This window comes from Posidoniimonas polymericola (assembly GCF_007859935.1).
GTDB lineage: Bacteria > Planctomycetota > Planctomycetia > Pirellulales > Lacipirellulaceae > Posidoniimonas > Posidoniimonas polymericola.
In genome coordinates, this window is record NZ_SJPO01000012.1 from 57,157 (window position 1) to 113,842 (window position 56,686).

At 67.4% G+C, this 56,686-nt stretch carries 47 protein-coding genes (2 of these 47 running past the window's edge); 20 read left to right on the plus strand and 27 right to left on the minus strand.

Annotated features, from left to right (window positions below; translation table 11 throughout):
* The 3 genes from Pla123a_RS20715 to Pla123a_RS20725 form a co-directional block, all read right to left on the minus strand.
* Positions 1-807, minus strand: partial view of a sigma-70 family RNA polymerase sigma factor gene (locus Pla123a_RS20715; RefSeq protein WP_146590556.1) — the 5' portion only. It extends 864 nt beyond the left edge of the window; the window shows 807 of its 1,671 coding nt (coding positions 1-807); the start codon lies at positions 805-807; the stop codon falls past the left edge of the window.
* 110 nt (positions 808-917) lie between these two features.
* Positions 918-3,011, minus strand: coding sequence for a DNA primase (dnaG, locus tag Pla123a_RS20720; RefSeq protein WP_146590558.1), 2,094 nt, complete (start codon positions 3,009-3,011; stop codon positions 918-920).
* A gap of 141 nt (positions 3,012-3,152) precedes the next feature.
* Positions 3,153-4,364 (minus strand): S1C family serine protease, encoded by a 1,212-nt coding sequence (locus Pla123a_RS20725; RefSeq protein WP_146590560.1) that lies wholly within the window; start codon positions 4,362-4,364, stop codon positions 3,153-3,155.
* Between the two features lie 283 nt (positions 4,365-4,647).
* Here Pla123a_RS20725 and Pla123a_RS20730 point away from each other — a divergent pair, with 283 nt between their 5' ends.
* The gene (locus Pla123a_RS20730; RefSeq protein WP_146590562.1) at positions 4,648-5,778 is read left to right on the plus strand and encodes an ATP dependent DNA ligase; all 1,131 of its coding nucleotides are present in this window, start codon (positions 4,648-4,650) and stop codon (positions 5,776-5,778) included.
* A 55-nt stretch (positions 5,779-5,833) separates the two neighbouring features.
* On the plus strand, positions 5,834-6,535 hold the full coding sequence (aat, locus tag Pla123a_RS20735) for a leucyl/phenylalanyl-tRNA--protein transferase (protein WP_146590564.1): 702 nt from the start codon (positions 5,834-5,836) through the stop codon (positions 6,533-6,535).
* Between the two features lie 178 nt (positions 6,536-6,713).
* Here the strand turns inward: aat and Pla123a_RS20740 are convergent, their stop codons facing one another.
* From Pla123a_RS20740 to Pla123a_RS20755, 4 genes are all read right to left on the minus strand, one after another.
* On the minus strand, positions 6,714-7,667 hold the full coding sequence (locus tag Pla123a_RS20740) for a CHAD domain-containing protein (protein WP_146590566.1): 954 nt from the start codon (positions 7,665-7,667) through the stop codon (positions 6,714-6,716).
* A 58-nt stretch (positions 7,668-7,725) separates the two neighbouring features.
* Positions 7,726-8,655, minus strand: coding sequence for a sugar phosphate isomerase/epimerase family protein (locus Pla123a_RS20745; RefSeq protein WP_146590568.1), 930 nt, complete (start codon positions 8,653-8,655; stop codon positions 7,726-7,728).
* A gap of 12 nt (positions 8,656-8,667) precedes the next feature.
* Positions 8,668-9,828, minus strand: coding sequence for a trans-sulfuration enzyme family protein (locus Pla123a_RS20750; protein WP_146590570.1), 1,161 nt, complete (start codon positions 9,826-9,828; stop codon positions 8,668-8,670).
* A 106-nt stretch (positions 9,829-9,934) separates the two neighbouring features.
* Positions 9,935-10,627, minus strand: coding sequence for a methyltransferase family protein (locus Pla123a_RS20755; protein WP_146590572.1), 693 nt, complete (start codon positions 10,625-10,627; stop codon positions 9,935-9,937).
* Between the two features lie 358 nt (positions 10,628-10,985).
* Here Pla123a_RS20755 and Pla123a_RS20760 point away from each other — a divergent pair, with 358 nt between their 5' ends.
* On the plus strand, positions 10,986-12,602 hold the full coding sequence (locus Pla123a_RS20760; protein ID WP_146590574.1) for a DUF1570 domain-containing protein: 1,617 nt from the start codon (positions 10,986-10,988) through the stop codon (positions 12,600-12,602).
* Positions 12,603-12,661: 59 nt separating this feature from the next.
* Here Pla123a_RS20760 and trpS read toward each other — a convergent pair whose 3' ends face one another.
* The 12 genes from trpS to Pla123a_RS20820 all read right to left on the minus strand — a co-directional run bounded on the left by trpS (position 12,662) and on the right by Pla123a_RS20820 (position 24,418).
* A complete protein-coding gene (trpS, locus tag Pla123a_RS20765; protein ID WP_146590576.1) occupies positions 12,662-13,633 on the minus strand; it encodes a tryptophan--tRNA ligase in 972 nt (323 codons plus the stop codon).
* A 380-nt stretch (positions 13,634-14,013) separates the two neighbouring features.
* Positions 14,014-14,955 carry a dihydroorotate dehydrogenase gene (locus Pla123a_RS20770; protein WP_146590578.1) on the minus strand — a complete coding sequence of 314 codons (942 nt, stop codon included), beginning with the start codon at positions 14,953-14,955 and terminating at the stop codon, positions 14,014-14,016.
* A gap of 137 nt (positions 14,956-15,092) precedes the next feature.
* Positions 15,093-15,311, minus strand: a complete 219-nt coding sequence (locus Pla123a_RS20775) for a hypothetical protein (protein ID WP_146590580.1) — start codon at positions 15,309-15,311, stop codon at positions 15,093-15,095.
* 385 nt (positions 15,312-15,696) lie between these two features.
* Positions 15,697-16,143 carry an HU family DNA-binding protein gene (locus Pla123a_RS25070; protein ID WP_231956577.1) on the minus strand — a complete coding sequence of 149 codons (447 nt, stop codon included), beginning with the start codon at positions 16,141-16,143 and terminating at the stop codon, positions 15,697-15,699.
* Between the two features lie 410 nt (positions 16,144-16,553).
* The gene (locus tag Pla123a_RS20785; protein ID WP_146590582.1) at positions 16,554-16,985 is read right to left on the minus strand and encodes a YkgJ family cysteine cluster protein; all 432 of its coding nucleotides are present in this window, start codon (positions 16,983-16,985) and stop codon (positions 16,554-16,556) included.
* A gap of 49 nt (positions 16,986-17,034) precedes the next feature.
* Positions 17,035-18,189, minus strand: coding sequence for an aminotransferase class V-fold PLP-dependent enzyme (locus Pla123a_RS20790; RefSeq protein WP_146590584.1), 1,155 nt, complete (start codon positions 18,187-18,189; stop codon positions 17,035-17,037).
* Between the two features lie 23 nt (positions 18,190-18,212).
* A complete protein-coding gene (gene moaA / locus Pla123a_RS20795; RefSeq protein WP_231956578.1) occupies positions 18,213-19,229 on the minus strand; it encodes a GTP 3',8-cyclase MoaA in 1,017 nt (338 codons plus the stop codon).
* On the minus strand, positions 19,226-19,660 hold the full coding sequence (locus Pla123a_RS20800) for a molybdenum cofactor biosynthesis protein MoaE (RefSeq protein WP_146590586.1): 435 nt from the start codon (positions 19,658-19,660) through the stop codon (positions 19,226-19,228). Before Pla123a_RS20800 ends, moaA begins: the two co-directional genes overlap by 4 nt.
* A gap of 11 nt (positions 19,661-19,671) precedes the next feature.
* Positions 19,672-19,917, minus strand: coding sequence for a MoaD/ThiS family protein (locus tag Pla123a_RS20805; RefSeq protein WP_146590587.1), 246 nt, complete (start codon positions 19,915-19,917; stop codon positions 19,672-19,674).
* Positions 19,914-22,841: an anaerobic glycerol-3-phosphate dehydrogenase subunit C gene (locus Pla123a_RS20810; RefSeq protein ID WP_146590589.1), complete on the minus strand. Its 2,928-nt coding sequence runs from the start codon at positions 22,839-22,841 to the stop codon at positions 19,914-19,916. The genes Pla123a_RS20805 and Pla123a_RS20810 overlap by 4 nt, the downstream gene beginning before the upstream one ends.
* 113 nt (positions 22,842-22,954) lie before the next feature.
* Positions 22,955-23,506 (minus strand): GTP cyclohydrolase I FolE, encoded by a 552-nt coding sequence (gene folE, locus Pla123a_RS20815; protein WP_197528171.1) that lies wholly within the window; start codon positions 23,504-23,506, stop codon positions 22,955-22,957.
* Between the two features lie 207 nt (positions 23,507-23,713).
* Positions 23,714-24,418, minus strand: a complete 705-nt coding sequence (locus tag Pla123a_RS20820; protein ID WP_146590591.1) for an LON peptidase substrate-binding domain-containing protein — start codon at positions 24,416-24,418, stop codon at positions 23,714-23,716.
* 190 nt (positions 24,419-24,608) lie between these two features.
* Between Pla123a_RS20820 and nth the strand changes: the two genes are divergently transcribed.
* The 4 genes from nth (at position 24,609) to Pla123a_RS20840 (ending at position 29,119) form a co-directional block, all read left to right on the plus strand.
* Complete coding sequence (nth, locus tag Pla123a_RS20825; protein WP_146590593.1) at positions 24,609-25,325, plus strand: endonuclease III; 717 nt, start codon at positions 24,609-24,611, stop codon at positions 25,323-25,325.
* Positions 25,326-25,383: 58 nt separating this feature from the next.
* Positions 25,384-25,941, plus strand: coding sequence for a dCTP deaminase (dcd, locus tag Pla123a_RS20830; protein ID WP_146590595.1), 558 nt, complete (start codon positions 25,384-25,386; stop codon positions 25,939-25,941).
* A gap of 159 nt (positions 25,942-26,100) precedes the next feature.
* Entirely contained in the window at positions 26,101-28,092 is a 1,992-nt protein-coding gene (gene nadE, locus Pla123a_RS20835) for an NAD(+) synthase (protein ID WP_146590597.1), read from the plus strand.
* A 214-nt stretch (positions 28,093-28,306) separates the two neighbouring features.
* The gene (locus tag Pla123a_RS20840; protein WP_146590599.1) at positions 28,307-29,119 is read left to right on the plus strand and encodes a hypothetical protein; all 813 of its coding nucleotides are present in this window, start codon (positions 28,307-28,309) and stop codon (positions 29,117-29,119) included.
* 71 nt (positions 29,120-29,190) lie between these two features.
* On the opposite strand, the gene rlmKL is transcribed toward Pla123a_RS20840, so the two are convergent.
* Positions 29,191-31,470: a bifunctional 23S rRNA (guanine(2069)-N(7))-methyltransferase RlmK/23S rRNA (guanine(2445)-N(2))-methyltransferase RlmL gene (rlmKL, locus tag Pla123a_RS20845; protein WP_146590601.1), complete on the minus strand. Its 2,280-nt coding sequence runs from the start codon at positions 31,468-31,470 to the stop codon at positions 29,191-29,193.
* Positions 31,471-31,647: 177 nt separating this feature from the next.
* Between rlmKL and Pla123a_RS20850 the strand changes: the two genes are divergently transcribed.
* Entirely contained in the window at positions 31,648-32,538 is an 891-nt protein-coding gene (locus Pla123a_RS20850) for a peptidylprolyl isomerase (protein ID WP_146590603.1), read from the plus strand.
* Positions 32,539-32,657: 119 nt separating this feature from the next.
* Here the strand turns inward: Pla123a_RS20850 and Pla123a_RS20855 are convergent, their stop codons facing one another.
* Both Pla123a_RS20855 and Pla123a_RS20860 read right to left on the minus strand, forming a co-directional pair.
* Positions 32,658-33,131 carry a TraR/DksA family transcriptional regulator gene (locus Pla123a_RS20855; protein WP_197528162.1) on the minus strand — a complete coding sequence of 158 codons (474 nt, stop codon included), beginning with the start codon at positions 33,129-33,131 and terminating at the stop codon, positions 32,658-32,660.
* 130 nt (positions 33,132-33,261) lie between these two features.
* Complete coding sequence (locus tag Pla123a_RS20860; protein ID WP_146590605.1) at positions 33,262-37,680, minus strand: beta strand repeat-containing protein; 4,419 nt, start codon at positions 37,678-37,680, stop codon at positions 33,262-33,264.
* 321 nt (positions 37,681-38,001) lie between these two features.
* Between Pla123a_RS20860 and Pla123a_RS20865 the strand changes: the two genes are divergently transcribed.
* The 4 genes from Pla123a_RS20865 to Pla123a_RS20875 all read left to right on the plus strand — a co-directional run bounded on the left by Pla123a_RS20865 (position 38,002) and on the right by Pla123a_RS20875 (position 40,814).
* On the plus strand, positions 38,002-38,328 hold the full coding sequence (locus tag Pla123a_RS20865) for a DUF2089 family protein (RefSeq protein WP_146590607.1): 327 nt from the start codon (positions 38,002-38,004) through the stop codon (positions 38,326-38,328).
* Positions 38,329-38,384: 56 nt separating this feature from the next.
* Complete coding sequence (locus Pla123a_RS20870; protein WP_146590609.1) at positions 38,385-39,596, plus strand: tetratricopeptide repeat protein; 1,212 nt, start codon at positions 38,385-38,387, stop codon at positions 39,594-39,596.
* A gap of 22 nt (positions 39,597-39,618) precedes the next feature.
* The gene (locus Pla123a_RS24805) at positions 39,619-39,792 is read left to right on the plus strand and encodes a hypothetical protein (RefSeq protein WP_197528163.1); all 174 of its coding nucleotides are present in this window, start codon (positions 39,619-39,621) and stop codon (positions 39,790-39,792) included.
* A gap of 86 nt (positions 39,793-39,878) precedes the next feature.
* Complete coding sequence (locus tag Pla123a_RS20875; protein WP_146590611.1) at positions 39,879-40,814, plus strand: flagellar basal body L-ring protein FlgH; 936 nt, start codon at positions 39,879-39,881, stop codon at positions 40,812-40,814.
* A gap of 3 nt (positions 40,815-40,817) precedes the next feature.
* On the opposite strand, the gene Pla123a_RS20880 is transcribed toward Pla123a_RS20875, so the two are convergent.
* Together Pla123a_RS20880 and Pla123a_RS20885 are read right to left on the minus strand one after the other, a co-directional pair.
* Positions 40,818-41,672, minus strand: coding sequence for a formyltetrahydrofolate deformylase (locus Pla123a_RS20880; RefSeq protein ID WP_146590612.1), 855 nt, complete (start codon positions 41,670-41,672; stop codon positions 40,818-40,820).
* Positions 41,673-41,747: 75 nt separating this feature from the next.
* Positions 41,748-42,659: an HDOD domain-containing protein gene (locus Pla123a_RS20885; protein ID WP_146590614.1), complete on the minus strand. Its 912-nt coding sequence runs from the start codon at positions 42,657-42,659 to the stop codon at positions 41,748-41,750.
* 272 nt (positions 42,660-42,931) lie between these two features.
* Here Pla123a_RS20885 and Pla123a_RS20890 point away from each other — a divergent pair, with 272 nt between their 5' ends.
* Positions 42,932-44,461 carry an AAA family ATPase gene (locus tag Pla123a_RS20890; protein WP_146590616.1) on the plus strand — a complete coding sequence of 510 codons (1,530 nt, stop codon included), beginning with the start codon at positions 42,932-42,934 and terminating at the stop codon, positions 44,459-44,461.
* A gap of 70 nt (positions 44,462-44,531) precedes the next feature.
* Here the strand turns inward: Pla123a_RS20890 and Pla123a_RS20895 are convergent, their stop codons facing one another.
* The gene (locus Pla123a_RS20895; RefSeq protein ID WP_231956579.1) at positions 44,532-45,767 is read right to left on the minus strand and encodes a CinA family nicotinamide mononucleotide deamidase-related protein; all 1,236 of its coding nucleotides are present in this window, start codon (positions 45,765-45,767) and stop codon (positions 44,532-44,534) included.
* 167 nt (positions 45,768-45,934) lie between these two features.
* Here Pla123a_RS20895 and Pla123a_RS20900 point away from each other — a divergent pair, with 167 nt between their 5' ends.
* Positions 45,935-46,996, plus strand: a complete 1,062-nt coding sequence (locus tag Pla123a_RS20900; protein WP_146590618.1) for a hypothetical protein — start codon at positions 45,935-45,937, stop codon at positions 46,994-46,996.
* Positions 46,997-47,128: 132 nt separating this feature from the next.
* Here the strand turns inward: Pla123a_RS20900 and Pla123a_RS20905 are convergent, their stop codons facing one another.
* Together Pla123a_RS20905 and Pla123a_RS20910 are read right to left on the minus strand one after the other, a co-directional pair.
* Positions 47,129-50,356, minus strand: coding sequence for a secretin N-terminal domain-containing protein (locus Pla123a_RS20905; protein WP_146590620.1), 3,228 nt, complete (start codon positions 50,354-50,356; stop codon positions 47,129-47,131).
* Positions 50,357-50,530: 174 nt separating this feature from the next.
* Positions 50,531-51,145, minus strand: coding sequence for a glycine zipper domain-containing protein (locus Pla123a_RS20910; RefSeq protein WP_197528164.1), 615 nt, complete (start codon positions 51,143-51,145; stop codon positions 50,531-50,533).
* Positions 51,146-51,451: 306 nt separating this feature from the next.
* On the opposite strand from Pla123a_RS20910, the gene Pla123a_RS20915 reads away from it, so the two are divergent.
* The 6 genes from Pla123a_RS20915 to Pla123a_RS20940 all read left to right on the plus strand — a co-directional run.
* Positions 51,452-52,603, plus strand: coding sequence for an aminotransferase class I/II-fold pyridoxal phosphate-dependent enzyme (locus Pla123a_RS20915; protein WP_146590624.1), 1,152 nt, complete (start codon positions 51,452-51,454; stop codon positions 52,601-52,603).
* The gene (locus Pla123a_RS20920) at positions 52,600-53,199 is read left to right on the plus strand and encodes an alpha/beta fold hydrolase (RefSeq protein ID WP_146590626.1); all 600 of its coding nucleotides are present in this window, start codon (positions 52,600-52,602) and stop codon (positions 53,197-53,199) included. Before Pla123a_RS20915 ends, Pla123a_RS20920 begins: the two co-directional genes overlap by 4 nt.
* On the plus strand, positions 53,196-53,909 hold the full coding sequence (locus tag Pla123a_RS20925; RefSeq protein WP_146590628.1) for a methyltransferase domain-containing protein: 714 nt from the start codon (positions 53,196-53,198) through the stop codon (positions 53,907-53,909). Before Pla123a_RS20920 ends, Pla123a_RS20925 begins: the two co-directional genes overlap by 4 nt.
* A gap of 653 nt (positions 53,910-54,562) precedes the next feature.
* On the plus strand, positions 54,563-55,828 hold the full coding sequence (locus tag Pla123a_RS20930) for a trans-sulfuration enzyme family protein (RefSeq protein ID WP_146590630.1): 1,266 nt from the start codon (positions 54,563-54,565) through the stop codon (positions 55,826-55,828).
* Between the two features lie 147 nt (positions 55,829-55,975).
* Positions 55,976-56,359: a holo-ACP synthase gene (acpS, locus tag Pla123a_RS20935; protein ID WP_146590632.1), complete on the plus strand. Its 384-nt coding sequence runs from the start codon at positions 55,976-55,978 to the stop codon at positions 56,357-56,359.
* Positions 56,360-56,447: 88 nt separating this feature from the next.
* A protein-coding gene (locus Pla123a_RS20940; protein WP_146590634.1) for a hypothetical protein crosses the window boundary here: on the plus strand, positions 56,448-56,686 show its beginning. It continues 799 nt past the right edge of the window; 239 of the gene's 1,038 nt are visible here — the first part of the coding sequence; the start codon lies at positions 56,448-56,450; the stop codon falls past the right edge of the window.

Consider the following 56,686-nt stretch of genomic DNA (forward strand, 5'->3'; position numbering starts at 1 on the left):
GCGGACGCTGGCGATCTTGTCGGCGGGGGCGCCGGTCGCCTTGAGCTCGCGGAGCTCGGCGGTGACGGCGTCCATCCGCTTGGCGTACTCTTCGAGCTCGGCGATCAGCGGCGTGACCCGGCGGCTGCGGAGGCTCAGCTCCTCAACCAGGATCAGCATCTTCTCTCGGCGCCGCAGGTAGCGGGTGCGGGCGTCGGCCTTCACCTCGGCGCTCTGACGGTGGTCGACCATCGCCGCGAAGTCACGCCGCTGCGCGTCCATCAGCGTGCGGAGGGTCGCCAGGTTCTGCGGCATGCGGGCCGAGATCTGATCCTTGGTCAGACGCTCGGTGAGCGACACCTTGATCGTGCGGTCGAACGGCAGCTCGCCGGAGTGGACCTTCTCGAGCGTCTTGACGGTGGCCTCGAGGGCGTAGAACGAGCGGAGCAGGTTGCGGCGGAACCGCTTGCGGGTCAGCTCGATCTTCTTCGCCAGGCCGATCTCCTCGTCACGCGACAGCAGCGGGATCTCCGCCATCTGGGACAGGTACATGCGGATCGGGTCGCTGTTGCCGCTAGGGAGCATGTCCTGCAGCAGGTGCGAGCGGTCGCCGCGGTCGTTCGAGGGGCGTTCCTCCGCCAGCTCGGCGGGGCGGCACTCGTCGTAGAGCTCGACCCCGAGTCCGTCGAGGGCGTTGAGCAGGGCTTCGATCTTCTCCACGCCCTCGGTCTCGTCGGGCAGGTAGGGGAAGACCTGTTGGTAGGAGAGCTGGCCGGTGCTCTTGGCCAGGTCGATCAGTTCGCGCAGCGTGGTATCGGCTTGGGTCATATCGCTTCGACTCCTCTCGCACATCCTGTGCGTCTAAGTGAGGTGACGTTTCACGCGGTGGTCGCGCGCCGCTCGGGTCACGGCGCGCCCGCGTGATCCGGCCAGACCCCCTACCCTTCCGTGGGCAAGGACCCCGTCTGCCGGTTCTTTTCGCTCTTGAGGTTCTCGAAGAACCTAATCAACTCCTCGTCCTTCTGGTTTTCGCTAAGGCTTGACTCGAGCTGAGCGGCTTTGTGTTTTGCGCGTTGCAGCGCGTCTTGTTTCTGCTGCTCTCTGTCAATTGCATCGGATAGCCGCCGGAGCTTGTCGCCGGCGCTCTTGGCCTGGGCGTCGTCGTCGATGGCGACTAGGGCGCTCTTGAGCCGCTCGTTGGGCAGGGCGTCGAGCACCCAGTGGAGGCTGACCTGGCCCTCGACCTCCAACGCGTCGCGGCACGCCAGGAACAACGCCTGGCCGGTCGACGACTCGATCGAGTCGAGCGGGATCGACTCCGAGATGCGGCGGGCGCAGTCGTTGTCGAGCAGCATCAGCTCCAGCAGCTCGCGGTCGTTGGCGGTAAGCTTGGCCGGCAGGTTCGAGGTCGGCTCGACGGCGTCCGCGGAGCCTCGCTCCACGCTGTCGAACGACGCGGCGTCGAGGTCGGGCTCGCCGAGGGCGTCGCCGGGGAAGTGCTCCTCGGCGTTCTCGTAGGCCGAGTCCATCAACGCGGCGTTTGGGTCGGAGTCCGCGGCGGGGCGGGCCGGCTTCGGGGCGGCCGCCCGCGAAGCGTTGGGCCGCGGCTTGGACGGTTGCGGATTCGTTGGTTGGGGCGCCTGGCGGACCAACGGCTTGCTCGCCCGCTCCTGACGCAGCGCGACCAGCCGGGCCTGCAGGTGCTCCTGCGGCAGGCGGAGCCGACCCGACAGGGCGCTCAGCAGCGACTGCTCGCGGAGCATCGCGGCGGTGTTCGCCATGCCGGTCGGAACCTTGGCCAGCGTGGCCAGGACATCCTCGGCGGCGCGCGTCGCGGCGTGCGTGTTGTGGAGAGTAACCAATCCGTTGGTCGCTGTATTGAGTTTGTGTTGCAGGGCGTCCGGGGCGTTGGCGAGCAACTTCCGGAAGGCCTCGACGCCGCACCCATCCTTGGGTCCTTCCTTAGGCGTAGCAATAAAATCACATGGATCGAGGTTTTCAGGCAAGGTCAGAATCCGCAGATCGACCTGATTTGTCACAAAGAGTTCGAGCACCTCGCTAGCACGCCGCTGCCCGGCGGCGTCGCCGTCGAGCACCAGCGCGACGCTATCAGTGAACCGCTGGATGAGCTTGAGGTGGGTCTCGCCGAGGGCCGTGCCGCAGCACGCCACGACGTTCGTCAGGCCGTTTTGGTGGGCCATCACGACGTCCGTGTAGCCCTCCATCACCGTCAGGAAGCCCTCCTTCTGCACGGCGTCCCGGGCGATGTGCAGGGCGTACAGCTGGTTGCTCTTGGAGTAGAGCGGGGTCTCGGGTGAGTTGACGTACTTGCCGCCGGCGTTCTCTGCTAGCTGCGGCAGGATCCGCCCGCCGAAGGCGATCGGCCGCGACTGCAGGTCGTGGATCGGGAACATCACGCGGCCGCGGAAGAAGTCGTAAGCGCCGCTCTTGTTCTCGCGCTCGCGGACCAGGCCGACCCGCGCCAGCACCGCCTGCGAGAAGCCGTGGGCGGTGGCCTTGTTCTTCAGCCAGTCCCAGCTGTCGGGGGCGAAGCCGATGCGGTGCCGTTCGATGCTGTCGGCGTCGATGCCGCGGCCGGCCAGGTAGTCGCGGGCCGGCGCCGCCTCGGGGCTCTCGACCAGGCAGCGGTAGAACATCTGCTCGGCGTACGCCATCGCGGCGAACAGGGTCTTCTTGTCGCCCGGTCCGCCCGGCTGGGCCGCCTTGCCGCGGGCCGGGGCCAGGCTGACGCCGACGCGGTCGGCCAGCAGCTCGAGCGCCTCGCGGAAGCCAATGCCGTCCCGCTTCATGACGAAGCTGAAGACGTCGCCGCCGATATCGCAGACCCAGCACCGCCAGCTCTGCCGCTCCTGGTTGATGGTCAGGCTCGGCTTGGTGTCGTCGTGCCAGGGGCAGCGGCAAACGTAGTTGCGACCCTGCCGGCGGAGCTCGTACGACTCGCCCACCACGTCGACAATGTCGACCTGCTGGCGGACTACCTCCTTGGCGTCGAGTGGGCTGGCGTTGCTCATCCGTGAACGAGAGTCTCGGGCCCGGCGTGGTGCGTCGGTGCGTGGGCCGGTTAATGGGGCCGGTTAGTGGCGCGACCGATTCGAAGAACTCGGCCCGTCCGGACGGATCGGGCGCGGCCGCCGCGTCAGTGTAACGCCGCGTCAGTCGAGCTTGGTAGGCGCCTCGTCGGCGTACGGCTTCAAGCCGACCTCGACGTCCATGCTCTTCTCGACGACCTGGCCCTGCTCGACCCGCTTGACCAGCACCGTGGCGGTCGAGCCGATCTGGGTATTGGCGATCGTGCGGCTGAGCATCGTGGGGTTGGTCGCCTCGTGGTTGTTCCAGCGGAGGATAACGTCGAACCGCTGGATGCCGGCCAGGCCGGCCGGGCCGTCGGCCACAACGTCGGCGATCAGCACGCCCTGGCCCTGCTCGAGCTCGAGCTTGCGGCGGACGCGTTCGGGCACGGCGCTCGGCTGCACGCCGAGGTAGCCGCGTTCGATATAGCCCTTGTCGCGGAGCTGCTCGTACTTCTCCCGCGCGATTGCCGACGGGATGGCGAAGCTCACGCCCTGGTAGGTCTCGCCGAGGATCGCCGTGTTGATCCCCACGACGCGGCCCTCGAGGTCGACCAGCGGCCCGCCGCTGTTGCCCGGGTTCACGGCGACGTCCGTCTGCAGGTACTCCTGGTAGACGCTGGCCGTACGGATGCCGTTCTGGCTGCTGCGGTGCTTCGCGCTGACGATGCCGAAGGTGATGCTGCGGCTGAGGCCGAACGGGCTGCCCATCGCCCAGACCATGTCGCCGAGCTCCATGAGGTCGCTGTCGCCCCAGCTGGCGGCAATCAGGTTCTCGGCGTTGACCTTAAGCACGGCGAGGTCGGTCGCGCGGTCGTAGCCGATCACCGCGGCGTCGAGGTCGCGGCCGTCGTCAAGCTGCACCCGCAGCCCCTTGGCGTCCTCGACGACGTGGAAGTTGGTCAGGATGAATCCTGCCTCGTCCATGATCACGCCCGAGCCCTGGCCGTCGGTGCCGCGGAAGTGGGGCCGGTAGATATTGACCACCGACGGGCCGACCTTCTTGGCGACCATCCGCGAGGCGAGGGCAAAGTCCTGCAGCCGGGGGCGGAGGTCGCCGAGGATCTCGCCCGCGGCGTCGTGCTCGGCCTTGAGGGTGTTGTAGCGGGCCGTGTACCAGAACTGCCCCGCCAGGTACGGCCCGGCCGCCACGGCGCACAGCACCGCGAACACGAGCGTCAGCCGCCAGATGCGGTTGGCGAAGGCGTACGGGTCGGGGTCGCGCAGCTGCAGGTTCGGCTTGTCGAACATCTGCCGCTCCGACTCGGCGAGCGGCTCATCGATGGCGGAGGGCAACGCTACCTCCTCAGATGGCGGGTGAGACATCGGCGTCGAAGTTCTTGTTCGTTCGTCTGCGGCGAATACGCCATCCGGAAAAGCGAGCGATTTTCATTATAGCGGACGCGGGCCGCGTGGTCAGCAAATCGACGCAGCAGAAAAAACCCTGCCCGTACAGCCGCTCCAATCCGCGCCACCCTCTCCACATTTCGCAGATCCCCGCTGCGCCCGCACAAATGGAAGCTAGGGTTGTGGAGGTTCCACGCCCCCCGATCGTTCTGCGACCAAGGACTACACGACCATGTCGGACACGCTCGACAGTTTGCCCGGATTCGACGGGGGCGACACCCAATTTGCGGAGGAGCCCACCGGCCCTGTCTGCGAAAAGTGCGAATGCGCCCTGCCGGATGGCAAGCTCTCGGCCTGCCCGTCTTGCGGCTGGTACGCGTCGCTCGGGATCCACGTCGACATCGCCCCCGAATGGGAGCAGGCGTGCTCCGGGCAGCCAACCAGCGGCCCGAGCAAGAGCCACGCGGAGGTCTGGGCGACCCTGGTCCCCAAGTGGGGCTGGCTCCTGATCGGCACGACGCTAGCCGTCGCGGCACTTAGCCTCGGCGTGCGGCTCTACACGGTCGAGGACCCGGCGCTCCGCACCGTGTGGGCGGTCTGCCAGCTGCTGATCGGCGCCAGCCTGTTCGCCGCGTGCCACCTGCTGGCGTTCTTCATGGCCGCCTCGTCCGACACCGACATGGGCGTCATGGACCTGGTAGTGAGCCCGCTAAAGGGCTGGATGAAGACCTTCGTCAAGCTCCCCGAGCGGTTCTGGGTTGTTAATTCGGCCAACATCACACTCAGCGCGACGCTGTTTGCGATGCTGATCATCGGCGGAATCCCCTACGACGCGGTCTGGAACTGGGGCTTCAAGGCCCCGGCCAAGAAAAACCTGCTCGGCGCGATCGCCGAAAAGGCCGGCGGCAACGGCGACATGGACATGGAAGATGCGCTCAACTCGTTCGCCGACGACGCCGCGGTTAGCGGCGCCCCGCTGCCAGGCGGCGGCAAGTCGGGCGTCCCCTCGGGGATCCCCGAACGCCAAGCCATCGACGCCCTGGTTATCGGCTACGAGCTGGCCCAAGACAGCTCGATCGACCGCCTGCTGCTGGCTACTGAGTACAACGGCAGGCTCTACTACGCCGGCCGGGTGTACCCGCAGTTTACCGAGGAGGAAGCCAAAGAGTTGCCGATGAAGTTCGCCCAGGCGAAGGCCCCTCGCCCGTTTGTGACGGTGCCCGGCTCGGCGACCTGGCTTGAGCCAAAGTTCACCTGCCGGGTGACCTACTCCCGCCGGGTCGAATCCGGGATGCTGCAGGGCATCATTTGGGAAGAGATGCTCGGCGAGGTCAAGCAGTCGTGGCTGACCCCGACCAAGTAGGCGGCCCGGCCCAAACCGCTTGCATGCCGGCGCTGGTCGCAGCTACGCTCGTGGGATGAATCCGGCCCGCTCCAGCATCTTTCCCCCGCCCAGCGAGGCCAGTCCCGAAGGGCTGGTGGCGATTGGTGGACGGCTCGACCCGGAGTGGCTGCTAGACGCCTACCGACACGGCATCTTCCCGTGGCCCGACGACGACCACTCGCCGCTCTTGTGGTGGTCGCCCGACCCCCGCGCGGTGATCGAGCTCGACGGCCTGCACGTCTCGCGGCGGCTGCGGCGGCGCCTCCGCTCGGGCCGGTTCCGGGTGACGCTCAACCAGGCGTTCGACAGGGTGATGCAGGGCTGCGCTTCGGCCCCCGACCGCCGTGGCGGGACCTGGATCACGACGCACATGAAGGTCGCCTACGGTCGCATGCACGAGTTGGGCCACGCGCACAGCGTCGAGGTGTGGCGCGATAACCAACTAGTCGGCGGGGTCTACGGCGTCTCGATCGGGGGGGCCTTCGCCGCCGAGTCGATGTTCCACCTCGAGACCGACGCCTCAAAGGTGGCGCTCGCCAGCCTGGTCGCGCACCTCGCCGCCCGGGGGCACGGGCTGCTCGACATCCAGCAGTGGACCGAGCACACCGGCAGCATGGGCGCCGTAGAGATCAGCCGCGGCGAGTTCGTCGACCGCCTGGCCGCCGCCATCGCCAGGCCGGTCACCATGGGCTCCCAGCTAGATGGCGACCCGGCGGCCCTGGCCTCGCCCAGTTAGGCTGCGGGATTACGCTGCAGGCTTAGAGCACTTTCCGAGTTGGCGTTCCGCTCGGGCTTGGCCTCTCGCACCGCTGCTTTGTCGGCCTGCATCGACGGGTAGCCACCGGCCTGCTTCGGCCTGGGCGCATCGGGGCGAGGAGCCTGCGCGGGACCGGAACGCCAACACGGAAAATGCTCTAGGCGTCGGGTTCGGGCATCGGAGCAGTTTCGGGGGTGGAGTCGTCGGCCGGCTCTTGCCCTAGCAGACCAGCCAGCTTTGCTGCCCGCTTGGGGCGCCACCACTTGTGGAACGCGGCAATCGCCTCGCTTTGGCACTGCTCCTCATACTGGATCAAGTCATTGATTCCGGCCCGTTCATTGGCGCGCGATTGCTCGATCACGTCCCGCAGCCGCACGATCCAGGTCGCGTGGTCATTGATCGCCCCCAACCGGTCCTGCGCCTTCTTGAGCTGCGAGTAGGCCGCCTTGCTCGATTCCATGCCGATACCCGCCGCCAACACCTCGAGCGCGTACCGCAGCCGTTTCGCGGCGATTCGGAACGCGTGCAGCTCCTCGACCGGTGCGCCAGCGGCCGGCGCGGACTTGCCAAACCGGTCGGCCTCGCGCCGCAGTCGCTCGGCGGCCCAATCGGCGAACGACCGCTCCGACAGCCGCCTGGCCTGCTTGTGGTCGGCCGGCAGACGCGCCACGAGCTTGGCCGCCTGGCGGCGTACCTGTTCGCCACCGTCGAGCTTGACGAACGCCCGCACGATATCGCTTTGGGCCTCCTCGCGGAGCGCATAAAGCCGGCCCTGCAGCCCGGGCAACAGGTTTTCTTGCTCGAGCCGGATGAGGAAAACATCGAGGTCGCGGGCGGGCCCGGCCGCCCGCCGCGAAATCCTGGCCGACCAGCTAAGCCTGTCTGCCCGCCGCTCGGGCAGGACCTTCTGAAACGTCTTGAGCACGGCGGCCGTCCTCCGCGAAGCAACGCGGAGCTGATGGACGTGCTCTCGGTCCTGATCAACGCCGGCGGCCGCCAACTCCAAACGCGACGCCATCTCGCTCGACCGGGTCCCAATTGCGATCCGGGCGGCGTCGGCCACGGTCGCGTCGGCTGGCAGGCCGGTTAGCCACTTGTCGAACGCGGCCATGAATCAGCCAGGGAGTCGTGGGATCGGGCAGGAAAGAGCACAAAGCCCCTATTCTACTTCAGCTGCCCAGTTGAGTCTCCCCTAACAGCGGGCGGAGGCAGTTTTGCCCCATTCTTAGCCCCTCCAGACGCTGTTCTAGCGGTCCCTCGTAGTCGTGGTCCTCGCATTCGACGCACAAGGCCCCGTGGAATCCGGCGGCCCGCAAGGCGGCGACAAACGCCCGCCAGTCGATTTCCCCCCGCCCCGGGATCTTGGCGGCACTCCGCTGCATCGGCGGGGCCAGCGAGCCTACTTGGTTCAGCCGCTCGCGATCGATCTGCATGTCCTTGGCGTGGGCGTGGAAGATGCGGTCGGCGAACTCCGCGATCGGCCCGATCGGGTCCATCAGCTGCATCACCATGTGCGACGGGTCGTAATTCAGCCCGAAACTGGCCGACGGGATCACGTCGAACATCCTCCGCCAGACCGCGGGCGAGTGCGCCAGGTTGACGCCGAACGGCCAGGTGTTGCGGTTGAGCACCGGGCAGTTCTCGATGCCGATCCGCACGCCGCGGTCCTCGGCGTGCCGCACGATGTCGGGCCAGACCTTGGCAAACAGCCGCAGGTTGTCGTCCATCGACAGCAAGTGATTGGCGCCGACAAACGAGTTGATCGTCGACTGCCGCAGCAGCGGCGCGGCGTCGATCAGCGTGTGCAGGTGCGCGACGGCCGCCTCGGCCTGCTCGCGGTCCGCTGACAGCGGCACCGAATAGAACCCCAGCGCCGAGATCGCCACGCCGTGCTGCGCGCAGCGCGCCAGGATGTCGTCGGCCCGGGCCTGCGTCAACGCCGTGAGGTCGAGGTGCGTCACGCTGCCGAACTTCTTGTCCGGACCGTCGGGCTGCCAGCACATTACTTCGACGCAGTCGAAGCCCTCGCGCGCGGCGGTCGCCAGCACGTCGTCGAAGTTGAGGTCGTTGAGAATCGCGGAAACGAAACCGAGCTGCATGGCCGTGCCTAGTTAGACCGACGCCGCGGCGTCGAATGCCTGCTGCAGATCGGCCCGCAGGTCGTCGAAGTCCTCGAGCCCGACGCTCAGCCGGATCAGCCCGTCGGTGATGCCGTGCTTTGCGCGGTCGGCCGCGTCGTAGCTGGCGTGCGACATGCTGGCCGGCTGCTCGATCAGCGACTCGACCCCGCCGAGGCTGACCGCAAGCTGAAACAGCTTCGTGGCGCCAACAAACCGTTTGGCCGCCTCGTAGCCCGCCTTGAGCTCGAGCGACAGCATGCCGCCGAAGCCCCCTTGCATCTGACGCTTGGCGATCGCGTGCCCCGGGTGGCTCGGCAGGCCCGCGTACAGCACGCGCTCGACCCCCGGCAGCGGGTCGAGCCACTCGGCCAGACGCATCGCGGTGCGGCTCTGCTCGAGCACCCGCAGCTCCATGGTCTTAATGCCGCGTGAGACCAGGAAGCAGTCCATCGGACCGAGGACCGCGCCGGTAGCGTTCTGAAGGAAGTAGAGCTGGTCGTAGAGCTCCTTGGTCGAGACCGCCAGCAGGCCGCCCAGCACATCGCCGTGGCCGCCGTAGTACTTGGTGGCGGAGTGCATCACGATATCGACGCCCTGCTCCAGCGGGCGGCACAGCACCGGGGTGGCGAACGTGTTGTCGCAGCCCATCAGCGCGCCGTGCCGATGCGCAACCTCGGCGATCGCCGCGTAGTCGCAGATGCTCATCCGGGGGTTGCCTGGCGACTCGACCCAGACCAGCTTGGTGCTGGGCCGCAGCTCGGCGGCGAAGGCGGTCGGGTCCGTGGCGTCGGCCAGCGAGATCTCGACGCCGGCGCGGTTCATCACCTTGTGGAACAGCCGGTAGGCGCCGCCGTAGATGTCGCTGCCGGCCAGCACGTGGTCGCCCGACTTCAGCAGGCCGGTGACGCAGTGGATGGCGGCCATGCCGCTGGCGAACGCGAGCGCGCCCCCGTCGCCGCAGCCCTCGAGCGAGGCGGCGGTCGTCTCCAGAGCGGTCCGCGTCGGGTTGCCGCTCCGCGAGTAGTCGTACTCGCCCCAATCGCCTGCGCCCGGCTGGACGAAGGTGGAGGTAAAGTACACCGGCGGGGTCACGGCCCCGGTCTGCGGGTCCTTCTCTTGACCGTGGTGGATGGCGCGGGTGCGGAACTTCATGCTGGTCGGTTCGGTGGGACACGAGGACGCCGTCGGCTGCGGCAAACCAACCATTACCACCGACAGCAGCCGGCGAGTCAACCTGCCCCGGCCGCGAATGAGTCGGCTACCACAGGCCGGGCGCCATCCGCCAGCGGACGAGCTTTGCGTACCGAGAAAACCCGGCCAGTTCGGCGGTCAGCACCCGGTCCTCGAACCCAGACCGGCGGGCGTAGACCAGCACAAACGCCACGGCCGGGATGAGCGACCAGTAGGACCCCAACGCGAAACCGCTCGCGATCGCCCCGATGCTCAACCCAAGGTACGAGGGGTGGCGGACCAGGCGGTACGGCCCGGCGGTGACGACGCGGTGCTTGCGCTCGCGCTGCACGCGGACAATCGGCGAGAAGAACGGGTTGAGCACCATCGCCCAAGCGGCAAACGCGAACCCGCCGGTCATGACAACCAGGCCCGCAACGCGGATCTCCGGCGGGCATTCGCCCGACCAGTGGAAGCGACCGACGTCCAACAACGCGACTACAAAGTGGAGGGTCAACAGCAGGCCGCCGCCGACGAACGTGAGCTTGTCGCTGACCGGCACGCCCGGCCGCAAGAGTTCTTTCAGCACGCTCGGGTGCCGCCGACGCAGGTAGCGGTCGAAGAGCGTGAACGCGAGCATCACGGTCAAGTACGGCGTCAGGAACGCCAGCTCCTCAGAGCGGGCCACCATCGCGACGAGCCCGGCCGCGATCACGCACTGCACAAGCGAACCGATTCCGTGAAACCGCGTGTCGCTAGTCATCGGCTGAGGGTCGTGCATGGCGACATCTCCTGCGCCGTGGTGAAGCCGTCCATGGGTTGAGTGGGGCGTCTGGCGTCCTGTGCCTGCGCTAATCGTTCTAATCTTGCTTCGGGTAGCCGTGGACGGGTGCTGAACCAAGCGGCAGCCGAACAGCCAGTTTGGGCCACCGGGGCGGTCAGAAGTTTGGCCTGTAACGGTTGCGCACGCGCCGGCTGGTCGGCGGCCGCTAAAGTCCTCCGGTCCCGCCAGGTCGGCCACCGCTTTGAGTCGGAAACTTGTCGACCTCCGCGGGCGTGTCCTCTACACTGAGGGCGGGTAGCCGCGGCCCGTCGCCCCGCTCTTCTCGCCGTCCCATTCCGCCGAACGAGACCGCCCGATGCGTTTCGCTTTGCTGTTCTTGCTGCTCCTGCTGACCATCGGGTCCTCACTCTCCGCGACGCCCGCGGCCGCGCAGCGCGCGTCGGCCGAGCGTGCCCGGCAGGAGATGGAGGAGCGCCGCAAGCGGTTCGAGGAAATGCGCGAGCGGCTCGAGAACCTCCCGGACGACCCCGAGGAGGCCCGCCAGGCGCTCGAAGACGCCAGCCGCGAGATGCAGGACCTCGGCCAGGGACTCGAGGCGGCCGGCGAGGAGGGCCTCGAGGAGAGCCACGAGGTGTCGCCCGCCCAGGGAGTGGTGGAGCGGAAGCTGGCCGGGCTGCTCGACGTCAAATCGACGCCCGCCCAAGCCGCCACGACCTACGTCCGCGACGCCGGCGGCAAGACCGTCATCGCCAAGGTCGCGTGCGAGCTGGGCGACAAGCGGATGATCATCCTGCCCGACGGCCGCGCCGACTTCGTCAGCCGCTCCGCCACCCGCCCCTGCGACCAGCCGTTCAAGTCCAACACCCGCGCCCAGATCGAGCAGAAGATGCGGGCCAACGGCTTCGCCGACTTCAAGTTCGTGCACGACGGCTACTACCTGTACGCCTACAACTGCTCGGAGGGCTTCTACCACCACACGCACTCGATCCTCAACACGATGCTGGCGGGCGTGGTCGAGCAGCTCCGCGAGTGGGGTCTCAAGGTCCACCGCCCCGAGACGCCGCTCGTCGTGGTGATCTTCCCCGACCGCCGCTCGTTCGACAGGCACGACCCGATGCCCGAGGAGGTCGCCGCCTACTACAGCGGTCTCAGCAATTGGGTGCACCTGTACGAGGACACGCAGCTGTGGAACTCGGCACCGGAGTTCGCGATGAAGCAGTTCGCCTACACGGTCGCCCACGAGGGGATCCACCAGGTGCTGCACAACACGGGCATCCAGCGGCGGCTGTCGAAGTGGCCCGCCTGGGTGAGCGAGGGCCTGCCGGAGTACTTCAGCCCGCTGAGCGTCAGCAGCAAGGTGGTGCGGCAGGGCAAGAGTGAGATGCCCGAGCGTGTGCTCCGCTGGCAGGGCCCCGGGCGGATGAACGACATCCGCATGTGGGAGCTAACGGGGGGCGACACCGGCGGCAGTGGGCGGCTGATCAGCGAGGCGGTCAGCTACCAGAACCTCACCTCGTACGGCTACGCCATCAGCTGGGGCCTGACGCACTACCTGGCGGAGCGCAAGACCGACGCCTTCGCCGCCTACCTGCGGGAGCTCAGCAAGACCCAGCCGCTGCAGGGCGACTTCAAGTCCCGCAGCGGCCCCGACCCGCTGTTCGTCAAGCACTTCGGCGAGGACTTCGAGGAGGTCGAGCTCGACGTCAAGCGGCACCTCACCAGCTCGAGCATGCAGCGGCAGTACAAGGACCCGATTGAGAACCAGACCTACTACGTCATCAAGCGGATCTACAAGAAGCAGCGGACGTTCTTCACAACGGTCGTGCTGACCCGCTCGCCCGAGGCGGCCCGCCGCTGGCGGGACAAGGAGGCCAAGCGGATGGACCAGGTTGGCGAGGAGGCCGCCTTCTACACCATCATTTGCGACAACGCCGACGAGGCGCGGTACCAGATCGCGAAACTGTCGCGGTAGCGAGCAGCAGATTGCGCGGTCCCACCCCTGGCGGGGTGGGCTGGGGCAAAGAGGGAAGACTACGAGCGGTACAGTCCGGCGGCTGCTTGGGCTCGCTCGAGCACGCCGGCCGCTTTGGCCCGCGCCTTCTTGGCGCCGGCGGCCAGCACGTCTTTAACGTAGTCCGGCTTGGCGGCCAGCCCGGCCCGCTTCTCGCGGACCTCGGCCCAGTAGTTCTCGGCCGCCTCGGCTAGGGCCTTCTTGATATCGCCGTAGCCAAAGCCGCCGCGGCGGTACAGCGCGGCGATCTCGTCGACCTGCTCCTGAGGCGCGACCAGCTTCAATAGGTCGTACAGGACGTCGCCGTCGGGCTCCTTGGCCTCGTCCATTGGGCGGCTGTCGGTCTGGATCCGCATGATCTGCTTGCGCTGACGCTTGGCGTCGTCGAACACGGCCAGGGTGTTGCCGTAGCTCTTGGACATCTTCTCGCCGTCGATCCCCGGCACGCGGGCCGACTGGTCGAGCACCTTGCCCTTGGGCATGGTGAAGGTCTCGCCGAAGTGGTGGTTGAAGCTGCCGGCGATGTCGCGGCAAACCTCGATGTGCTGCAGCTGGTCCTCGCCCACCGGCACGACGTCGGCGTCGTAGGCCAGGATGTCGGCCGCCTGCAGCACCGGGTAGGTGAACAGCCCCGCGTCGGCCTTCAGGCCCTTGGCGAGCTTGTCCTTGTAGCTGACGCAGCGTTCCAACAGGCCCATTGGCGTGCCGGTCATCAGCAGCCAGCAGAGCTCGCTCACTTCCGGCACGTCCGACTGCACGAACAGCACCGCCTTGTCCGGGTTCAGCCCCAGGGCCAGCAGGTCGATCGCCCCGTCGAGCGTGTACTGCTGCAGCAATTCCTTGTCACGCACCGTGGTCAGCGCGTGCAGGTTGGCAATGAAGTAGTACGCCTCGTCCGCCACGTCCTGCAGCTCAATGTACTGCGAGATCGCGCCGAAGTAGTTGCCCCAGTGGAACGGGCCGGTGGGTTGGATGCCTGAGAGGACACGCATGGTTGAATACTTCTTCGTTTTCAGCAGAGATTAGAGGTGCGATGCTGTCTCGCATACCTGGTTCAGCTGTCGCCCCTTAAGAGTCTGACCAGAAACGAAAGCATGTCTCGTGTAAGTTTCGATCGAATCGCACGCCGTCTTCATCGACAACGTACACAAGGCCGTGGTCAGCCAGCGCAGAACTACCGTCGAGTGTCACCAGAACGCCGTGAAAGATGCCGCGAAGTTCGTCATGGACGACCGATCGGACTTCCGAATTGCTAGTAGACTCTAGCCGTCTACACCGTCGTTCGGCAGTCGCGATAACCCCCTTCGCGAGATCATCAACAAACAAATCTTGCATCGGGCTAGCGGACATCGATCGCTCCAATGAAATGCCTCTAATTCCCGTTCGCGACTTTCAACGTGCCGACGACTTGCGTAACGCTCGCAGCTCCCAGCTCCTCTAGCGCCCCCGGCAGCGCGTCCAGCGCCTCCATGCTCGCGGTCGGCCGGTAAAAGTTCACCGTGCCGAGCTGCACCGCGCTGGCGCCGGCGACCAGGAACTCCATGACGTCGTCGATGTTCTGGATGCCGCCGATGCCGACAATCGGGGTCTGGGTCGCCTGGGCGGCCTGGTAGACGCACCGCAGGGCGATCGGCTTGATGGCCGGGCCCGACAGGCCGCCGACGCCGTTGCCCAGGATGGGCTTCTGCTTCCGCCAGTCGACCACCATGCCGAGCACGGTGTTGATCAGCGAGAGGGCGTCGGCGCCGCCCGCCTCGGCCGCTTTGGCCATCACGGCGATGCTCGTGACGTTGGGAGTCAGCTTGGCGAGGATCGGCAGGTCGCACGCCGCGCGGCAGGCGGCCACCAGCCGCTCGCACATCTGCGGATCGACGCCGAAGTCGACGCCGTGCGACACGTTCGGGCACGAAATATTGAGCTCGATCGCCGCCGGGCCCTCGACCTCACCCAGCCGGCTGCACATCGCGACGAACTCGTCGTGCGTGCGGCCGGCGACGCTGACGATGATCGGCGCGCCGGTCGACCGCAGGTACGGCAGGTGCCCGCCGATGAACGCCTCAAGGCCGTCGTTGTCGAGGCCGATGGCGTTGAGCATCCCGCCCGAGGTCTCGACCGTACGCCACGGCGCGTTGCCCTGGCGGGGCTCGTGCGTGATGGTCTTCGGCACGATCCCGCCCAGCCGCGCGAGGTCGACGAAGGCCTCCATCTCGCGGGCGTAGCCGAAAGTGCCGGAGGCGACCAGCACGGGATTGGGCAGCCGCAAGCGGCCGAGCGATACCTCTAGCGAGGCCGCGGTAGCGGAATCTGCAAGCATGCGCGCAGCGTGGGGTAACAGGCGGCGGTAGGTTCAGCCAGCCATGCTATCGGGCCACGCCTGCGCGAACAATCCGCGCAGCTGCTCCCGGGGCGCAGCCCTGACTTTCACCGCTGGTTGCTAGCCGCCCGCCTGGATCAGATCACCAGGCCGTTGGTGCGGTACGGCTTCATGTGGCTCGGCTGGTCCAAGAACCAGATGCGTTCCCACTCGTCCAGGAACGTACGCAGGTCCTCAGACGTGTAGATCAGCTGCTGGGCACGGCGGGCCGGGTCGGCCGAGTAGATCGGCAGAAGGCATCCCGTGCTGCTAGCCAAACCGCAAGCCGCAACGACAATCAATATCCACTTACGCATTGCTGCTGCGCTCCTCCGTGAGTGTCCACCCGCAGGCATCGGCCTGCTGGTGGCGCGGAATTCAGCCGGTCCCACCGGCTGCTGCTGACGCCCGCAGTGCGGGCGCGTCGTCAAAAATGCTTGGCTCCCGGTGGTTTACGCCGAGAGCGGTCGTTTGTGTGTGCGAGTAGGGGGCGCCCCGCTGGTGGGCGTGTGGGCGGGCACCAGCGACCGGGCCGGGGACGATAGCGGTCCCCGCGGGTGGTGTCCAGCTGAGTTGCCGAGCGGGCGGCTGCCGGCGCGACCGTGCGCCTGGCTGGCGGATGCGTGTGAGAGGGTTGGCGCCAGCGCCACTCGGATCAGAACGAAGAGATCGGTGACGAGATCGAGCTTTCAGGCCGGCGGGCTAGCTGCCCGAGCCAAAGCCGGGCGACTGGTCGTAACCGCTTGCGCCAGGCGGGTTTGAGGAGCCGTCCTGCGGATGGGATCCGTTGCTGCTGGGGGGAGCGTTCATTGCAGCCTCGCGAGCCGCCTCTTCGGCGTCCCGGCGGGCCTGCTCCTCAGCGGCGCGGCGTTCGAGTTCTCGAACCCGCTCCTCCATCTCTTTGCCTGGCTTGAAAGTGACCACGAACTTCTCGGGCACCGAGACCTTTTCGCCAGTCCGCGGGTTGCGGGCCTTGCGTGCGGCCCGCTTCTTGACCTCGAAGACCCCAAAATTGCGAAGCTCAATCCGATGATCTTCGACCAGCGTTTCGACGATAGCGTCGAACGTCTTCTGGACGATCTCCTTCGTCTTGAGCTGGGTCAGACCGATCTCCTCGGAGATGGTTTTGACGATCTCTTTTTTAGTCATAGCCGACTCCTGGAGAAAGGCGGCGAAAAGCCGAATCAGCCCTCTCGAAACAGGACTCCCTTAATGACCCAAGTGTAAGTCTGGCAAGCATTAGTGTCAACATCGAGCAACGCCGCGAAGCCTGTTGGGCGGGCGATTTAGCCGTTCCCAAAGCAATGCGACGAGCAGAGTTGAATCTGCGTAAGCCCATATTTTCAAAGATCTTACGCCGTTTTGGACACATTCGGGCCCGGCTTGGCGCGGCATGAGCGTTGGAAACCGTTGACGGCAAAAGACTTACGCCATCTACGGACCCACGGCTCACGCAACGAGACAAAGTCGTTGCAATGAGTATCGGCAGCCCAACCAACAGGCTTTACCTAATCAGAACAAACCAGCAGAAAGGTCGGCGGGGACGCCGGCGGCGCTAGCTAGACGTGGAACGTCTTGCGGGCGGCCTCGATATCGTCGAGTTGGTAGAGCTTGCCCTTGCCGCTGCCGGGGCACTCCTGGCAGGTCTCTTCCCAGGCCTCGGCAGACTTGAGGTTCGAGTCCCAGAACGGCCAGGTGCGGCACTGCCGCGGCCGGGCGGCGTACACCCGGCAGCCGCGGGACTCAAGGTCAAAGAACACACAGTCGCCGTCTGAGTATTCGGCGAGGCTCTTGCGGATACCGATCTTGCGGATGTACTTCCGTTCGAACTCCGCCACCGACAGCTCGACCTCCGCCGCCAGCGCGGCGATCTCGGCCTTGTTGACCCACACGTAACCCGGCGCGCCGGTGCAGCAGTCGCCGCAGCCGGTGCACTTGAAGCGGAGGCCGTCCTTGTACCAGGGTTCGCTGTTCTTGGGCGCGGCGGGCATGCGTCGATGGGCGTGTGGGTGAGGTGAGCGTGGCGTCGGAGCGCGGCGGCTAGCCAGCAGCAACCGCTGCGATGGCGGCGACCACCTGCTCGATTTCGTCTTCGGTGGTAAACACGCCGGAGCTGAGCCGCAGCGTTCCGCCCTGGGAGGTCCCCAGTCGGCGGTGCATCTGCGGGGCGCAGTGCAGCCCGGCGCGCGATTCAACGCCTGCGGACAGCTCTAATAGGGCCGCCAGTTCGTGCGGATCATAACCGTCGACCAGCAGGCTCACAACGCCCACCCGCTCGGCACACTCGGTCGGGCCGAACAGTCGGCAGCCAGGCAGCCCGAGCAGGCCGTCGATCAGCTGGCGGGTGCGTTCGCCGATTTGCGTGCCGAGCACGTCGACGCCCACTTCGAGCACGTGCTCCACCCCAGCGACCAATCCGGCCAGCCCAACGACGTTCGCGTTGCCGCACTCCAGCAGCGTTGGCATCTCGGTGGGCTGCACGGGCAGGTCGCTCTGGCCGCCCGTGCCGCCTTGCCGCAGCGGAGTGAGCTGCCGCTCGACGCCGGGCCGGACGTACAGAAACCCCGTACCCGTGGGGCCGAGCAGGCCCTTGTGCCCCGGCGCCGCCAACAGGTCGATGGCGAACGCCTGCACGTCGATCCTGGCGTGCCCTGCCGACTGGGCGGCGTCGACCAGCAGCAGCGTGTCACGGTCGCGGAGCCCGGCGGCGACCGCCTCGATCGGCTGCAGCGCGCCGGTAACGTTCGAGGCGTGCGTCAGCGCTACCAGTCGCGTGTCGGGGCGGACCGCCGCCAGCAGCCGCTCCGCATCAACGCGGCCGGAGTCGTCACAGTCGACGACCGTTAGCTCGCAGCCGAGCCGCCGCTCGGCGTGGTGCAGCGGGCGGAGGACCGAGTTGTGCTCGCACACCGTGGTGACCACGTGATCGCCGCGGCCCAGCACGCCGTGGATTGCGGTGTTCAACGCGTCGGTGCCGTTGTGCAGGAATGCGATGCAGCTCGGCTGCTCGGCGCCGATCAGCCTCCCGACGACTTCCCGTGCGCGGTCGACAATCCGCTGTGCACCCATCGCGCTCGCGTGCCCTCCCCTGCCGGCCGAGCCCCCGTCGTCACGAAGGTGGCCGGCCATCGACTCGACCACCTGCGGGGGCTTAGGCCAACTTGTCGCCGCGTTGTCGAGGTAGATGCGCGCCATGGTTCGGAATCCCGCCAAGGAAGTCAGCCGCCGATCTGGTACATCGCCCGATCGGGCCGGTGGAAGCCGGGCGCGTCGATGCCGTGGCCCGCCCGCTTGGCGGCGACGGCTTCGCGGATTAGGCGGGCGAGGTCGCCGTCGGAAGCCCCGTCGCGGAGCAGCCGCCGGGCGTCCCATTCTTCGGGGCTGAACAGGCAGTTGCGGATTTGCCCCTCCGCCGTCAGCCGCAGTCGGTTGCAGTCGCTGCAGAACGGCTGGGTCACCGGGTTGATGAAGCCCACCACGCCGCCGTCGGCGAATGCGTAGTCGCGGGCGGGCTGGCTTGGGTCGCTGCGGGGGGCGGGCGAGAGCGGCCCGAATTCGGCTTCGAGCGCCGCCAAGATCTCATCGCCCGACAGCACCTGGTCCCGCCGCCACGAGGCGTCGGCGTCGAGCGGCATGTATTCAATGAACCGCAACTCGAGCGCGCGTTCGCGGGCGAACCGGCCGAGCGGCACGATCTCCTGCTCGGTGACGCCACGCATGGCGATGGCGTTGATCCGAATCGACGAGAAGCCGGCCTGCTGGGCCGCCTCGATGCCGCGCAGCACCTCGGGCAGTAGGTCGCGGCGGGTCAGCTCGCGGAACGCCTCGGGCCGCACGGTGTCGAGGCTGATATTCAGCCGGTCCAGGCCCGCCGCCTTCAGCTCTGCCGCGTGCCGGTCGAGCAGCACGCCGTTGGTAGTGAGCGTGACCTCGTCGATGCCGGCGATGCCGACCAGCCGGCGGACCAGCTCGGACAGCTCGCTGCGCACCAGCGGCTCGCCGCCTGTCAGCCGGACCTGACGCACGCCCAGCCGGGCCGAGACACGCACAAACCGCTCCAGCTCTTCGAAGGTCAGCACTTCGCGCCGCGGCAGGAACAGCACCTGCTCACCCGGCATGCAGTACACGCAGCGGATGTTGCAGCGGTCGGTCACGCTGAGCCGCAGGCTGGTGTGCGTGCGGCCAAAACTGTCGACCAGCGGCGGGGCGGCTGCGATAGACGAAGGCGAGGTCACGGGGCGTCCCCCTCACTCACGGGCGCGGGGTGGACCCACTCGGTCGCGCCGTCGGACCAGCGTTCCTGCTTCCAGATCGGGACCGAGCGTTTCAGCTCGTCAATCAGCCAACGGGCCGCCTCGAACGCCTCGGGCCGGTGGGCCGAGCTGACCACCACGGCGACACTCGCCTCGGAGAGCGGCGTGAGGCCTAGCCGGTGGGTGATGCAGCACTCCTCGAGCGGCCAGCGGCCGCGGGCTTCCCGCTCCAAGCGTTCCAGCTCGCGTTGGGCCATCTCGGCGTAGGCCTCGTAGACCAGCTCGACCGTCTGGCGGTCGCCGGTGAACTCGCGGGTGATCCCGAGGAACGTGACCACCGCCCCCGCCGCGGGGACCTGCGCCCGCGCGATCATCGGCGCCAGGTCGATCAGGTCGTGGGTGATCTGGATCATTTACGCAATGCCTAGCCGCCACTCACGGGCGGGATGAGCGCAATCTCAGTGGTCGGGTCGACCTTGTCGGTCGGGTCGACGTATCCCGCGTCCGCGGCGAAGCGTGCGGATTGGAGCAATCGGCCCAGCGCGGGGAAGCGTCCGGCAAGGGCCACGGCCAGGTCGGCGTAGGTCGCGCCGGGCTCGAGGGGAGCCTCGACGTGGTCGGCTCCGACCGCCTCGCGGGCGCCGGCGAACATCAGCACGGTGACAGTCATTTTCGCCCGTTCGCTATTGTCGCTCCCGCCAGATTTGCATCAAGGCCGCAAGGGAGCCCGTAGCTGGCGGCGAGCAGTTTGATCGGGTGCAGCGTCGGCCGCGGGCTGGCCTGGCGCATCTGGATGGCGCAGGTCGAGCACTCGGAGACCGACAGGTCGTAATTCCCCGTCCGCAGCTCCGTCAGCAGCGGCAGTCCGGCCCGCAGGCTCCGCCGGTAGTTTTCTTTCCGCAGCCCGAACATGCCCGCCATGCCGCTGCAGCCCTTCTCGAGCTGCTTAACGCGGAGCTGCGGGATCAACCGGAGCAGGTTGCCGGCGGGCGCCCCAATGCCCAGCGCCCGGACATGGCACGGCACGTGGTACGCCACGCGGCGGTCGATCGGGTGCAGGTCGAGCTTCAGGCCACCCCGCTGGTGCAGCTTCCAGAGGTAATCGCACGCCTCGTGGGTGCTGTCCGCGACCAGCTGAGCGTCCTCGTCGTGGTCGAGCAGCTGCAGGTACTCGTGAGTCAGGGCGAGAACCGCCGACGGCTCGGTCGCGACAATCGCGTAGCCCTGCCGGGCGAGCTCGGCGAGCGCCTCGACGTTGCGGCGGGCGATCTTGCGGGCGGCGTCGACCGCCCCCTGGCTGTACAACGCCATGCCCGACTGCTCCTGCTCGCCCGGCGCCACGACGCCGACTCCGTTGTGGCGGAGCACGGCGACAAAGCTCTCGGCGAGCTGCGAGTCGTAGTAGTTGGCGAAGGTGTCGACAAAGTAGGCGACCTTCTCAACCGCGCCCGGCACCGGCTTGCTCAAGCGCTTGCCGGCCGACCTCAGGAAGGGGCGGGCCGCAAACCGCGGCAGCTTGCGGCCCTCGGCGATGCCGAGCGTCCGGGCGAGGACCCACCGGGCACGGCGGTCATCGATCAGGAGGTTCATCAGGGTCGCGAACCGCGAGCCGATCTGGCTCAGCAGGTCCATCCGCGTCAGGCTCCAGTCCCGCGGGCGGAGGCCGTTCTGCTTGATGTGGGCCGCCTTGGCCTCGACCATCATCCTCGGGATGTCGACCTTCGCGGGGCACTCCAAGCGGCACTGGTGGCAGTGCACACAGAGGTCGGCCACCTCCCGAGCGTCGTCGTGTCTGAGCGCGTCCGGCGGGAGCTGCCCGGTCAACACGCCACGGACCAGGTTTGCTTTGGCGCGGGGCGAGGCCTCCTCCCGGGGCGCGAAGCGGAAGATCGGGCACATCCGCACCGCCGGCGAAAGCGTCCGGCAGCCCGCGCAGCCGTTGCACGCCCAGGCGGCCTCGTTCAACTCTTCACGGGTCCAGTTGAGGCTCAGCTCGACCAGCGAGTGCCCTTCTTCGGACGGCTTGGCGAGCTCTGATGGTCGGAAGTTCTGCGTGACCCGCTCGCCCGGCGTTGGGATGATCTTGCCCGGGTTGAGGATCCCGTTGGGGTCGAACGCCCGCTTCAGCTCGCGGAACACGTTGATCAGCGGCCCGTGCTGGCGGCGGAGAAACGGTGTGCGGCTGAGGCCGTCGCCGTGCTCGCCGGCGACCGTGCCGCCCAGCAGCCAGACCTTTTCGTACAGCTCGCTGGCGAGCAGCTCGAGCCGCCGCGCGTCCTCCTTGGTGCGGAGGTCCAGCAGCGGCCGGATGTGCAGCTGACCGTGCGCGGCGTGCGAGAACAACGAGGCGGTAATCTGCTGCCGCTTGAGCACGTCCTGCAGGTGCCGCACAAAGACCGGCATCGCCTCGACCGGCACGGCGATGTCCTCGATGCAGGGCGCCGCGCGGCGGCGGCCCTTGAGCCCGTGCAGCGTCTGGGTGAACCGGCGGGCGAGCTGGCCAAGGAGCAGCTCGTCCTCCTCCTCCTGCGCGGCGTAGTAGCCGGCGGCCAGGCCGAGCTCGTTCCGCGCGAGCGCCACCACGCGGTCAACCTGGTGCTGCGTGTCCTGCTCGGTCTCGCCAAAAAACTCTAAGAGCAGCACCGCCTCGGCGGCCGCCGGGATGATCAGGTCGTACCGCACGTCCGACTCGCGGGCGATGGTCAGGTGCCGCCGGTCCATCAGGTCGCACGAGCACGGGCCGAGCGGCGTGATCTCGCGGACGCAGCGGACCGCCTTCTCCAGGCTGTCGAACATCAGCATTACGCGGCCGACCGAAGCGGGCAGCGGCAGGGTGCTGAGCTCGGCCTCGACAATCAGCGCGAGCGTCCCCTCGCTGCCGACCATCAGCTTGGTGAGGTCGACCGGGTCGGTCAGGGCGTGCTGCATCGCGTAGCCGCTGGCGTTCACCAGCGACTGCGGCTGGTTGGTCTCGATGACGGTGCGGTGCAGCTGGCCGAGCTCCTGGACCGACAACGCCAGCTCCGCCAGCCGCGCGGGGGGCGGGGCGTCGGTCGGCGGGGCGCCAAGCTCCAGCACCTCGCCGTCGGCCAGCACCACCTTCATCGCGAGCACGTGGTCGCGGGCCGACCCGCACCACGGCCAGTGGCTGCCGCTGCCGTCAACGCTCAGCACGCCGCCGATGGTCGTGACCTCGGTGGTCGCCGGGTCGGGCCCGAAGACGCGGCCGTGCGCCGCCAGGGCGCGGTTGAGCTCGGCGTGCACGACGCCCGCCTGCACGCGGACGCTCTCCTCACCGACCCTGATGATGCGGCGCATGTGGCGGGAGAAGTCGATCACCAGCCCCTCGCCGACAACGCCGCCGGCGAGGCCCGAGCCGGCTCCGCGGGCGTGGACGGCGATGCCGTTCTCGTTGGCGTACCGCAGCGTGGTCGCGACGTCCGCCGTCGTGCGGGGCCGCACCACACCCAGCGGGGTTTTCTGGTAGATGCTGGCGTCGCTCGCGTACAGGCACACCGACAGCGGGTCGCAGTTTACCTCTCCCGCCAGCTGCCCGCGCAGGTCCTGCTCGATGCGTTGGCGGTCAGAATCCATAGGCGATAGCGTGGCGGTAGAAGTCGTAGTCGCGCGGCCTGTCGGGGCCCTGTTTCTCTAGATCGGCGCCCGCCCCGGCCGCCGCCACCGCCGACCGGCAGGGTCGCTCTGGGCTACTTGCCGTAAATCAGCGTCATGACCTCGGCCCGGCTCGAGACGTTCGACCGGAACACGCCCTTCATCGCCGAGGTGACCGCCATGCTGCCCGGCTTCTTCACGCCGCGGATGGTCATGCACGAGTGGCTCGCCTCGATAACGACCGCCACCCCCTTTACGTTGAGCTCGTCGACCAGCATGTCGGCGATCGCCTCGGTCATCCGCTCCTGCACCTGCGGCCGACGCGCGACGCTGTCGACCACGCGGGCCAGCTTGCTGAGGCCGACCACCCGGCCGTTGGGCAGGTAGCCGATGTGCGCCTTGCCGGAGAACGGCAGCAGGTGGTGCTCGCACATGCTGGTGAAACCGATGTCCTTGACCAGCACCATCTCGTCGTACTTCTCGGTGAAGAACTTCTCGAGGTGCACCCGCGGGTTCTCACGCAGGCCGGAGAACATCTCGGCATACATCCGCGCGACCCGCGCCGGGGTCTCCAGCAGGCCCTCGCGGTCCGGGTCCTCGCCCACCGCGGCCAGCATCTCGCGGACCGCGCTCTGCAGCCGGGGCATGTCGACGCCCGGGTAGGCGGCGGATGATTCGTCCCCGCCGCAGCACGCGGACTCGGGGTACTCTTGCAGGTGGTCCTTCATGGCGCCGTTGTTGGTTCGTGTGGTCACTCTAGTCTCAAGGTTGCGGGGTTCGCAGGGACCGTGGTGAGTAAGGTCGCCCGCGCTGTTGGGTCGAGAAGTACGCCGTTGCGGGCCGCGGCCCAAGACTCAGTTGTTGCTGAAACGGGGTGGAAACGGTTCGTCGTCGCTGGCTGGGGCCCCGACCGCTTCGAGCAGCAGCCGGCACCTCTGCACCGCGTCCCCCTCGCCCAGCAGCCGCAGCTTCAACTCCGACGAGATCGGCAAACTGTGCGCGGCCAGGTCGGCCACAGCGCCCAGCGCCGCGGTGCACGACAACGTGTGGGCAAGCTCCTCTGCCGCCGCGCCGCCCGCAATCTTGCCTTGCAGCAGCGAGACGATCTGCTTGCGGAGCGACTGCTGCTCGCGGACCGACTCGGCGTCGACCGACGAGGTCGACTCCTGCTCATGAATCAATTCTAGCCGCGAGCGGCGGTATGCCAGGGGGGGATCCAACTCCTCTTTCAGACGAACCCGCCGCAAACCGAGCAGCAGCAGGTTGTAGCGGCCCTCGGGCGTCTTGTGGTGCGAGATCACTTTGCCCAGGCACCCGACCTCCGACAGCGGCGGCCGGCCGGCGTAATCAGGCTCCCAGCCAGGGGCCAGCACCGCCATGGTGATCAGCCCGTCGCTGGCGAGCGCCTCGGTCGTAAGGGCCACGTAACGCTCCTCAAACACATGCAGCGGGGTCACAACGTGGGGGAACGCCGCCACCTGCGGCAATGGAAACAGCCGCCCCACACCCGAGAACGTGTCTGGGTCGAACGGCGGATCGGCGGGCATCCAGGCGCTCATCGCAGGTCGTGGGGAACAAGGCGTGTGAGGGCATCTTCCAACGCTCAAATCTAATTGTGAAAAGCACTTAGATCAAGTCGCTCGGGCCTGCGGCGCCTGCCCTCCGGCCGTTGACACCCGCCGCTGGGCCCCCAAAATGAGGCCTTCTCTGGCCGCCCCCCACGCCCCGCCCCCTGCTCTGAAAGTCATAATGGGCAAGAAGAAAGCCACCTCAAAGGGCGCCTTAAAAGGCCCCGCCAAGCGGCCCTCACCCCCCACGCCGGCCCTCCCGGCGGACGAGCGCAAGTCGCAGGCCAAGCGGGTCGTGCGGCGGCTCAAGGCCGACTACCCCGAGGCCCCGTGCGCCCTGGTGCACGAAACGCCCTACCAGCTGCTGATCGCCACGATCCTCTCTGCCCAGTGCACCGACGAGCGGGTTAATATCGTTACCGAGAAGCTGTTCGCCACGCACCCCGACGCGCACGCGATCGCCAAGATGCCGATCGCCAAGCTCGAGAAAGCCGTGCAGAGCACCGGCTTCTTCCGCAACAAGGCCAAGAACGTCAAAGCGTGCTCGGAAGAACTGGTCGAGAAATTCGACGGCCAGGTCCCCGAGGACCTGGACACTCTCGTTGGTCTGGCGGGCGTTGGCCGCAAGACGGCCAACGTCGTGCTGGGGACCGCGTTCAGCATCCCCACCGGCGTGGTAGTCGACACCCACGTCGGGCGGCTGAGCCGCAGACTCGGCCTGACCGCTCAAAAAGACGCCGTGAAGGTCGAAAACGACCTCATCGATATCCTGCCCAAGAAAGAGTGGATCGACTTTTCGCACCGCATGATCCATCATGGGCGAGCGGTCTGCAACGCACGGAAGCCCGATTGCGGAGCCTGCTCGATGCAGAAGTTCTGCCCGCAGATCGGGGTCTGACAAGAACCTGCGAACCACGAAGTTCGGGCCCCGACGTCCCAACAAACCAAAGCCACTCATGATTCTCTCCGGCAACGAAATCCGGCGGCGGCTCGGCGGCGACCTTCAGATCACGCCGTACGACGAGGCGAACCTCAATCCCAACAGCTACAACCTCTGCCTGCACAACGAGCTGATTGTGTACGAGGAGGTGGTGCTGGACATGGCCAAGGAGAACCGCGTCCGCCGGATCGAGATCCCCGCCGACGGTCTGGTGATCAGCCCCAACCGGCTGTACCTGGGCCGCACCGTCGAGAAGACCACCACGCACAACCTGGTGCCGCAGATCGAGGGCCGCTCGTCGATCGGCCGCCTCGGACTGTTCGTGCACGTCACGGCCGGCTTCGGCGACGCCGGCTTCTCCGGCTTCTGGACGCTCGAGATCTCTTGTATTCAGCCGGTGCGGATCTACCCCGGCGTGCCGATCTGCCAGATCTTCTACCACGAACTCACCGGCGAGGTGAGCGAGTACACCAGCAAGTACCAGCACAACCGCGACATCCAGCCGAGCAAGCTGTTCCAGGAGTTCGGCGACGATCACGACCCGCAGCTGCCGCTGCAATTCGACAACAAATAGCGGCTCAAGAACAACTTACTCCCCTTATCCCTCTCCTCCAAAGAAGGAGACGTTAGGTGAGGGGATAATAGATAAACTGCGGAAGTTGTTCTTGAGTCCTTCCGAAGCAGTCACCGTCAGCCTCTCCACAAATCGGCCCTCGTAGCAAGCCATTCTGCAGTGAAACTCATCCGCCTAGGCGCCGCGTCCGTCAACCAAACCCCGATGGACTGGGACGGCAACCGCCGGCGGATCGAGTCCGCCATCGCCGACGCCCGCGCTGCCAATGTCGGCCTGCTCTGCCTGCCCGAGCTGTGCGTCAGCGGCTACGGCTGCGAGGACATGTTCTTCTCCACCGGCGTGCAGCAGGCCGCCTACGAGAACATGCTCGCCCTGCGGCCGGCGACCTCCGGCATGGCCGTGGCGGTCGGGCTGCCCGTGTTCTACGACTCGGCCCTCTACAACGCGTGTGCGCTGCTGGTCGACGGCGAGCTGGCCGGCATCGTCTGCAAGCAGTTCCTGGCGACCGACGGCATCCACTACGAGTCCCGCTGGTTCCGCCGCTGGACGCCCGGCGTCGTGAACCTGCTGGGCGACCCGATCGGCGACCTGCTGTTCGACCTCGGCGGGGTCCGCGTCGGGTTCGAGATCTGCCGCGACGCCTGGGTGGCCGACCGCTCGGGCCCCGGCCTCGCGCAGCGCGGAGCCGACATCATCCTCAACCCGTCGGCCAGCCACTTCGCCTTCGGCAAGCAAGAGACCCGCAAGCGGATCGTCATCGAGGGCTCCCGCGCCCAGTGCGTCAGCTACGTGCACTGCAACCTGTTGGGCAACGAGTCGGGCCGCTCGGTCTACGACGGCGACACCATCATCGCCAGCGGCGGCAAGATTGTCGCTAGCGGCCCGCGGCTCACCTTCGACGACCACGTGCTCACCACCGCCGTGGTCGATGTCGACGCCGTGCGGCGGAGCCGGGCCCAGTCGTTCGACGCCGGCGTCACCCGCCCGCTGCCGCCCGACGGGCTGGTCGAGTGGTCGTTCTCGTGGCCCGACCCGGGCGCCGACGCGCCGGACGAGCACTGCGCTCCGCTCACCAACTGGGAGGCCGCCCCCGACCACAAGGAAGAGGAGTTCACCCACGCCATTGCGCTCGCCGTGTTCGACTACCTGCGGAAGAGCCGCACCAATGGCCTGGTCGTCTCATTGAGCGGCGGCGCCGACTCGTCGGCCGTGGCGGTGCTTTCGGCGATGATGGCCCGCTTCGCGGTGGACGAGCTCGGCATGTCGGCCGTGCTGGATAAGCTGCCAGCCGTGGCGACCAGCGCCGTGCTCGACGACTCCGCCACCGTGCGGGACCTGGTCGGCGGCCTGTTGAGCTGCGTCTACCAGTCGACCGCCAACTCGAGCGACGCCACCCGCCACTCCGCCCAGGCGGTCGCCGAGGGCGTCGGCGCGACGTTCTTCGACTGGAGCGTCGACAGCCTGGTGAACGACTACGTCAAAACGGTCGGCAAGGCAGTCGGCCGTGAGCTGACCTGGGAGGACGACGACATCACCCTGCAGAACATCCAGGCCCGCGCGCGAGGCCCGGCGGTGTGGATGCTGGCCAACCTGCAGGGCGCGCTGCTGCTGGCGACTAGCAACCGCAGCGAGGCCGCCGTCGGCTACGCCACGATGGACGGCGACACCTGCGGCGGGCTGTCGCCGATCGCCGGCATCGACAAGGCATTCCTGCGGCGTTGGCTGGCGTGGATGGAACAGGTCGGCCCCCGCGGCGTCGGCCCGCAGCCGTACCTCAGCGCGGTGAACGAGCTCGAGCCCACCGCCGAGCTCCGCCCCGCCGGCGCCGACCAGACCGACGAGGGCGACCTGATGCCCTACCCAGTGCTCGACGCGATCGAACGCTCCGCGATGCGCGACAAGCGGCTCCCGATGGAGGCCTTCCGCGCGGTCGCCGCCCAGTTCCCCGAGCACGACCGCACACAGATCGGCCGCTGGGTGATCCGCTTCTTCCAGCTCTGGAGCCGCAACCAGTGGAAGCGCGAACGCTACGCCCCCAGCTTCCACGTCGACGACGAGAACCTCGACCCCAAGAGCTGGTGCCGCTTCCCGCTCCTCTCGAGCGGCTACGAGAAAGAACTCGACGAGCTCGAAGAGCTGCTCCGCGATTAGTCACATCCCCCAAAGCAGCCGGCGAGCTACGCCTCGGCGGTTTGCGGCTTGCCTAACCACAAAGGCACGAAGCCACAAAGAAGACCAGCCAGAGGCACTTAGCCCTGCGATTCATCGCTGGGTAGGCCAGCCAACTGCGATAGCCCCTTCCGCGCGTTTCCGCTACGCTACTCCGGCGACAACCCGTATCCCGCGCCCGCTGGAGCCGAGCTTAATGCGTGCCGTTATTGCCGCCCTTGCGATCCTCTTCGCTACCATGCTCGCGGCAAGTGCTGCCGCTAGCCTGATCCACTTCCAGAGCGAGATCTCTCTCTTGGATATCGGAGATGGACAGTTTTTCATCAACAACGAGAGAGTAATGGGAAGCTTCGTCGTGCGCGACGAGGCACTCACTTCCTATGAGGATGGCTCCCTTCGCTTCCGCTCGCAGATGATCACCGAATTCGAGATCGCGGGGGAGTCAGGGTGGTGGTTCCGAGCCAACCAGGGACTCGCGTCGACGACATGGGCCAACACCGGTCAACAAACACCCTCGGCCATCACTCCTTTTCACCAGACTCTCGAGGTAGGGACGATCGAAACCGGCGTCCGCGAGATCTCCGCACCGTGGTTCTCAAACCAGAGCGGCATGAACATCGATATCGATGGCGACGGGATTGTCGACGATCAGCCAGGCACGGGCGTCTTTGGACCGCCACCGCCAGGCTCCGGTCACCAGCCGACGCCGCTCGAGATACTTGCCTCTCCGCCGATCCCTGCAACGGTCGAAACGACAGAGATTTCGGCGCCGGTAGTGCTAGAACCCTCGTTCAAGGTGAGCTTGGATGGTCTTGCACCAGGGCAGTACGGCGAATCACATGAGGTTTGGGCTACATTCAACTTGCCGTCCTCGGAGGGCGAGTCGCGACAAATGCTCGTTTTGATTTCCGCGGTCACAACTACGCCCGAACCAAGCGTCGTGTCGCTACTCATTGGAGCCTGTTCATTGGCGCTCGCCGCGACAACGCGGCGGCGATCCTCTTCGTGACTTCGTGCCTTTGTGGTTCCAAAACCCCGCAGCCCGCCGAGGCGTAGCTCGCCGGCTACCTTGACGACTCCCTACTCTTTCACCATCCGCCAGCAGCGGTGGATCCGTTTGTTGCGGAAGTCTTCGGGCACCGTCTGGCGACTTATTTCACGGATCGCCAGGCCCGCGAGCAGCGGCTCGTCGAGCTTGAAGCGGCGCGAGTTGGTCGAGAAGTAGATCACCCCGCCGGGCGGCATCCGCTTGGCCACCTCGACTAAGAGCGGCGCGGCGTGCTGCTGCACGTCCCAGTCGTCGGCGCCCCGTTTGGTGTTGCTGAAGGTCGGCGGGTCGACGATCGCCAGGTCGAACTGGGGCTGCGTCGAGAGCGACTCGACGAACTCCTGGCTGTCGCCCTGCACGAAGTCGCAGCGGGCGGCGTCGAACTTGTTGAGCCGCACGTTGTCGCGGGCCCAGTCGAGGTAGGTCGGCGAGAGATCGACCGTGGTGACCCGCTCGGCGCCGCCGGCCAGCGCGTAGACGCTGAACGCGCCGGTGTAGGCGAACAGGTTGAGCACCCGCTTGCCTTGGGCCTCGTCGCGGAAGCGGCCGCGGGTGACGCGGTGGTCGAGGAACAAGCCGGTGTCGACGTAGTCGGATAGGTTCACGCGGAACGTGAGGCCGGCCTCTTTGACGAGCCGCACCGCTTGCTTCTCGGCGACGCGTTGGTACTGGGTCTCGCCGCGCTGGCGGAAGCGGTGCTTGAGGAACGTCAGCTCGCGCGGCACGTCGAGCGCGTCGGCCGCGGTGCGGACCATGTGGTCGAGCCAGTCGGCGTGCTCGGCCGGCGTGCGGTCGTGCGGCCGGTCGTACTCGGCGAGGTGCAGCGCGTCCTCGTAGCGGTCGACAGCGAACGGCACGTCGGGGATGTCGCGGTCGTAGATCCGGTAGCAGGTGATGCCGCGCTTAGTCGGCCACTTCCGCAGGTGCCGGGCGAGCTTTTTCAAGCGGTTGGCGAACTCCTCGGCCTGACGTTCGGACTCGGGACGCAGGCCGCCAAACGCCCGGGCCGGGGGCGGCGCCGACTGCCGCTTGGCGCCCGGCTCGGCGGGGGCGTCGGGGCCGGGGAAGCGTTCGGGCGGTTGCTCTGGGGTCGTTGGCTGTGAGGTGGAAGGCTCCGGGGAAGCCGACTCTGGGAGAGACGACTCATCGCGTGAAGATCCAGCGGTCGACGCTGGGGCGCCCTCCTTCGGTGGCCTTGGCCCGTGGTACTGGAACAGCGTGCACTCGAGCCGGCCGTTGTACAGCTTGCGGCGTTTGTTGGCGGTCTGGCCGACGAGGTCCTCGAAGTCGAGCCGCGAGGTGAGCACGTAGTGCGACCAGGTCTTGAGCCGCCGCAGCACCAGCGGCATCGTGCGGTACAGCTCCTCGATCTCGCGCTCTTCGCCGAGCCGCTCGCCGTACGGCGGGTTGGTGATCAGGCAGCCGTACTCCCGCTTGCTGAGCGTGTCGGCGAACGCCCGTTGCTGGAAGTGGATGTCCTCGAGCACGCCGGCCCGCTCGGCCGCGCGGCGGGCGATGGCCAGCACCTCGTCGTCGGCGTCGGTGGCGAGGATCCGCTCGTCGAGCGCCGGCAGCATGCGGGCCTTGGCCTGATTTCGGGCAGTCTCCCACTCGGTTCTATCGATCGCGGGCCAATGCTCTGACGCGAAGGTCCGGTACTGGCCGGGCGCCATCTGGCGGCCGATCATGGCGGCCTCAATGGCCAGCGTGCCGGCGCCGCAGAACGGGTCGAGCAGCGGCCGGCCGTTCCGCCAGTAGCTGAGCTGCACGATCGCCGCGGCGAGGGTCTCGCGGAGCGGCGCGACCGACGCCATCGGGCGGTAGCCCCGCTTGTGCAGGCCGACGCCGGTCGTGTCGAGCGTGATGGTGGCGATGTCGTCCACCAGCGCGACCTCGACGCTGTACAGGGCGGCGATCTCTGGCAGCTCCTGGGCGCCGTGCTGCGCGCGGAGCCGTTCGACGATCGACTTCTTGACGATCTTCTGGCAGGCCGGCACGCTCGAGAGCTGCGAGTTGCGGGACCGACCGCTTACCGGAAACTCGCCGTCGACCGGGATCCAGGCGGCCCAGTCGAGGGCGTTGACCCCGTCGAACAACTGGCCGAAGTCGGTCGCCGGGAAGCTGGCCATCTCGATCACGACCCGCTCGCCCGAGCGGAGCCACAAGTTCGCCTGGGCGATGGCCGCGGCGTCCCCCTCGAAGGCGACCCGCCCGGGTCCGGTGATTCTGGCCTCGTAGCCAAGGTTCTCCAGCTCGCGACGGACAACCGCCTCGACGCCGAACGCGGTGGTGGCGACTAGCGGAAACGGCATAAGCGGGGCTCGCGGGGGACCGGCCGGAGGGCCGGTTGTAGGTCGGGTTGTAAGGGTCGTCGGGGCGGTGCGGGCGGCGAAATCGGCGCGAAAACGCGCACAATCTGCGGGCGGCGATTACTATGAAGGCTCCCACACCCCGCTGCGTAAGCCCCTCAGATTACCGAGCCACAACGCATGTTGCGACCCTACTCCCCGGCTGCCGCCCTGATTGCCACCCTCGTGATTGGCCTCGCCCCTTCGATCGGGTCCGCCCAGACCGTGCGGTTCCTGACCAGCGTCGGCGACTTCTACCTTGAGCTGAACCCAACCAACGACGCCAACCTCCAGGGGCACGTCGACAACTTGCTGGCCTACATCGGCACGGGGCGCTACCACGGCTCGGTCGTGAACCGCGCGCCGGAGGGCTTTGTGCTACAGCTCGGCGGGTTCGAGCAGGGCAACTTTACCCCGGAAACCCTGCCGCCGGGCGGGTTCGACGGCATCGAGAAATTCGACTCGGTCACCGTCGACGCCAACGATGACGGCATTGTTGATTTCGACACGCTGCCAAACACCACGGGCACGGTTTCGCTCGCCCTGGCGGGCGGCCAACCCAACAGTGGCACCAGCAGCTTCTTCGTCAATCTGACAGACAACTCAGACCTACTCGATGTCCAGGGCTTCGCGCCGTTCGCCACGGTCACTGACATGGCCGACATCGACCGGATTATGGCGCTCGAACAGGTCGACCTCAGCGCCCAGATTGGCCAGTCGGGCAACCTCGCCTACATCGACGTGCCACTCACCCCGGACGGTGACTTCGTGATCCTCGAGAGCGTGATGGTGATCGACGATCCGTTTGTCGACTTCGCCGGGCCGATCCGCAGCGTTTCTTCGGTAGTCGTCGACGGAGCCGAGCTGCTGAGCAGCGCGTCGAGCGCCGCGACCTCGAGCAACGCGCTGCTGAACGCCGCTAGCAGCAGCTCATCCTCGTCGCTCCTCAGCGCGACCTCGGCGCCCGAGCCCACGGCCGCCTTGCTCGGCCTGCTGGCCGCGGCCGGCGTGACGCTGCGGCGCCGCCGCTAGAGTCTCCCCGGCTCTCCGAGCCGGGAACTAGCGGGCTCGCCTTGTTCTTCTCGCGACCAAAGCCCCGCGACGGAGGACTAACGTCCCACCATCTGCCGGTTCGGAGAACCGGCGGTACACTACAGCCGGCAGGGCGGTTGGCCGGTGCAGAACCGCTTGTAGCGGGTGATGCCGCCGCCGCGGCTGACGCGGAGCTCGACCAGCGAGCCGCACCGCGGGCAGAAGTCGGGCTCCTCGGGCAGAGTGCCCGCCTCGGCCTTCGCCTGACAGCCTACGCACCGCTTGGCGTCGGGCGCCACTTCGAGGCGTTCTTCGGGGATCGGCTGGCGGCAGATCTCGCACAGCACGGCCGCCTGCCAGTCGTCAAACCCGTCGGCGTCGTCCACCGGGTCGCGGACCCCGAGGCCGACGCTCTTGCAGGTTGGGCAGGTCATGTTTTGGGCGGAGGTCGCTAGCAGCTCGGCGAGCACGCCCTCGTCGGGGTCCCTATCCCGCCGGAGGTGGCCCAGCAGCCGCAGCCGCACGGCGATGTCGTCGGCGCCGAGGGTGGTCTGGTACCCGCAGTCGGGGCAGTAAAGCTGTTTGGAGAGCATGCTGTCGGGGCCAAGGAGCGGGAGGAAACGCCACCCAGTCTACGCGACTCGGCCCACGAAAAAAGCCGCTCCCTGCCTTCGGAAAGGCCGGGAGCGGCTTGGAATCGGTCGCCTCGCGTCTGCCGGCCGCCTAGAAGGACGGCGTCTGCGGGGCGGTGTTGATCTCGGTGAACGGACCGCCGGTCAAGGTTGGCGAGACGGAGTTGGTAAAGTCGCCGTCAGAGTTGTCGAGGTCGAAGACATTGAACGTCACGCCCGCGGTGTTGTCGAACTCGAACTGACCGGCGACCGTGTCGTGCGTGTTGCCGTTGTACAACACATTGACGGTCGAGGTTGCCTCGGCGACCAACTGGAACTTGACTGTGCCGGCCCCGTTGTTCGAGAAGCTGTTGCCCGCGCCGCCGTTGTTGTCGTCGCCAATCGTTGCGTCGAGCGTGCCGGCGCCCATCGTGATCACCGCCGCGGCGTCCAAAACGCTCGAGTTGTCAAAGTCATTGTTGTCGAGCTGGAAGTTTATCTGACCGGTGTTACCGTTGTTGTCGAAGACGAACGCGTTCGCAACATTGGTGGTGAACTGGCTGTCCGCAAGCAAGATGTCCGCGTCCGCCGGGCCGTCTTCCAACTGCAGGTTGAAAGCCACATGGTTGCTACCGGTGGTGATGTCAGTCGCCCGCACTCGCAGGTCGAACGACTGCGAATTGTCTGCGGTAAGGTTGATTGCGGAATCTAGCGTGTTGGACTGGAAATCGACAGTCGCGTTGTTCACCGTGTCGGCGATCGTTAGATCCAAAGCGGACGCCGCTGCTCCGGCCGTAACGGTGGCGGTCGACATGTCGAAGTTGAAGTCCTCGGAGTTGTTGGCGTTGACCGCGACCTGGTCTCCGAAGGTCCCGCCGAGGTTGACGTTGGCGGTCCCGACGGTATTGGCGTTGATAGTGGTCGCCCCGTTGACCGTGGTGCCGGCGCCGTTGACGTTGACGGTCGACGTCCCGGTGTTCGAGGTCGTGACGTTCAGCAGGTCGTCGATGACCGTGCCGCCGTTGACCGTGATCGTGGCGGTGCCGGTGTTCGAGGCCGTCAGGTTGACGGCGCCGTCGATCGTGCTCGCGCCACCCACGCTGACGATCGCCACCCCGGTGTTCCCGGCATTGACGTCCAGCGTGCTGGCGAGGTCGGCGCCGCCATTGATCGTGGCAGTAAACGTGCCGCCGTTGGTAGCGTCGGCCGTCACGGCGCCGTTGTAGGCGCCGCCCGACACGGTCAGGCTCGCCGTGCCGCCCGCGGCCGCGTCGAAGTCAAGCGTGGAGTTGGTCTCGACATTGGACAGCGACGCGCTGACGTCGCCGGACCCTTGGTCGTTGACCGTGATCGCGCCAAACTCGTTGGTCGTGCCCGAGTTGAGCATGGTCAGGTCGAGGTCGCCGGAGGAAGCGACGCTGCTGGTCGCGGAGACCGTGCCGCCATTGGTGTTGACGCTGGTCATCAGCAGCGAGCCGTCGCCGGCGCCGTTGACGTCGAGCGAGGTCGCGGCGCCGGTCGTGCCGGTGACGGTCGTCATCGAGGCGTTGAGATCGCCGACTCCATCGTTGGTCAAGGCCACCGCGCCCGCGCCGGTCACGCTGGACATGCCAACCGTGGTTGTGGCGCCGCCGGCGGTGGTGTTGGCGGTGGCGGTCAGGCTGCCGTCGTTCATTTCTACGGTGTTGAGCGACAGGCTGTTGCTCGTATCGTTGGTGTAGGTAGCGGTAGCAGCGACGCCGCCGCCGCCGTTCAGCTCGACGTCGTTCAGCGTCACGCCGGTCGCGTTGGTGACCTGCAGCGCGGCGTTGGCCGCCGTGTTGAGTGTGCCGCCATTGACGGTCACGTTCCCCTCGACGTTCTCCAGCACAACGGCGTCGGTCGAGCCGTTGCCGGTGTCGATCGAGGCGAACGTGATGCCGCTTGTCGAGGTGATCGGGTTCGCGGCCGTGGCCTGCAGCACCAAGCCGCCGGAGCTGGCGCCGGTCGTTTCGATAGTGCTCGTGCCGGTCACGTTGACCTCGCCCCGGTTGGCAAAGAAGCCGCGGCCGGTGCCGGTAGTGATATCGAGGTCCATGAACGAGACCACCGAGTCGTCGTCGTTGTCCATCAGGGTGACCGCGTTGTTGGCGCCGGTGGTAGTGGTCACGCCGCCGCCGAAGTCAACCAAGCCGCCGGTGCGGTCTTGGACCACAATGCCCCCGGTGTCCTCGATCGCGCTGAGGAAGGTAATCTCGTCATCGCCGCCGCTGATCGCCACGGCCATGCTGCCGTCGTTGCTGTCGATCAGGCTGCTCGGGGTGGTGAACTGGATCTGGATGCCGTCGTTCGGGTCGTCGTCGGCTGAGTTGGTATCGGAAATGGCGACCGCGATGCCGGCCGTGCCGTTGCGTGTGATATTGCGGCTGGCGGTCACGTTGGCGCCGGCGTCGATGATCTCGAGGCTGGTGACGCCCTCGGTGGTAATATCTCCGTTGACGGTCACCAGGCCGGTGTTCCGTTCGATCCTCACCGTGCCGCCGTCAACCGTGGTGTTGCTCACGGTGGCGGCAAAGTCAACGGCGCCCTCGGCGTCGATGATGTTCGCGGCGACGCCGTTGATGTTGGTCACGCTGGTGCTGGCGCCAATCGCGACCGTGCCGGTGTTCTGATTGATGTCGAAGCCAACCGCCGTGGCCGCCCCGCCTGTCAGGGTCGAGTTCCGCACGTCGACCGTGCCGCCGGTGCTGTCGAATGACATGCCAATCAGGCCCGTCGTGCCGCCATCCCAGTTGTAGTTGTCTACCGTCAGCTCCCCGCCGTCGTGCGTGCCGAACACCGCCAAACTCGCGGCGCCGCCGTTGGTGCTGGTGATATTGCTGATAGCGATCGCTTCCTGCAGCGTGACATTTGCGGCGGTCGGGTCGGCCACGGCTGTTGCGTCGATGGCGATGTCGTTGCCGCTGACGCCATCAAACGTGATGTTGTCGAGGGTGGCGTTCATGGCGATCGTGGTCTGACCGGCGTCGAGGGTCTCGATCGGCGAGAGCGAGATGCCCACCGTCGTCGTGCCGTTGCCGTTGATCGCCAGGTCGTGCAGGTTGGCGCCGCCCGAGCCGTTGGTGAGGCCGTCGATGGCGGTCGGCGCGCCGGTGATCGTCAGGTTGGCGACCTCGTTGTCGGCCGCCAGGATCACGCCGTCCGCGGTGGTGTTGGTGATGATCGGCGCCGTGGCCGACGAAGCGCCGTCGAAGGTCTCCGGCAGCGTAAGCGTGCCGAATTGGTCGGTCGAAGTCGTGAAGGCAATGTCGTTGCCCTCGCCCAGCAGCCGCTGATTGCCCTGCAGCACGGCGGTCTGGTTGGTGAAAGCGCTGTTCGCGTGCACCAGGACAATGTCGAACTCCTGGCTGTTGGCGTTGATGTCGTCAAGCGACTGCAGCGGGTTCTCGAAGGTGCCGTCGCCACCGGCGGCAGCCGAACTGTCAACGTGCACGACCCGGATTTCCTGGGTCGTGCCGTCGCCGTCGAGGTCGAAGGTCAAGGGCTCGGCGGCGCCGCTGATGGTGTCGTTGTAGACCGCGACGTAGTCGTTGCGGCGGACCGGCTCGCGGAGGCGGTCGGTCAGGTCGCAGCGGAACGGCGTGTCGGTCCGCGTGCGCCCAATGAACCAGGTGATGCTGAACACCGTGTTGGTAGCGAACAGGTCGTCGTCGGTGACCTTCAGCTGCAGGGCCAGGTCGGGCGTCGCGTAGCCGCGGATGCCGAGCGAGTACCCCGCCGTGTCGACGCCGTCCTGCCCGTACAGGCCGTAGCCGCCGGCGAACGCCCAAAACTCACGGTTGGCGATCCGTCGGGCGGCCTCCAACTCGGTCAGGTGCATCGCGTTGTCTCGGCCGGTCAAGCTAGCCGCCGACAGGGCGTTGCCGATGTAGGTGACGCCGCCGTTGCCGACCACGGTGTCGCCGAAGGCGGTCTGGTCTTCCAGCACGAACGAGGCGTTCGCCCGGAAGTCCCACTGGTCGCCCAGCAGCTCGCCAGACAGGCCGATCTGCGGGAAGAAGTTGTCGTTGATAGTCGACGAGCCATCGGCCCACAGGCTGACGCCGAGGATCTTCTGGCTCTCGCCGAGCATGGGGAACTCGGTGTCGACCAGTGCCCGGGCGCCAACGCCGAGGTTGAAGCCGGGCCCGGTTTCGTCGTTGAGGGTGATCTGCCCGTCCAGGAACAAGGCGCGGTCGCCGTCCTGGTGCATAAGCATGGTGCCGAGGTCGAGGTTGCCCGCGGCCTGGCCGTAGCTCTGCGTGTTGTAGGCCGCCCGCAGGTGCGTCCCGAGGCTCTGGCTGTAGCTCATGCCGCCACCGCTGTAGGATGCGCTGCTCCCGGGGTAGGGCGCCGCCGCGGGCAGTTCGGCGCCGGTTACGCCCGACCGAGTCGTGGTCGTGGTCGACGCCGTCGACGAGACGCTGCTGTTGGAGCCGGTGTCCCCCGTCCCGAACAGGTCGACGGGGAGCTTCAGCTTGCCGTCGCTCGATCCCTCTTGGGCGAGGGCCATCGAACTACATAGGCAAGACGCGAGCGCTAGTGCGGCAAGGCTGCGGCAAACGGGCATGTCGGGCTCCGAATATCGGACGAATTCAAATAGGCAATCGGTCGAAGAGACCCTGGGCCGAGGCCCAAGGCGGCGGGACAGTAACCGCGGCCGCCAACTAAGGCAACCCCAGTTTCTGCAGCTGAGAACAGTGGATTGCTCGCGTAACCCGCATGCCAAAAAGGAAAACCAACCGGCTTTTGGATAAATTTTATTGAATACATTTGACTATGCAATTCAACATTACTAACATTCGATTATCAGCACCCCAAAGGGTTACCAATCGTGCCGCCGACGAATTCCTGCCCTTACTGCCAGCAGACGATGCACGTGTGCGGCATGCACTGCCCCGCGTGCGACGTCGAAGTGAGGGCCGAGTTCCCGGCCTCACGCCTGTCCGAGTTGCCCACCGAGCACCAGCGGTTCATCGAGCTGTTTGTGCTGTCGGGGGGCTCGCTGAAACAGATCGCCGAACAGGCGGGCGTCTCGTACCCGACGGTGCGATCGCGGCTCGACAAGGTGATCCGGACGCTACGCGAATCGGTCGAGGCGTCGCAGCGGCAGGCGCAGGCCGAGTTGCCCGACGCGGCGCAGGTGCTTAAAGCGATCTAGCCGCTGTATGTTTCTTCTTCCCAGCTCGTTCCGTACATCGCCCGAGGGCCACGCAGATGGACCACGACTCCCAACAAGACGACACGCTCAGTGCGGTCCTGGCAGACAGCGACTCGCTGCTGGCCGACTCGTTGAGGCAAGACGACCAGCGGCGGCAGCGGCGTAGGCTGCTCGCGGCGCTCGCCTGTGTGGGCGGGCTGGCGGCCACGATTGCAGTCGCCGTGCTGCTGACCGGAGGCTCGCCCGCCTCGGCGGCCAACGTGCCGGCCGCCGAGGTCACGGCCCTGACGCAGGAGGGTTGGAAGCTGTGGCAGAGCCAACAGTTCGACGCCGCCGAGGCCAAGTTTGCTGAAGCGGCTAAGCTCGACCCCAAGAACGAAAACGCCTGGAACGGCCTGGGCTGGGCGCTGCTGAACGGCGGCGACTCGGTCGCCGCAGCTGAGGCATTCAAGACCTGCGTCGGCTTGTCGCCGAAGCACCCCGCCGCGCAGAACGGCCTCGGGCAGGTGTACCTGATCTGGAACGAGTACGAACAAGCCGAGAAGCACCTCAAGAAGGCCGCCCCCTCGGCGTCGGCCGCGTGGTACGGGCTCGGCCGGCTGTACCTGCTGACCGGCGAGCACGGCAAGGCGAAGCGATGGCTTCGCAAGTCGCTCGCCCAGCAGCCCGGCAGCGAAGAAATCAAGTCAATGCTGGCCGCCGCCGAAGCAGGCGAGTTGCCCGACGAGCTGCGGAATCGCCTGATGGGCACCGGCCGCCCGGAAGACGCAAACCCAAAACCGACTCAGGCAGAAGAGCCGCTAACGGTCCCCCAGGCGTGGAAGCTCGTGATGGGAGGGCAGCCCAAGAAGGCCGCCGTCGCCTTCGAGCAGATCCTGGCAGAGGACCCGGAAAACTTCGGCGCCAACAACGGCATGGGCTTCGCCCTCTTGAACTCGGGCGATCCGGCCAAGGCGAAGTCGTACTTCGAGAAGTGTCTAGAGATCGAGCCCAAGGGGGCGGGCCCCATGAACGGCCTGGCCCGCTGCCTGTACGCCGAGGACAAGCTCGACGAGGCGATCAAGGTCTGGGAAAAGATGCAGGCCGAGAACCCCGGCGTCAACGCCGCGACCGTCGGGCTGGCGGACACGTACTTCGAGCAGGGCGAGTACGCCAAGGCGGCGCCCTACTACGAGCGGCTGGCCAAGGCCCATCCCGACGATGCTCGCTACCGCGACGCCCTCGAGGCGTGCAAGCAGCAGCTTTCCGCTGAATCGAAGCCCGAGTAGGCCTGATAGGGGAGTTAGTCTCGTGCTGGATTATCTGAGCCGCTACTTGCTGCTGCACATCGCCCAGGGGGTGCTGCTGTCGTTGGGCGCAATTGCCTTCGTGTCGGGCCGCGAGCAGTCGGTGTCGGCGGCCGTTTATTTGGGATCGTGCACGATCAGCCAGGCGATTGTCGCGACGCGACGCGTGGCCGCCTAGCTTGTCCGCTGTTGTGGCGCCGTGATAACGCCGGGTAGAATGCGGTCGATCCCGGTAGCTGCACCACTCTTCCCTACGGACGCGCGATGGCAATCTTCCGATACGCAGCATGCTTGGCGGCGACCTGCCTCTGGGCAGCAGTCCTCCCAACGGCCGTGGCGTCGGACGCCGAAAACGTGCCCAGCGTCGACCCGTACGCGGCCCGGCAGGCATACTACGACCAATACTGGCAGCAGAAGCTCGAAAACGCCCTGGCCTACATCCCGGGGGTGATCGTCCAGGTGACGATCGACCTGAACCCCGAAGTGAGGCAAGAAATTAGACGCACACTGCCGGCGGGAACCCCCGTCACGGTCGAGCAGCGGGAGAGCGAATCGACTAAACGGAGCGGGCCGGGTTCGGCGTCCAAGAAGGGCAAGAAGGGCAAAAAGGGCAACGAGCCGAAGACCGAAGAAACCAAACGCGAGGCCTACTCGCGGACCGTTCCCTATGAGACGACCACCAACAGCGTTATCGCCGGGCTCACGCCGCGGTCGGCCAACGCGGTGGTGGTGCTCCCCAGCGGCTACGTTGACGCCCACCACGAACAAGCCCGAAAGCGGATCGTTGCCGACGTCCAGCGGATGGCCGAGACGCTGCTGCCCTACTACAGTCGGGCGCCACGCGTGACCGTGGTTGTGACAGCAGACCACGCGACAAGAGATCATCACGGTCGCGTTGCCCGCATCGACGGCCCACCGCCGCTTGACGCCTCGCGCGCTCCCCTCAGGAGGGGCGACGTAATCACCGTGCGGCTTAACGATGAAGAACACGTAGCGGCCCGCGTCGCGACCGTGCTCGACGACGGGACACTCGTGCTGGAGTCGCGCCGCGAACTGCGCGTCGACGGGGCGACCGTGGTCACCGAGTTCAGCGGCCGGGTGCGTCCGGAAGATGTTGGCCCCGACCGGAGTGTCGCGGCGGACGCGATCTCCGAACTCCGCAAGCATACCACCAGGGCCCGCGTTCGCCGCCCGCGTTAAGGCCTAGCCCCGCGCCACCACGCGGTTAAAGTGCAGCTGCACCTCGCCGTCGACAACGCGGCGGACCCCCTCGACCAGGCAGTCGGGCTCGTTGTCTTCCTGACCGCGGCGGATGATATCCTCGATCGGCGTGCCGGGCGGCACGGTGAAGGTCGCCTGGTTGATAATCTGGTTGCCGGCGTCCAGCTCGGGCACGATGAAGTGGCAGGTCGCGCCGTAGGTCAGCATCCGGCTGGCGTGCGCCTCGTGGTAGGGCCGCATGCCCGGGAAGCTCGGCAGCAGGCCGTGGTGCAGGTTGATGATCCGCCCGCCCGCGTAGCTCCAGCAGCTCGCCGGCGGCAGCACCCGCATGTACCGGGCGAGGATGATGTAGTCGACCTGGTGGTGGTCGCAGATCTCCAGCAGGCGGTTGTCGTCGGGCGAGCCGGAGTCGTCGCCGACCGACTCCCACGGCACGTCGAACTGCTCGGCCAGCCGGCGGCACTTCTTGCGGTTGCCGATCATCACGGTCGCCTCGGCCTTGATGTGGCCGTCGCGGATACCGCGGAGGAGCGCGAGCGGCGTCTCGGGCCTGTACGTGACGCAGATCGCGAGGCGCGGCTTGCGGCCCTGCCGGTCGGGGCTCCAGGTGCGGATCGACAGGCCGGTCGTCTTCGCGACGTCGCGCATCGCCTGGTCGATCTCGGGGGCGACCGACTCGTCGATCTCGACGCGGGTGAGCATCGAGAACACGGAGTGCTCGTCGTGGTCGAACATCTGGATCTCGGCGATGTTCGCCCCCAGATGCGTCACGGTGTGGACGATCGGGTCGGCCAGGCCGCGGTTGTCGGGGCCGACGGCCGTGATGATCAGCTGCATGTGTTGGGTCCTCTGTTCCTGCTGGGACCGGTCGGTCGCCCGTAGGTTACCACGGGCGGCCGGCTCGCAGTACTGCTAGCGGTGCGTCAGCTCCGACACGCTCTGCAGCGTTGCGTCGAGGTCTTCCCACAGCTCGCGGAGCTTCTTGTTGGTCAGGTTCAGGTGCTCGATGGCGTCGTCGGCCATAATCCGGCGGCGGTCGACCGAGCCGTGACCACAGCGGGTCACCAGGTAGTTGGCCGCCGCGATCAACGCGGCGAGGTCGCGTGAGCGCTCGGGCGCGGCCATCGGCGCGTGGTGGAACTCGATCGCCTCGACCGTCTTGCGGCCGAAGCCGACCTTCGAGGCCAGGTACGCGCCGAGCTGGGCGTGGTCGAACTCCAGCACTTCCTGCTCGGCGTTCACCCAGTCCTGCCCGGCCGTAAACCGGACGTACACCCGCGGGGCGTGCTCGGGCATGTGCTGCTCCAGCACGTTCAGGCCGAGGTCGTGCACCAGGCCGGCCAGGTAGGCCGCCTCGGGGTCCTCGATGCCGCAGCGGCCGGAGATCAGCCGCGCGACCGCGGCCGTGCTGACCGAGTGGTCCCACAGCTGGCGCGGGTCGAGGTTGCCGACAACCGACGGGGCCTTGAACTGCTCGGACATCGCGATCGTCAGCGCGACGTTCTTCACCTTGTCGACGCCCAGCAGCGAAACGGCGGTCTGCAGGTCCGAGACCTCGTTCCGCAGCCCGTAGTAACTCGAGTTGATCAGCGTCAGCAGCCGGACCGAGAGCGCCTGGTCCTTCTCGATGACCATCCGCAGGTCTTCGGCGCTGGGGTCTTCACGGGTCGCGACCGCCAGGACCTGCGGCACCATCGAGGGTGGCGAGGCCAGGTTGTGCAGGCGCTCAAAGAGCGACTCGAGCTTCGGGTCGACGTCGCCGCACAGGTGCTTAGAGAGCGGGGCGGCTTCTGCGGCGCTGGGCGTTTCGGAGGTTGCTGTCACGGTGTCGTCGCCAAAGGTGGAGAGGTATTCGCCTTAACTGCGTACTGTAGAAGCTTATCACACGTCTCGGGGGTTGGCGTTTTGGCGCGCCGGACGCCCTACTTTTCTGCGCCGCCTGCCCTCCCCCACCCCCCCGTGCCGCTACAGCCTGAACTTTCGCCGGACCAGGGCCACAAGTAACTTGCCCGTCCCCGCACACAACCTAGGGTTGGGGAGAGACTCCCTGCGCTCTCCAATCCACTCGTTGCCCTTCTGGGACAAGAAGGTCTGATATGTCGAATGCGTCGCTCGCCCAAGAACAGCCCCCCGCCTCGAGCGGCAGCGAACACCAGCGGCTGGAAGAGCTGCTCAGCCGCATCCACTCGTTGACCGCCGACAGCGAACCCCAGGCCGGGATGGCGGGGATCCCGCAGTCGGCCCCTCAGCCGACGGCACAACGTCCCGCACAACGTCCCGCTCAAGGGGCTGCTCAAGGGGCTGCTCAAGGGGCTGCTCAACCACCGCGACCGCAGCCGAATGCGGCGGCTCAGCGGCCGGTCAGTAAAGAGTGGCTCCCCGAAGAGCCGCAGTCGCTGACCGCGGGCGGGCTGACCGAGGGCGAGGTCGAGGACCTGATCCTCAAGCTGCTCACCTCGCGGAGCGAGGCGACCGGCCGCTTCATCGCCGAGAACGTGCGGCTGGCGTTCCGCCTAGTCGACCCGCTGCTGCAGAGCCTCAAGCACGACCGCCTGATCGCCCACAAGGGCGCGGCGATGATGAACGACTACGTCTACCAGCTAACGGAGTTGGGGCGTGAGCGGGGCAAGAAGCTGACCGAGCACTGCACCTACTTTGGGGCGGCGCCGGTCACGCTCAAGGACTACATCGACGCCGTCAAGAAACAGACGATCGCCGACCAGCACCCCACCGAGGCCGACCTCCACCGCGCCTTCGAGGACCTGCTGATCAACAAGAACATGCTGCGGCGGCTCGGCCCGGCGATCAACTCTGGCCGCGGCCTGTTCCTGTATGGAGCGCCCGGCAACGGCAAGACCAGCATCGCCGAGCGCATCACCAAGGCGTTCGGGCAGTTCGTCTGGATCCCGCGGGCTCTGGGCATCGACGGCGAGATCATGCGGCTGTTCGACCCTAGCATGCACGAGGAGGCTCCGCTCGCCGCCGAGGACGGCCTGATCGACAGCAACCGCATCGACAACCGCTGGGTCCGCATCCGCCGGCCGACGATCGTCGTGGGCGGCGAGCTCACGATGGACGCCCTCGAGGTGACCCTCAACACGTCCACCGGCGTCAGCGAGGCGCCCGTCCAGCTCAAGAGCAACTGCGGCACGCTGGTGATCGACGACTTCGGCCGCCAGCGGATGACCACCGACGAGCTCCTCAACCGCTGGATCGTGCCGCTCGAAAAACGCTACGACTTCCTCAACCTCTCGAGCGGCAAGAAGATCCAGGTGCCGTTCGACCAGCTGATCGTGTTCTCGACCAACCTCGAGCCGAAGGACCTGGTCGACGACGCGTTCCTGCGTCGTATCCCGTACAAGATCGAGGTCGACGACCCCGACGAGGCCAGCTTCCGCAAGCTGTTCGAGATCATGGCCCCGATTGTCGGCGTGCAGTACGACCAGGCGTCGCTCGACTACCTGGTCACCCGACACTACCAGGCCGAGAACCGCCCGATGCGTTGCTGCCAGCCGCGCGACCTGTTGCTGCAGATCCGCAACTTTACGCGCTACGTCGGCGGCGAACCGGTGATGTCGATCGAGAACTTCGACGCCGCGGTCGAGAACTACTTCGCGGTGATGTAAACGGCGGTCGCGAACTCCAGTTCACCGCTGCGCCGAGCAGCCCACCCCGCCAGGGTTGGGACCGCCCCGATCACTCACCCGGCATCAGCCGCTTCCGCAGCTCATTGAGCGCCAGCTTCGCTGCGCGGTCGTGCTCGATATCGGGGTGGCCTAGGTTGGGGAACACATTGTGCTGCACCCGCTCGGCGTCGGCTACCGCGACGATAATCGACGGGACCTCCTGCGTGCCGCCGGCCGGCGCAAGCACCAGCCCGTACTCGGCTCCCTCCGCCAGACGCGTGTGCTCCGCCAGCTTCTCCGCCTGATCGGCGCCAAGCGGCGCCGGCGGGCAGACCTCACCGTTGGCGAACGCCTCGCTAACGTCGGCCTGAGAAAGCCAGTGGGCCAGCAGCCCGCCGCTAGCGCTGTCATACGTGGCGAGCCGCTCGCCGCGCTCCCGCAGCATCCGCAGCACGACGTCCTGTAGCTCCTCGTCCTCCTCGCCGAACACCAGCACGCCAAGTTTGTCGCGGATCTCCTGCTCGGTCGGGGCGATCTTCGCCAGGCACTCCGCCCCGTCGGCCCCGGAGGCCGTCATCCGCAGCGTGATGGTCGCCTTGTGCACGGTGATGCCAACCAACGGCTCGCGCTCGCGGGCGATCAGGTCGGGCATCATCGCCTCGAGCTGACTCTCGCCCACGCCGAAGCACTTCAGCCGGCGGTGGCGGATCGTCCGCGGCGCCGGGTGCAGGGCGTTGACGGCCGGCAGCACGGTGTCGGTCCACATCGGCTTCATCTCGGCCGGCACGCCCGGCAGCGCGAACAGCGTGCAGGCGGTCCCGTCCGGGCGGTCGACGCGCATCTCGACGCCCGGCGCGGTGCCGTGCTCGTTGGGAATCGGCCTGGCGCCGGCGGGGACCATGGCCTGCAGCCGGTTCCGCTCGGGCATCTCCCGCCCACGCGAGGCGAACATCTGCTCGATCTTCACGAGCGAGTCCTCGTCGAGTTCCAGTGGCACGCCGGCCGCCGCGGCCAGCGCGTCCCGTGTGAGGTCGTCGGCGGTGGGCCCGAGTCCGCCGGTCGCCACGACGACGTCTGCCCGCTGGATGGCGGCGGCGAACACGTCGATGTTGGCCCGCAGGTCGTCGGCGACCGTGGTGTGGTACAGCACGGTAACGCCGGCGTCGGTCAGCCGCTCGGCGAGCCACTGGGTGTTGGTATCCAGCCGCTGGCCGGTGGTAAGCTCGTCGCCGATAGCAATGATTTCGCCGCGCATCGAGGACGCCTGGGGGAAGCCGTAGGAGGGGAACGTTGCCGCAGGCCGCATTGTGGCCTCGGGGGGCGCCGCCGCCCAGCCGGGGGAAGGCAGTCTGTCGCTGACGGCCGGCGGGTTGACTACCATAGAGTTCCAGCGGCGCCTGCCCAGCCCCCAGCGGTTTAATCCCTCGCGGGCGGCGGCGCCCGATCCCCTTCACCTCGCTGCTATTCGAGACAATGAACGCCAAAACCCTGCTGCTGGCCTGCCTGACGGCGTTCTTTGCCGCCTCTGCCCTGCCGTCGACTTCCTTCGCCCAGCCCCCCGGCCGAGGCGACTGGCGGCGGGACCGTGGTGGCGACGACGGCGGCGACCGGGGCCGCCGCGGGGATCGGGGTGACCGAGGCGACCGCGGTGATCGCGGTGATCGCGGTGATCGCGGCGGCGACGACCGCCGCGGCCGCTGGGGGGGCCGAGGCGGAGAGGACGACAACGGCGGCAGCCGCGAAGACCGCCGGGCCGGCTTCATCCGCTCCTGGGACCGCGACGGCGACGGCTACGTCAGCAAGGCCGAGGTGCCCGAGCGGATGCACGGCTTCCTCGACCGGCTGGCAGAGCGGGCCGGCGTGTCGGCCGACGGGCGGATCAAGATCGAGACCCTCGCCGGCACTTCCCGCGGCGACGACGACAAAGACAAAGAGAACCCGCTCGACTTCGGCGAGCCCACCGAAGAAGTCAAAGCCCCCGGCTTCGACACCTCGTCGCAGGACGACGGCACTTCGGGATTCATCCCCTCGACACCCGAGGAACTCGAGGGCGCCCGAGAATCGTCCGATGGGCTGATGCGCAAGTACGACGAGAACCGCAACGGCATCCTCGAACGCGACGAGTGGACCAAGATCAGCGGCTCGCCCGCCAACGCCGACACCAACCGGGACGGCAAGATCAGCCGCACCGAGCTGATCAACCGGCTGATCGTGATGCGCCGCGGCCGCAGCTCCAGCAGCAGCGAAGAGAAGAGCGACGACCGCGGCGGCAGCAGCGGCAGCGACCGCGGCCGCGAGCGTCCGTCATCCAGCGACTCGGGCGAGCGGCGTTCGTACCGGTTTGTCACCGCCGAGGAGCGGATCCCCAAGGACGCCCAGAGCTGGATTGCCGACCGCGACAAGAACGGCGATGGCCAGGTCGCGATGCACGAGTTCACGACCAGCTGGTCGGACAGCAGGGTCGAGGAGTTCACCCGCTACGACGCCAACGGCGACGGCATAGTCACGCCGGAAGAGTACCTGGCGAACAAGTAGCTTGGCGCCGGCGGCCGCTCGGATGCGTGCTCTAGCAAGCTGGTGATCTGGCAAGCTGGTGATCTAGCCAAACAGCCGCTTGCGGGGATGCCCGCATCAAAGCCGAGACTGCCTCGGCCGACCATCGGTCTGTTAGCCGCCCCGGCCACCGCGCCCGCCGCCCCGGCCACCGCGACCGCCGCCTCCACCGCCGCCCTCGCGGGCACGTTGCAGGTTGCGGAAGAACTCAATGCGGCGCCGCATCTCGTCGGCATTGTTATTGTTGTTGCCGCCCCGGTTGTTGTCGTTGTTGCTGTTCGCAGCCGGCTGATTGTTGTTGTTGTTGGTCGTCACGGCGTTGGGGCCGAGCAGTGACTCGAGCGCCTCCTTCACCGCCGAGGCGTTGGTGTGCTGCAGCGAGACCACGCGGGTCGATTGCGGGGTCTCGAGCCCCTCGGCGTCGAGCTGTTTGACAAGCTGAGCGACCTCTTCGAACAACGGGTCGGGCGCCCGGACAATCAGCGAGTTGCTCCGCGTGTCGACGCTGATCGACATCTTCGAGGGCTCCTGGTCGATGCTGGAACCACCGCCCCCCTGCCCTCCGCGTCCGCCGCGTTGCAGCATCCGCATCAGGTCCTGCGGGCTCGGCTGCCCCCCCCCGCCGCCGGCCCCGGCGCCCTGCAGGCGGTCGGCGTAGACCTGCTTGACGACCTCGGCCACGGCCGCCGCCGACGAGTGTTCGACCACGATCATCCGCGCCCGGCCGCCCGCCTCGACCGAGGCCGGGCCGGTCCGCTGGTCGACGATCTTCAGCAGCTGCTCGACCATGTCGAGGTCTTGGGGATTGGCGTACACGATCAGGGCGTTGAGCCGCATGTCGGGCACGATGTCGACCGCGGCCGAGCTGAACCCGGCCGAGCTGCCGCCGAGGCCGCCAAGCCCCAGCAGGTCGCCCATCATGCCGGCGCCCATGTCCTGCATCACGCCGCCGGCGAGGTCGCCCATCAGGCTGCCGCCGCCGCCAGAGGCGCCGAACACGGCGCCGAGGATCTCACTAGCGGCGCCCGCCTCGGCGTACTTCAGGTAGAACACGGCAAACTGCCGCCCCCCGGCGGTCGGCCCGGCGGCCGAGCGGAGCAGGTCCTCGAACTCGTCGAGCGCGTCGGTGTCCTCACTCGCCAAGAGCAAACCGCCCGGGCCCTCGGCCACAATGATCGTCGCGCCGCTCTTGGTCTTGAACTCGGTAGGCGGCCCGGTCGGAGTTTGCGCCGCGGGCTGCTGCTGGGCCGCGAAGCGGAATGGCGAGGGTCGACCTGCCGTGGCGCTCGGGTCCTGCGGCATCGGCTCGCGGGGCGACTCCTCTTCCAGCACACCCTGGCCCTGGTCGAGCCAGCGGAAGAAATCCTCCATGCCCGGCTCGCCAAACCCGCGGGCCGCGGGCGCGTCGGCGCGGTCGTCCGCGGCGCCGCTGGGGCGGTACTCGCGGATGTCCGACTCGGCCGACGGCGTGACAATGCGGATCTTGTTGGAGCGGATCGCCGGCCACACCTGCTGCACCTGGGCGAGGGCCCCGCGGGCGGCCGAGCCGGTCAGCGGCACCATCCGGATCGTGCCGCCGGCGCCGCTCGCCAGCGCGCCGGTGCCGCTCTCTTCGAGCTGATTGAGCAGGTTCTTAATCTCGCTGATCTGCGGCGGGGTCGCCCGCACGATCAGGCTGTAGGAGTTGAGGTCGGCCTCGACAATCGGCGCCTTGGGGTCGGGCTTCTCGTCGGTGCCGGTGTTGAACAGCCGGTCGACCGCCAGCTTGGCGAGCGTCGGCTCGACGTGGTCCAGCGGGATCACCTCGACCTGCCGCACGTCCTGCTGCATCTGGGCCAGCGTCGCGCGGATCGTGGCGTGGTCCGAAGGCCGTGCGAGCGCCACCAGGTTGCCGGTGGCGGCGTCCGCCGCGATGCGGGCGCCGGGCGCGTCGGCCAGCAGGGTCTGCAGCACCTTCAGCACCAGCTCGCTGTCGATGCCGCCGGTCGAGTAGACCTCGAGCTGCGGGGTCTCAACCGCGGCCGAGCCGCTCAGCGACGAGTTCTCTACGTCCACCAGCCGCAGCACTTCTTTGACGCGGGCGATTTCCTCGGCGTCGCCGCGGGCGAAGATCTTGCCCCCCAGCGGGTCGACCGCCAGCTGCAACGAGCCGGTCGGCGTGGCGAGCGCGTCGCTCGCAATGCCGAGCATCTGCCGGATGATTGGCAGCGCCTCGTCGACCATCACGTGCTCGAGCGCCAGCTCGCGGATGTCGCCGTCACCGGGGCCGTCGATCGACTCGATGACGCGGCGGATCGCGCGGATCCGGCCGACGGTCTCGGTCACCTGGATCATGTTCGCCTTGCTGAGGACGATAATCTTGCCCTGCGGGCCGACCATCGCGTTGAGCTCCTCGGCCAGGTCGCCCGACGGCATGCTGCGGACCTGGAACAGCACCCGCACCAGCTCGTGCGCGCCGTGATCGTCCAGCTCGTCGACGTCGACGTCGGTCACCAGGTTGGGCGGGATCTCGTCCTCGAGGTTGATCAGCAGCAGCATCCGATCCTTGCGGACCAGCGTGTAGCCCTTTGTCTGCAGCACGTTGTTGAGGACGTCCAGCGCCTCGCCGATCGAGTAGCGGCGGCTGTCGCGGTAGTTGAAGGTGCCGCTCGGCGGCGCGTCGAGCACCAGCGACAGGTCGGCCTGATCGGCAAACCAGCCGAGCACGTCCTCCCACGGCTGGAAGCGGAAGTTGAAGGTCAGCTTGCCGTCGCCGGTGGGCCGAGCGGGCGGGGTCTCGGCGGGCGGCTGGGTCGCCTCTGAATCCTCGATCGGCGCATCGGCAGTCGCGGACGCTCCGCCGACATCTGCGGTCTCGACCTTGGCCGGCTGGTTCCCCGACTCGGACGGGGCGGCCGACATCGATTCGGCAGCCGGTTCTTCCGCGGCGGGCGCCGAGTTGGAAGCACGCTGCTCGCCCTGGACTTCGGCGATCGGGTCGTAGTTTGAGTTCTCGGACTCGCCGAGCAGGGCGGACAGCTTGTCGCGTTGCTCGACGCTCAGGATCGCCAGCGCCTTCCGCTGGGACTCCAGGCGGAACGGACGCAGAGCCGACTGCTGCTCGTCGGCAGGCAGGCGGCTCGCCTTAAACAAGACGTCGGTGCCCTGCATCTCGAGATCGTCGGCCAGCTGGATCAGCTCCGAGCGCTGAGCGTCGGACAGGTCGAGCTTGGAAGCCGTGTCGGCCTGCGTCAGCAAGTCGACGAAGCCAACCAGCTCTGGCATCGCCCCCCAGGCGACGGCGCCATGAGTCGCGGCGAGCAGCACAATCGCCAAGAAAATTCGGCAGGAACCTACAGCCATTCCGAACACACCTTCTCCGCGGTCTAACGCCCGCGCGGGGGTCGCGCGGCCCGTTTTTGAGCGTCGCGGTCGCGACGCACAGAAAGAGGCCTTGAGCACACCTCAAGATGCCTAACCCCACTATAGTTCGACAGTTACGTCGACGCTACCAAATCGGGGCAGGCGGCGATTGGGCTAGTGCCCAACGCTGACCGACCATCCCACGCGGGGGCCGCAAGCACGCCGGTGATACGAGTGGTAGTGCCGCGGCGGAGGATAAAACACCGGCGGACCATAGTGGTGCTCCTCAATTATCACCGGTTGGGCCGCCGAGACCTGGGCGACCGCGGGCGGGGCCGGCGGATTCATCATCGCCTGGATCGCCTGGGTCGGGACCCCGTTCTGCGAGAGCAGCACTACCTCATTGGCGGTTAGCGGCCGGGCCACGCCCGACGTCTGGACGTACTGCGTGATCAGCCGCGGGTCGACGCCCGCCTTGCTCATGGCGATCACCTCGTCGATGGTGGCCGCGCCGGCGTTGACCTGGCGGCCCATCTGGGCGGCGATGGCGGCTCGGTTCTCCGCAGCCATGCGGTCCATCTCGCCGCCGACCACGCCGCCGGTCAGCGCGCCGATCCCGGCGCCGATAGCCGCACCTGCGCCGGCGTTGCCGGTCTGGCTGCCCACAAGCGCACCGATACCGGCGCCCGCCAGGCCGCCGGTAGCGGCGCCACGGTCGGCGTAGTACGGGGACTGGCAGCCCGCTGAGCCAAGGCCCAGCAGCGTCATCAACACGAGGGGGGTGCGCATCGTCATAGGATCAAGAATCGGCTAGGGCGGGGGCGGGCCTAGAGCGGCCCATGCTAGCGTCGTTAGAGTCGCGCGGAGAGATTCGCAGGACCGGCCAGAGGGGTCAAGAGCAACGGGCAAGGCACGCGACCAGGCGTCCGGCGCCACCTTGATTGCGGGGCTCTTAGCGTCGTCCCTCCCGCAACGCGGCGGGGTCGGCTAGGGTAGATGGGCTGACCGGTGTCCGCGAGCCACCAGCCTTCCGGTGGCAGTCGGCCGGCGCCCGTCCCCTGCACCGTTTATCAAACTGTTGAACTGGTCGCACTGTTGAACGAGATACTGGCAACCCGAATCGCGTCGGCCCTCAGCAGCCGCAGCAACGAGGGACTGCTCCGCCGCGTGCAGATGCACGCCCCGCAGGCCGGCCTCGTCAACCTGGCAGACAACGACTACTGGTCGCTCTCGAAGCACCCGGAGGTGCAGGCCGCCGCCCGCGAGGCGATCGAGCGCTACGGCTGCTCGGCGTGCGCGTCGCCGTTGATCACCGGGTTTGGTCCTGCCCACGAACTGCTGCTGGCGCGGCTGAAGCAGTGGCACGACTTCGCGCACGGCCTTGTGTGGAACAGCGGCTTCGCGGCCAACCGCGCGGTGCTGTCGCAGCTGCCGCGGCGCGGCGACCTGGTGCTGGCAGATCGGCTGATCCACAAGAGCATGGTGCACGGCATCCTCGACAGCGGCGCCCGGCTTACCCGCTACCGGCATTGCGACCTGGACCACCTGGCGTCGCTGCTCGCCGAACGCCCCCCCACCGACGGCGTCACCTTTGTCGTCACCGAGTCGGTCTTCAGCATGGACGGCGACTACCCCGATGTGGGCCGCATGGCCGAGCTGAAGCGCGCCCACGACTTTGTCTGGCTGGTCGACGAGGCCCACGCGATCGGCTGGTACGGGGAGCGTGGGAGCGGCCTGGTCGAAGAGGCCGGCGTGGCGGATCAGGTGGACGTGCTGGTCGGAACACTCGGCAAGGCGCTCGGCTCGATGGGCGCGTACACCCTGCTACGCGACGAGCGGCTCGAGCAGTTCCTCGAGAACTACGCGTCGGAGTTCATCTACTCGACCTACCTGGCCCCCGCCTGCGCCGCGGCCGCCCTGCGAGCCACCGAGGTGATCGAGGCACGCCTCACCGAGCGGCAGGCGGCCCGCGACGCGTCGAGACGGTTCCGCGCCGAACTCCGGGCGAAGGGCTGGGACGCGCCCGACGGCGACTCGCCCATCGTGCCGATCATCCTCGGCAATATCGATCAGGCCGAACGCGCCCGAGACCGCCTGCGGGCGGTCGGCGTGCTCGCCGCGCTGATCCGCCCGCCCACAGTGCCGCCGGGCACGGCGCGGGTGCGGCTGTCGCTCAAGGGCGACATGGCCCCCGAGGTGCTGACGCGCGTCGCCGCTGCCTTGGGAGAACCGGAGGACGCCTCATGACCACCGTCCTGTTGAATGGCTGGGCGGTGTCCGAAGCCGCCGCCCGCGACGCCCTCGACGCCGCCCCCGAAACCAACCTGCAGGTCATCCCGCCGTCGCCCAACTGGCAAGAACTCCTGGCGGACGCCCAGGCGAACGTGCTGGTTGGGTACTCGACCGGCGCCATGCTGCTGCTCTCCGAGCCGAAGCTGGCCGAGCGGTTTGAGCGTGTGGTGCTGCTGGCGCCGTTCACCGATTTCCGGGCCGAGTCGGGACAGGGCGGAAACGTGCGGAGCGCCCAACTAAAGTACCTGTTGCGGATGCTGAAGAAGGACCCGCTGACGACCGTGCACGACTTCTACGACCGGGCTGGACTCAAGATGCCCAGACCCACCGAGCTCCCGCTCCCTGTCGACGACCTCCGCTGGGGGATCGAGCAGCTGCTCAACCGCTCGGCCGAAGAGTGGACGCTCGAAGACGTCGAGTGCTGGGTGGGCGGGGCCGATCCGCTGCTCGACGCCGAGCGGCTGAAGGAGCTGTGCCCCGCCCTCCATGTCCTCCAGGGCGTCGGGCACGACCTGTCGGAGCTGGCCGCCGGAGCGGGGCTGTCGCTATGAGGTTCGGTGAGCACGCCCAGCAGTATCGTACGCACGCGCACGTGCAGCGTGAAATCGCCGCGTGGTGCGGCGAGTGGGTCGAGCCGGACTGTCGGCAGTTGTCCGCGCTGGAGCTCGGCGCCGGGACCGGCCTATTCACCGAGATCCTGGCTGCCAAGGGCTTCCAGCAGCTCACCGCAACCGACCTCTCGGAGCAGATGGTCGCCGAGGGCAACCGCTGCGTTCCGGCCGCCCGATGGGAACAACGTGACGCGTGGGCGCCGCTGCCGGAGGGCTACGACCGGCTCTACGCCTGCAGCTTGCTCCAGTGGGCAGTCGATCCCGAGCGGGTGCTCACCCACTGGCGCCGAGCGCTGCCCAGCGGGGGCCGCGCGCTGGTGGCGATCTTTGTGCAGGGCTCGCTGCAGGAGTTCGCCACCGCCAGCGGCCGGTTCTTCCCGGTGCCGATGCGGAGCGAAGCCGAGTGGCTCGCCTGCTTCCGCGGCGCCGGATTCGAGGTCCTGCGTCACGAGGTCTGCCAGCGCGTTCAGCAGCACGAGTCGGCGATCGCTGCGCTGCGTTCGCTGCACAACATCGGCGCGGTCGCTAATCGCAAGCTCAGCACGGCGGAGCTGCGGACGATGCTCACCGGCGCCGAACAGGCCCACGGCAACGGCGAGGGCTTCCCCCTCACCTGGGTGACCCTCAAGGCAGAGCTTGTGGTGAACTGAGGAATGGCCTTAAGAAAACCGAAAGCGTCTGCCGCAGCCGTTTTGCCCATCAGCCGGCACGCGTTAGCGTCCGGTTCGTCGGGCGCATCAATCTTTCCGGATTCTTGTAGCGGCCCGGCCACGCCCGTGGTCCAATACGGGGTGGCTCAAAGCGTATTTGCGAACCCAATGTCGATCCGGCATCGGTCGTGCAGCTGGTGGTACGGTCGGCGGACAAAACCCCGGCGACCACTCTCAGATCCATCAACGTAAAGCCCTGACACAGAGCGACTTACAATAACCAGGGAGCGGCAAGCGTCGGGGTTTTGTCCCCTCCAATCGATGTTTCGGACTTTTGGACGTGGCCCCGACATTCCCCTCGTTGGTCGGCTGCAGTCCCGCGCAATGGCTGGCACGGACGCTTGTCGCCGGCCGACCGTTGAGCTAAGCTTAAGGCACCTCGGGATTTGTGGCCGCTTGCAGCCGAAACTGCTAAAGAGCCAACGCACCAGCCTGCTGTGATTGATTTGTTGTGATTGATCTTCGCCTGTGGCTGGGCGTACTCCAATGCATGTGGAAAGCCAAGCAGCCGCGAGCCTGAGTTATAGGTTGGCGGCTCGTTTCGTTTGACGCCGTCGGCCTCCCGAAATCACCAGCGCGAGGCGCGCCTACCTATGGCCACGACGGAAACGACCCACCCCACAGTGCAAGAAGCCAAGAACCCGAACGCCGACCGCAAGTCGCCGGACCCGCCTGTTTCCCAGTCTAGTGGCGCCCCCGGCCCGTCGACCGTCGCGGTCCACGCCGGCGAGGCCCGCCAGAAGCCGGGCGACTCGATCACCGACCCGATCTACTGCGCGTCGACCTACACGTTCACCGACACGCAGTCGATCATCAACTTCATCGAGCAGGACCAGCCCCGCGAGGAGTACGGCCGCTACGGCAACCCGGGCGAGAAAGTGGTCGAAGCGAAGCTCGCCGCGCTCGAGGGCGCCGAGTCGGCCGTGCTGTTCTCCAGCGGCATGGCCGCGTTGGTCGGGCTGCTGATGGCCAAGCTCAGCCAGGGCGACGAGGTCATCTTCTTCGACGAGTGCTACCACCGCAGCCGCCAGTTCTGCAAGGACCACCTCTCCCGCTACGGCGTGGTGACCCACGAGGTCAAGACCGGCGACTACCAGGCCCTCGAGAACGCGATCACGCCCAACACGCGGATGCTGGTCAGCGAGTCGCCGACCAACCCGCACCAGAGCTGCGTCGACCTCGAGCGGTTCGCCGAGATCGGCCGCCAGCACGACGTCGAGACCATGATCGACGCCACGCTCGCCACGCCGTACAACCTGCGGCCCATCGAGGCCGGCGTCGACTACGTGCTGCACTCGGCCACCAAGTACCTCGGCGGCCACAACGACCTGTTGGCCGGCGTCGTGTGCGGGTCCAAGCAGCAGATGGCCAGCGTCCGCGACCTCCGCGGCATCATGGGCGGCGTCAACGGGCCGCAGAACATCTACCTGCTGTCGCGCGGGCTTAAGACCTTCGAGCTCCGCATGCAGCGGCACAACGAGAACGGCCTGGCGGTCGCCCGGTTCCTGGAGGCCCACCCGCGGGTCGAGAAGGTGTACTACCCGGGCCTCGAGTCGCACCGCGACCACGAGGTGGCGGCCCAGACGATGCGGGGCTACGGCGGGCTGGTGACTTTCCTCGTGAAGGACGCCGATTGGCGCCAGACGGCTGACGTCGTCGACGGCGCCAAGATCTTCCGCATCGCCCCCAGCCTGGGCGGCGCAGAATCGCTGATCGAGCAGCCGCTGGTGATGAGCTACTTCAAGCGCACGCCGGAAGAGCGGAAGAAGTTCGGAATCCCCGACAACATGATCCGCCTGGCGTGCGGGCTGGAGAACTCCGAGGACCTGATCGCCGACCTAGGCCAGGCGCTCGGCTAATAGCCGCAGGCGCTGGTTGGAGGACGCTGGGCGCTGGCTCTCGGCCGCCGTCCTGCGCTGCCAGCAATGCGATTTGGTGAGTAACGCCTGCGTCCAAGAGTTAGCGCCCAAGAAATAGCGCCCAGCGCCCTCCAACTAGCGCCCCCAATGATCGTCGGCATCGGCACGGACATTATCGAAACGCTCCGCATCGCCAAGATGATTGAGCGGCACGGCGAGCTGTTCATCAACCGCGTCTACACCGAGCACGAGATCAAGTACTGCAGCAGCCAGCGGGCCGCGACGCAGCACTACGCGGGCCGCTGGGCGGCCAAGGAGGCGGTGCTCAAGGCGCTGGGGACCGGCTGGGTGCGGGGCATCTCGTGGCGCGACATCGAGGTCTACAAGCAGGCCTCCGGCGCGCCGGTCGTGCGGCTGCAGGGCGGGGCGCGTGACGCGCTGGAGCGGTCGGGCATCCACCGCATCCACGTCAGCATCAGCCACTGCCGCAGCCACGCCACGGCGTACGCGGTGGCCGAACGCGACACCTAAGCCCGACATTTTGCGGAACCTCGGCCACCTGGCTGGCGTACCCTTGGTAGCCATCCATCTGAGTGCCCATTGTCCCCCGCTTGTCGACATGACCCGAATGCGCTGCCTGCTGCTGCTCTGCCTGCTGCTCCTGCCGAACACGCTCCACGCGGGTGAAGCCGCGGAAACCGTCGCCGAGTGGGTAGCGTCGGCCCTGTCGGGCGAGCCCAGGACCCTGGCGGCCGGCGTGCACGTCGTGACCGAGCCGATCGTGCTCAACTCGGTGCACTCGCTGCGGCTGGCAGGGCCGTCGCGGACGCTGATGGACCCGGCGGGCTGGGGCCGCGC

What these genes read in the sequence shown, in the direction of transcription:
- Pla123a_RS20805 (WP_146590587.1), bottom strand. Translation starts at nt 19,917, where the DNA reads ATGACTGTCACCGTGCTGATGTTCGCCGGCGCCCGCGAGGCGGTCGGA.
- Pla123a_RS20800 (WP_146590586.1), bottom strand. Translation starts at nt 19,660, where the DNA reads ATGATCCAGATCACCCACGACCTGATCGACCTGGCGCCGATGATCGCG.
- Pla123a_RS20775 (WP_146590580.1), bottom strand. Translation starts at nt 15,311, where the DNA reads ATGCGTAAGTGGATATTGATTGTCGTTGCGGCTTGCGGTTTGGCTAGC.
- Pla123a_RS20880 (WP_146590612.1), bottom strand. Translation starts at nt 41,672, where the DNA reads ATGCAGCTGATCATCACGGCCGTCGGCCCCGACAACCGCGGCCTGGCC.
- trpS (WP_146590576.1), bottom strand. Translation starts at nt 13,633, where the DNA reads ATGCGTGTCCTCTCAGGCATCCAACCCACCGGCCCGTTCCACTGGGGC.
- Pla123a_RS25070 (WP_231956577.1), bottom strand. Translation starts at nt 16,143, where the DNA reads ATGACTAAAAAAGAGATCGTCAAAACCATCTCCGAGGAGATCGGTCTG.
- Pla123a_RS20895 (WP_231956579.1), bottom strand. Translation starts at nt 45,767, where the DNA reads ATGCGGCCTGCGGCAACGTTCCCCTCCTACGGCTTCCCCCAGGCGTCC.
- Pla123a_RS20755 (WP_146590572.1), bottom strand. Translation starts at nt 10,627, where the DNA reads ATGCACGACCCTCAGCCGATGACTAGCGACACGCGGTTTCACGGAATC.
- Pla123a_RS20750 (WP_146590570.1), bottom strand. Translation starts at nt 9,828, where the DNA reads ATGAAGTTCCGCACCCGCGCCATCCACCACGGTCAAGAGAAGGACCCG.
- folE (WP_197528171.1), bottom strand. Translation starts at nt 23,506, where the DNA reads ATGCCCCGGCTGCAGAGCGCGGTCCGCGAGATGCTGGCCGCGGTGGGC.
- Pla123a_RS20890 (WP_146590616.1), top strand. Translation starts at nt 42,932, where the DNA reads ATGTCGAATGCGTCGCTCGCCCAAGAACAGCCCCCCGCCTCGAGCGGC.
- Pla123a_RS20905 (WP_146590620.1), bottom strand. Translation starts at nt 50,356, where the DNA reads ATGGCTGTAGGTTCCTGCCGAATTTTCTTGGCGATTGTGCTGCTCGCC.
- aat (WP_146590564.1), top strand. Translation starts at nt 5,834, where the DNA reads ATGAATCCGGCCCGCTCCAGCATCTTTCCCCCGCCCAGCGAGGCCAGT.
- dcd (WP_146590595.1), top strand. Translation starts at nt 25,384, where the DNA reads ATGATTCTCTCCGGCAACGAAATCCGGCGGCGGCTCGGCGGCGACCTT.
- Pla123a_RS20855 (WP_197528162.1), bottom strand. Translation starts at nt 33,131, where the DNA reads ATGCTCTCCAAACAGCTTTACTGCCCCGACTGCGGGTACCAGACCACC.
- rlmKL (WP_146590601.1), bottom strand. Translation starts at nt 31,470, where the DNA reads ATGCCGTTTCCGCTAGTCGCCACCACCGCGTTCGGCGTCGAGGCGGTT.
- Pla123a_RS20875 (WP_146590611.1), top strand. Translation starts at nt 39,879, where the DNA reads ATGGCAATCTTCCGATACGCAGCATGCTTGGCGGCGACCTGCCTCTGG.
- Pla123a_RS20900 (WP_146590618.1), top strand. Translation starts at nt 45,935, where the DNA reads ATGAACGCCAAAACCCTGCTGCTGGCCTGCCTGACGGCGTTCTTTGCC.
- Pla123a_RS20820 (WP_146590591.1), bottom strand. Translation starts at nt 24,418, where the DNA reads ATGAGCGCCTGGATGCCCGCCGATCCGCCGTTCGACCCAGACACGTTC.
- Pla123a_RS20760 (WP_146590574.1), top strand. Translation starts at nt 10,986, where the DNA reads ATGCGTTTCGCTTTGCTGTTCTTGCTGCTCCTGCTGACCATCGGGTCC.
- Pla123a_RS20840 (WP_146590599.1), top strand. Translation starts at nt 28,307, where the DNA reads ATGCGTGCCGTTATTGCCGCCCTTGCGATCCTCTTCGCTACCATGCTC.
- Pla123a_RS20925 (WP_146590628.1), top strand. Translation starts at nt 53,196, where the DNA reads ATGAGGTTCGGTGAGCACGCCCAGCAGTATCGTACGCACGCGCACGTG.
- nth (WP_146590593.1), top strand. Translation starts at nt 24,609, where the DNA reads ATGGGCAAGAAGAAAGCCACCTCAAAGGGCGCCTTAAAAGGCCCCGCC.
- Pla123a_RS20790 (WP_146590584.1), bottom strand. Translation starts at nt 18,189, where the DNA reads ATGGCGCGCATCTACCTCGACAACGCGGCGACAAGTTGGCCTAAGCCC.
- Pla123a_RS20920 (WP_146590626.1), top strand. Translation starts at nt 52,600, where the DNA reads ATGACCACCGTCCTGTTGAATGGCTGGGCGGTGTCCGAAGCCGCCGCC.
- Pla123a_RS20785 (WP_146590582.1), bottom strand. Translation starts at nt 16,985, where the DNA reads ATGCCCGCCGCGCCCAAGAACAGCGAACCCTGGTACAAGGACGGCCTC.
- Pla123a_RS20740 (WP_146590566.1), bottom strand. Translation starts at nt 7,667, where the DNA reads ATGGCCGCGTTCGACAAGTGGCTAACCGGCCTGCCAGCCGACGCGACC.
- Pla123a_RS20850 (WP_146590603.1), top strand. Translation starts at nt 31,648, where the DNA reads ATGTTGCGACCCTACTCCCCGGCTGCCGCCCTGATTGCCACCCTCGTG.
- Pla123a_RS20930 (WP_146590630.1), top strand. Translation starts at nt 54,563, where the DNA reads ATGGCCACGACGGAAACGACCCACCCCACAGTGCAAGAAGCCAAGAAC.
- Pla123a_RS20745 (WP_146590568.1), bottom strand. Translation starts at nt 8,655, where the DNA reads ATGCAGCTCGGTTTCGTTTCCGCGATTCTCAACGACCTCAACTTCGAC.
- Pla123a_RS20810 (WP_146590589.1), bottom strand. Translation starts at nt 22,841, where the DNA reads ATGGATTCTGACCGCCAACGCATCGAGCAGGACCTGCGCGGGCAGCTG.
- acpS (WP_146590632.1), top strand. Translation starts at nt 55,976, where the DNA reads ATGATCGTCGGCATCGGCACGGACATTATCGAAACGCTCCGCATCGCC.
- Pla123a_RS20770 (WP_146590578.1), bottom strand. Translation starts at nt 14,955, where the DNA reads ATGCTTGCAGATTCCGCTACCGCGGCCTCGCTAGAGGTATCGCTCGGC.
- dnaG (WP_146590558.1), bottom strand. Translation starts at nt 3,011, where the DNA reads ATGAGCAACGCCAGCCCACTCGACGCCAAGGAGGTAGTCCGCCAGCAG.
- Pla123a_RS20910 (WP_197528164.1), bottom strand. Translation starts at nt 51,145, where the DNA reads ATGCGCACCCCCCTCGTGTTGATGACGCTGCTGGGCCTTGGCTCAGCG.
- Pla123a_RS20730 (WP_146590562.1), top strand. Translation starts at nt 4,648, where the DNA reads ATGTCGGACACGCTCGACAGTTTGCCCGGATTCGACGGGGGCGACACC.
- Pla123a_RS20860 (WP_146590605.1), bottom strand. Translation starts at nt 37,680, where the DNA reads ATGGCCCTCGCCCAAGAGGGATCGAGCGACGGCAAGCTGAAGCTCCCC.
- Pla123a_RS20870 (WP_146590609.1), top strand. Translation starts at nt 38,385, where the DNA reads ATGGACCACGACTCCCAACAAGACGACACGCTCAGTGCGGTCCTGGCA.